The 57,671-nt window shown below is 41.8% G+C and carries 38 protein-coding genes (2 of these 38 cut by a window edge); 20 read left to right on the top strand and 18 right to left on the bottom strand.

Annotated elements, in window-relative coordinates:
- The 7 genes from FHS10_RS17110 to lpdA form a co-directional block, all read right to left on the bottom strand.
- Window positions 1-1,406, bottom strand: partial view of an early set domain-containing protein gene (locus FHS10_RS17110; RefSeq protein WP_259092785.1) — the 5' portion only. It extends 34 nt beyond the left edge of the window; 1,406 of the gene's 1,440 nt are visible here — the first part of the coding sequence; it begins with the start codon at window positions 1,404-1,406; its stop codon lies off the left edge, out of view.
- Between the two features lies 1 nt (window position 1,407).
- Window positions 1,408-2,364 carry an aspartyl protease family protein gene (locus tag FHS10_RS17105; RefSeq protein WP_259092784.1) on the bottom strand — a complete coding sequence of 319 codons (957 nt, stop codon included), beginning with the start codon at window positions 2,362-2,364 and terminating at the stop codon, window positions 1,408-1,410.
- A gap of 86 nt (window positions 2,365-2,450) precedes the next feature.
- Window positions 2,451-3,116 (bottom strand): ATP-binding cassette domain-containing protein, encoded by a 666-nt coding sequence (locus FHS10_RS17100; protein WP_259092782.1) that lies wholly within the window; start codon window positions 3,114-3,116, stop codon window positions 2,451-2,453.
- A 3-nt stretch (window positions 3,117-3,119) separates the two neighbouring features.
- Window positions 3,120-3,422, bottom strand: coding sequence for a hypothetical protein (locus FHS10_RS17095; protein WP_259092781.1), 303 nt, complete (start codon window positions 3,420-3,422; stop codon window positions 3,120-3,122).
- 200 nt (window positions 3,423-3,622) lie between these two features.
- Entirely contained in the window at window positions 3,623-4,483 is an 861-nt protein-coding gene (locus tag FHS10_RS17090) for a sigma-70 family RNA polymerase sigma factor (RefSeq protein ID WP_259092778.1), read from the bottom strand.
- A gap of 541 nt (window positions 4,484-5,024) precedes the next feature.
- Complete coding sequence (locus tag FHS10_RS17085; RefSeq protein ID WP_259092776.1) at window positions 5,025-5,864, bottom strand: MBL fold metallo-hydrolase; 840 nt, start codon at window positions 5,862-5,864, stop codon at window positions 5,025-5,027.
- Window positions 5,865-6,016: 152 nt separating this feature from the next.
- Window positions 6,017-7,408, bottom strand: coding sequence for a dihydrolipoyl dehydrogenase (gene lpdA, locus FHS10_RS17080; RefSeq protein ID WP_259092773.1), 1,392 nt, complete (start codon window positions 7,406-7,408; stop codon window positions 6,017-6,019).
- Between the two features lie 370 nt (window positions 7,409-7,778).
- Here lpdA and FHS10_RS17075 point away from each other — a divergent pair, with 370 nt between their 5' ends.
- Window positions 7,779-11,108 (top strand): TonB-dependent receptor, encoded by a 3,330-nt coding sequence (locus FHS10_RS17075; protein WP_259092770.1) that lies wholly within the window; start codon window positions 7,779-7,781, stop codon window positions 11,106-11,108.
- A 72-nt stretch (window positions 11,109-11,180) separates the two neighbouring features.
- On the opposite strand, the gene FHS10_RS17070 is transcribed toward FHS10_RS17075, so the two are convergent.
- Window positions 11,181-11,870: a sterol desaturase family protein gene (locus tag FHS10_RS17070; RefSeq protein WP_259092768.1), complete on the bottom strand. Its 690-nt coding sequence runs from the start codon at window positions 11,868-11,870 to the stop codon at window positions 11,181-11,183.
- Between the two features lie 246 nt (window positions 11,871-12,116).
- On the opposite strand from FHS10_RS17070, the gene FHS10_RS17065 reads away from it, so the two are divergent.
- A complete protein-coding gene (locus FHS10_RS17065) occupies window positions 12,117-14,774 on the top strand; it encodes a TonB-dependent receptor (RefSeq protein ID WP_259092765.1) in 2,658 nt (885 codons plus the stop codon).
- Between the two features lie 21 nt (window positions 14,775-14,795).
- Window positions 14,796-15,962, top strand: coding sequence for a hypothetical protein (locus tag FHS10_RS17060; protein WP_259092762.1), 1,167 nt, complete (start codon window positions 14,796-14,798; stop codon window positions 15,960-15,962).
- A gap of 69 nt (window positions 15,963-16,031) precedes the next feature.
- On the opposite strand, the gene FHS10_RS17055 is transcribed toward FHS10_RS17060, so the two are convergent.
- Window positions 16,032-17,213, bottom strand: coding sequence for an AIR synthase related protein (locus FHS10_RS17055; protein WP_259092760.1), 1,182 nt, complete (start codon window positions 17,211-17,213; stop codon window positions 16,032-16,034).
- A gap of 282 nt (window positions 17,214-17,495) precedes the next feature.
- On the opposite strand from FHS10_RS17055, the gene FHS10_RS17050 reads away from it, so the two are divergent.
- Together FHS10_RS17050 and FHS10_RS17045 are read left to right on the top strand one after the other, a co-directional pair.
- On the top strand, window positions 17,496-19,271 hold the full coding sequence (locus tag FHS10_RS17050) for a chloride channel protein (protein WP_259092757.1): 1,776 nt from the start codon (window positions 17,496-17,498) through the stop codon (window positions 19,269-19,271).
- A gap of 222 nt (window positions 19,272-19,493) precedes the next feature.
- Window positions 19,494-21,203, top strand: a complete 1,710-nt coding sequence (locus FHS10_RS17045; RefSeq protein WP_259092754.1) for an ATP-binding protein — start codon at window positions 19,494-19,496, stop codon at window positions 21,201-21,203.
- Window positions 21,204-21,763: 560 nt separating this feature from the next.
- Here FHS10_RS17045 and FHS10_RS17040 read toward each other — a convergent pair.
- Window positions 21,764-23,938, bottom strand: a complete 2,175-nt coding sequence (locus FHS10_RS17040; RefSeq protein ID WP_259092752.1) for a glutamine synthetase III family protein — start codon at window positions 23,936-23,938, stop codon at window positions 21,764-21,766.
- A 611-nt stretch (window positions 23,939-24,549) separates the two neighbouring features.
- Between FHS10_RS17040 and FHS10_RS17035 the strand changes: the two genes are divergently transcribed.
- The 3 genes from FHS10_RS17035 (at window position 24,550) to FHS10_RS17025 (ending at window position 28,432) form a co-directional block, all read left to right on the top strand.
- Window positions 24,550-26,172: an ammonium transporter gene (locus tag FHS10_RS17035; RefSeq protein WP_259092750.1), complete on the top strand. Its 1,623-nt coding sequence runs from the start codon at window positions 24,550-24,552 to the stop codon at window positions 26,170-26,172.
- A 371-nt stretch (window positions 26,173-26,543) separates the two neighbouring features.
- Entirely contained in the window at window positions 26,544-27,611 is a 1,068-nt protein-coding gene (locus FHS10_RS17030) for a porin (RefSeq protein ID WP_259092746.1), read from the top strand.
- A gap of 224 nt (window positions 27,612-27,835) precedes the next feature.
- Window positions 27,836-28,432, top strand: a complete 597-nt coding sequence (locus tag FHS10_RS17025; protein ID WP_259092745.1) for a DUF4468 domain-containing protein — start codon at window positions 27,836-27,838, stop codon at window positions 28,430-28,432.
- 305 nt (window positions 28,433-28,737) lie between these two features.
- Here FHS10_RS17025 and FHS10_RS17020 read toward each other — a convergent pair whose 3' ends face one another.
- Entirely contained in the window at window positions 28,738-30,048 is a 1,311-nt protein-coding gene (locus FHS10_RS17020) for an ammonium transporter (RefSeq protein ID WP_259092743.1), read from the bottom strand.
- Between the two features lie 237 nt (window positions 30,049-30,285).
- Window positions 30,286-30,651, bottom strand: a complete 366-nt coding sequence (locus FHS10_RS17015) for a hypothetical protein (RefSeq protein ID WP_259092742.1) — start codon at window positions 30,649-30,651, stop codon at window positions 30,286-30,288.
- Window positions 30,652-31,168: 517 nt separating this feature from the next.
- Here FHS10_RS17015 and FHS10_RS17010 point away from each other — a divergent pair.
- Window positions 31,169-32,008, top strand: a complete 840-nt coding sequence (locus FHS10_RS17010) for an energy transducer TonB (RefSeq protein WP_259092740.1) — start codon at window positions 31,169-31,171, stop codon at window positions 32,006-32,008.
- A 147-nt stretch (window positions 32,009-32,155) separates the two neighbouring features.
- Window positions 32,156-32,983 (top strand): energy transducer TonB, encoded by an 828-nt coding sequence (locus FHS10_RS17005; protein WP_259092739.1) that lies wholly within the window; start codon window positions 32,156-32,158, stop codon window positions 32,981-32,983.
- A gap of 507 nt (window positions 32,984-33,490) precedes the next feature.
- On the opposite strand, the gene FHS10_RS17000 is transcribed toward FHS10_RS17005, so the two are convergent.
- Both FHS10_RS17000 and FHS10_RS16995 read right to left on the bottom strand, forming a co-directional pair.
- On the bottom strand, window positions 33,491-34,285 hold the full coding sequence (locus FHS10_RS17000; protein WP_259092737.1) for a GNAT family N-acetyltransferase: 795 nt from the start codon (window positions 34,283-34,285) through the stop codon (window positions 33,491-33,493).
- A gap of 25 nt (window positions 34,286-34,310) precedes the next feature.
- The gene (locus FHS10_RS16995; RefSeq protein WP_259092736.1) at window positions 34,311-34,766 is read right to left on the bottom strand and encodes a GNAT family N-acetyltransferase; all 456 of its coding nucleotides are present in this window, start codon (window positions 34,764-34,766) and stop codon (window positions 34,311-34,313) included.
- Between the two features lie 238 nt (window positions 34,767-35,004).
- Between FHS10_RS16995 and FHS10_RS16990 the strand changes: the two genes are divergently transcribed.
- Window positions 35,005-35,241 (top strand): helix-turn-helix domain-containing protein, encoded by a 237-nt coding sequence (locus tag FHS10_RS16990; RefSeq protein WP_259092734.1) that lies wholly within the window; start codon window positions 35,005-35,007, stop codon window positions 35,239-35,241.
- Between the two features lie 268 nt (window positions 35,242-35,509).
- Here FHS10_RS16990 and FHS10_RS16985 read toward each other — a convergent pair whose 3' ends face one another.
- Complete coding sequence (locus FHS10_RS16985; RefSeq protein WP_259092732.1) at window positions 35,510-36,460, bottom strand: AraC family transcriptional regulator; 951 nt, start codon at window positions 36,458-36,460, stop codon at window positions 35,510-35,512.
- Between the two features lie 158 nt (window positions 36,461-36,618).
- Here FHS10_RS16985 and FHS10_RS16980 point away from each other — a divergent pair, with 158 nt between their 5' ends.
- The 3 genes from FHS10_RS16980 (at window position 36,619) to FHS10_RS16970 (ending at window position 40,037) form a co-directional block, all read left to right on the top strand.
- Window positions 36,619-38,121, top strand: a complete 1,503-nt coding sequence (locus FHS10_RS16980) for an aldehyde dehydrogenase family protein (RefSeq protein WP_310504190.1) — start codon at window positions 36,619-36,621, stop codon at window positions 38,119-38,121.
- A gap of 229 nt (window positions 38,122-38,350) precedes the next feature.
- A complete protein-coding gene (locus tag FHS10_RS16975) occupies window positions 38,351-38,725 on the top strand; it encodes a DUF779 domain-containing protein (RefSeq protein WP_259092729.1) in 375 nt (124 codons plus the stop codon).
- Between the two features lie 127 nt (window positions 38,726-38,852).
- Entirely contained in the window at window positions 38,853-40,037 is a 1,185-nt protein-coding gene (locus FHS10_RS16970; RefSeq protein WP_259092727.1) for a GAF domain-containing sensor histidine kinase, read from the top strand.
- A 400-nt stretch (window positions 40,038-40,437) separates the two neighbouring features.
- Here the strand turns inward: FHS10_RS16970 and FHS10_RS16965 are convergent, their stop codons facing one another.
- Window positions 40,438-40,800, bottom strand: a complete 363-nt coding sequence (locus FHS10_RS16965) for a hypothetical protein (RefSeq protein ID WP_259092723.1) — start codon at window positions 40,798-40,800, stop codon at window positions 40,438-40,440.
- A 535-nt stretch (window positions 40,801-41,335) separates the two neighbouring features.
- On the opposite strand from FHS10_RS16965, the gene FHS10_RS16960 reads away from it, so the two are divergent.
- On the top strand, window positions 41,336-42,631 hold the full coding sequence (locus FHS10_RS16960) for a hypothetical protein (RefSeq protein ID WP_259092720.1): 1,296 nt from the start codon (window positions 41,336-41,338) through the stop codon (window positions 42,629-42,631).
- Window positions 42,632-42,812: 181 nt separating this feature from the next.
- Here the strand turns inward: FHS10_RS16960 and FHS10_RS16955 are convergent, their stop codons facing one another.
- Window positions 42,813-44,681, bottom strand: a complete 1,869-nt coding sequence (locus FHS10_RS16955; protein ID WP_259092717.1) for a M1 family metallopeptidase — start codon at window positions 44,679-44,681, stop codon at window positions 42,813-42,815.
- Window positions 44,682-44,828: 147 nt separating this feature from the next.
- Here FHS10_RS16955 and FHS10_RS16950 point away from each other — a divergent pair, with 147 nt between their 5' ends.
- Window positions 44,829-45,065 (top strand): hypothetical protein, encoded by a 237-nt coding sequence (locus FHS10_RS16950; protein WP_259092715.1) that lies wholly within the window; start codon window positions 44,829-44,831, stop codon window positions 45,063-45,065.
- Between the two features lie 210 nt (window positions 45,066-45,275).
- On the opposite strand, the gene FHS10_RS16945 is transcribed toward FHS10_RS16950, so the two are convergent.
- Window positions 45,276-46,037, bottom strand: coding sequence for an NUDIX hydrolase (locus FHS10_RS16945; protein ID WP_259092712.1), 762 nt, complete (start codon window positions 46,035-46,037; stop codon window positions 45,276-45,278).
- 198 nt (window positions 46,038-46,235) lie between these two features.
- On the opposite strand from FHS10_RS16945, the gene bglX reads away from it, so the two are divergent.
- The 4 genes from bglX to FHS10_RS16925 form a co-directional block, all read left to right on the top strand.
- Complete coding sequence (gene bglX, locus FHS10_RS16940) at window positions 46,236-48,545, top strand: beta-glucosidase BglX (RefSeq protein ID WP_259092709.1); 2,310 nt, start codon at window positions 46,236-46,238, stop codon at window positions 48,543-48,545.
- A gap of 915 nt (window positions 48,546-49,460) precedes the next feature.
- Window positions 49,461-52,730 (top strand): SusC/RagA family TonB-linked outer membrane protein, encoded by a 3,270-nt coding sequence (locus FHS10_RS16935; protein ID WP_259092707.1) that lies wholly within the window; start codon window positions 49,461-49,463, stop codon window positions 52,728-52,730.
- Between the two features lie 26 nt (window positions 52,731-52,756).
- Window positions 52,757-54,526, top strand: coding sequence for a RagB/SusD family nutrient uptake outer membrane protein (locus tag FHS10_RS16930; RefSeq protein WP_259092703.1), 1,770 nt, complete (start codon window positions 52,757-52,759; stop codon window positions 54,524-54,526).
- Between the two features lie 82 nt (window positions 54,527-54,608).
- Window positions 54,609-57,671 carry the 5' portion of a VCBS repeat-containing protein gene (locus FHS10_RS16925; protein WP_259092701.1) on the top strand. It continues 555 nt past the right edge of the window, so 3,063 of the gene's 3,618 nt are visible here — the first part of the coding sequence; the start codon lies at window positions 54,609-54,611; its stop codon lies off the right edge, out of view.

Raw genomic sequence — 57,671 nt, 5'->3', positions numbered from 1 at the left:
TGTTCGTTTTGCTCGTATAGCTTGTTGCCGGGATCAAGGATCCATTTACCATCTACCAGGAATTTGTAGCGGTATTTTCCCTGTTTAAGGTACATTTTGATGGTCCATTCGTTACCGGTATGGTCCATCACTAAGCCATCGGGGTCCCAATCGTTAAAATTGCCGGCAATGTGCACGCTTCTGGCTTTGCCGTAGCCTGCAAGTTTAAAGGTGTAATTGGGTTTTATACTGATGAATGAATTGGAAATGCCCCCCTCGGTAAGGTGGCGTGGGTTCACCGGGTCGGTTATCCAGTTGCCATCAACAATAAATTTATAGCCATAGTTGCCAGCTGGCACAATGATGGGGATAGCCCAGCCTGTGGTTGTTTTTTTGAGAAGGATCTCGCCAGGTTTCCAGTTGTTGAACGTACCAGCCAGGTAAACCTTTTTGGCCTGGGTATAGCCGGTAAGCTTAAATGTAACGGTTTCGCCCTGGTTTAATACCGAATTGATATGCCCGTCGGCATCTTTTATCGTGGTTGGGTTTGCAGGGTCGGTAAGCCATTGTCCATCTACTAAAAAGCGGTAGGTATGCGTGCCATCATGCAGATAAAACCGGGTTTGCCAGGCGTTACCAATTTTTTGAAGTACAATGTTGTTGGCATCCCAATTATTGAAACTGCCTGCCAAGGTTACCTTTTTAACATTGGTATAACCTTTAAGGGTGAAGGTATGGTTATACTTATAGTAAACCGAGTTTACATCGTTAAAGCCATCGGGATGTTGTTGCAGGTTATCCCTATCGCGTTGCCAGCGGCCGTCAATAATGTATTTGTATTCGTACACACCCGGGGCCAATTTTACATCGGCAACCCAGCCGCTGTCGGTTTTTAACATGGTGCCCTTGAGGGTGCTCCAATTGTTAAAGCTACCCGATAGCAAAACCCGTTTTGCCCTCAAAAAGCCCGGTAGGTAAAAGCGGGTTAAGCCCGATGGCAGATCATAAACGGTTAGCCTCATGAATTTATTGATGCCGAAGGTTTCATCGTCGGGGTAACCGGGTACGCCGGGATTGATATCATGATCTGGTGCTATATTGGTGGTGATGAGTACCGGCTGGTTTTGCGGGTTTATATCAAGGTCTTTAAGCGAACGGTTAAAGACTGCCGTATTTTTTTCGCGTTTAGCCAGTTTCCAGCCGTCTGCGGTTAATGCCGTAAAGTCGCCGTGTAAAATGGCAGATGTGTTGATGGTTTTGATGCCGGCTTTAGTAAGAATTGTATCCAGCTGTGGTTTTGAAGAGCCAAGATCAAGCATCAGTATCAAATGCTCTTTACCCAAAACCAGCGAGTTGCGGGTTTGGGCCCCGGCGATAAGGCCGAAGAGCAAGAGGAATAAAACGATGACCGATCTGCACTTTTTCATACTACTGGTTAGTGTAAATGTACATTTCAAATTCTTTTTTCACAAAGTTGATGCTAAAGATACCCCTGATAAAAAAATCGTATCCCAGGATGCCGTCAACCGAGTGCCCATAGGCCTTGCCCATTTTATCCAGGCTGGTTAACAATACCCTGTTTTTTATAAAGCGCCGGTCGCCAATAAGCAGGGTGTCAAACCGGGCGTAGATGACCTCAAATGCAGAGCCGCCTATGCCCGTGGTTTTTGACCTGCTGATCACCTGCATGCCGGGCAATATTTTGCGGGCACGGTCATAATCCATCAGGTTACTTTCGGCGCCGGTATCAAAGGCAAACCACATGGTATCGCCATTGGCAATACCTTTTATGAAAATTACATCATTGGCAAAACGGAAGGATGTTTTCATCCAGGGATCGTGAAAAGCCTTTTCTGCTACAGGTACATTGCCATCGGCATCCAGTTTTTGAATATATAGGGCGTTCCTGAACAGATCAACCGTAATGGAAAACTTGCTGAACAGGCGGGTACCCAATAGCCCCAGGATTTTAATGCCACGCCCGTTTTCTATAGCCGAAAGATCGGTAACATCGGCTGTGAGGCGCGTGTAATGAATATCTAAAATATTAAAGTTAAAAACAGCAGTAGTGAACGATTCTGATGCCGCGCCGTTTAAACCTGCCGGTTCCTGGTTATCTATTTTGCGCATGTTCCTGAAATAGGTGGCGTTGAGCACCAGGTAAGGCGCACCGGTATCCAGTACAAAATTACCGGCCAGGGTATCTATTTGCGCCTCTACAATGATAAGATTGCCCGCTCTTTTTATCGGCACTATCACAGTGTTGAAATCTCCGGATGGGTCAGGATCCGGGTCGCGAATGGCGTTTTTAAAGGTGATGTCGTCTATTGATACCTTCCCGGCGCATTGCCCGGTTTGCCGGCATGCCAGCAAAATTAGTAGCAATAAATATAAATAGGGCCGGCGCATTACATAGGTGGTTTATGATAGGTAGACAGGTTGAAAGGAGTATATGTTACAGGTGGATGGAATTAATTGATATGGCTCAAATAACCATAAGTAACCAAATCATCCTTGTGTTTAATCGGTCGGGTATAGCCGTTGGTGATCAGGATGATGCGATCACTTACATCAAGAATATTATAATATTGGTGATCCGTTAAAATAATCCCTTTTATTTGCGCGCATTTTTTGATGATTATTTTAAGCGCCTCGGCCTGGATGGGGGAGATATGGGTAAAGGGTTCATCAAGCAAAATAAAATCGGCCTTACTGTAAATAACCAGCAGAATTTCCAACTGCCTGAGTTCGCCGCCGGATAGTTCGGCTATTGTTTTTTCGTGGTAGTCGCGATAGATAGGGTGGGCGGCAAGGTCGTTGCTAAACCTGTCGTCAATAATGTTCATGGCCAGGTTTTTTATTTTGATGCCTTTGGGCAGGTAATTATGCTGCGGCAGGTAGGCAACACGCATATTTTTATAACCTTTTTTGATGTATTCGCCACTAATACTGACGTGTTTGTAAGAGGGGGTAAGGGTACCAAATATGATGCGAAGCAAAGATGATTTGCCACAGCCATTACGGCCCAGGATGCCTACAACTTCGCCCTGTTTACATTCCAGGTAAACATCCTGTAGTATTTTCCTGCCATCAAATTCCAATAATACGCTGTCGGTTTTTAAAATGAGTGGCTCCAAGTTTTAGCGGATAGTTGAGAGTGATATAAGGATGATGAAGATCAGAAAATCGAAACCGAAAGTATATACATATAAGCGGTTGATGCTATAGCCAGCATTGCGGAAATAGAAGTTTGTTTTGCTTGAATTGTAGTTTAAATACCGAACGCCCAGTGCAGATGCATAGCCAAATATTTTAACGATAAAAGCAAGCGCTATATTCAACTCGCCCTCAAATACATAATAAATAGCGAAGAAAGAGACCAGCAGGCACCATATAATTAAAGATTTATAAAAGTACCAGGTGATTCTGATGGTGTAGTTCATTCAGTTAATTATGACAGGTTAGCTGAATAACGTGAATTTTAATATTAAATTTTAGAGAGGAATTAATTCTTTGGATGACGGGCATAGCTGCAGACGCATGTGATGCGTCTCTACAAAAAAAGGCGAACAAAAAAGCCGGGATTTAAGCTTTAGCTTAACCCCGGCCTTCATATCTTAATTCTTGACTCTTGATTCTCCCCTTACCCTAAGTATGATTTTAAAATTTTGCTGCGCGATGTGTGACGTAAACGTTGTAGTGCTTTGTCTTTAATTTGGCGTACACGTTCGCGGGTAAGGTTAAATTTCTCGCCTATTTCTTCTAATGATAGGGGATGATTGGTACCTAAACCAAAGAATAATATGATGATTTCGCGCTCACGCTCCGTTAGGGTTGATAACGACCGTTTGATCTCTTCAGATAGCGACTCATTGATCAGAATTGAATCGGTATTAGGTTCGTGGTTTTCCAATACATCCAGCAGCGTATTTTCTTCGCCCTGTACAAATGGGGCATCCATAGATACGTGGCGGCCAGAGTTGCTCAAGGTATCGGAGATCTTATCAACGGTGGTTTCCAGGATATCGGCGAGTTCTTCGGGAGATGGCTCGCGCTCAAATTCCTGCTCTAATTTGGAAAAAGCCTTGCTTATTTTGCTTAATGAGCCTACCTGGTTTAAAGGTAAACGCACAATGCGCGATTGCTCGGCAATGGCTTGCAAAATAGATTGACGGATCCACCATACGGCGTAAGAGATAAACTTAAAACCCTTGGTTTCGTCAAAGCGTTTGGCGGCTTTAATCAAACCAAGGTTACCCTCGTTTATTAAATCGCCAAGTGTAAGGCCCTGATTTTGGTATTGTTTGGCTACAGAAACAACAAAGCGAAGGTTGGTTTTTGTTAAACGCTCCAAAGCCGCCTGGTCGCCCTCACGAATTTTTTGGGCTAATATTACTTCTTCTTCGGCTGTTATCAGATCAACTTTACCAATCTCGTGAAGATATTTATCAAGCGACTGTGATTCGCGATTGGTAATGGATTGCGTTATTTTGAGTTGTCTCATCTATTTATTAAACCTCTCTGTCCTTTCTATTTAATTACAGAACGACCAAAGTTATAAAATTGTTGTAAAAAATTACAATTGTATAGTCTATTTTCAAAAAAAATAAGCTATGCGATTTGTTTGTAATGTATTGATTATCAATTTATTGAAAATATTGATTTCTGAAATTTTGCTATTTTCATATAAAAATTGTCGAAACCTGCAAGCGGTATGGTTTTTGTGGTGTTCGTAAAACACTATGTAAATTTGGTGTTTTAAGGCGCAACCTCCCATACCGGGTTTCTCAATCAAATTAACCTTTTTTATCGCCTGCTTATACGTGTTTTACCCAAATTATGTTTGTGCACGTGATTTGAAAATTTGACTATTTGAGGATTTGAAGATGAGCTCAATCAAGGGCCTGTCATTCCTGTAATTTGACAATCATAGTTCAAACAAATAAGTGGCTCATACAAACTTGCGAAGTTTTTAAAACTTCGCAAGTTTAATCAAGTTCCCACTAATGACTAATGACTAATGACTAATGACTAATGACTAATGACTAAACCTCATTAAGCTTAAACACGTCCTTAACCCTGATGCCTTTTTCGGTTTGCTGTAGGGTGCAGCATTCATTAATCGGGTCGTGTTCAAAGTATAGGATGTAGTCATTTTCCAGGGCTTCGGTTAAAAATAGTTTCTTCTCTTTTAGTGTGGTGAGTGGGAACATATCATAAGCCATTACATAGGGCAATGGCAGGTGGCCGATGGATGGCAACAGGTCGGCCATGTAAAGGATCTGTTTGCCTTTGTAATTTATTAACGGCAGCATCATGGCCTCGGTATGACCGGATACAAAGCGGATATCAAAATCTTTGGTGAAATTAATCCCGTCTTCAGCTTTGATAAATTGCAGTTGACCGCTTTCCTGTATCGGTAATATGTTCTCCTTTAAAAAGGAAGCTTTTTCACGGTCGTTAGGGTTTACCGCCCAGTCCCAGTGTTTTGGGTTACTCCAGTATTTGGCGTTTTTAAAGGCTGGGAGCAGTTTTTCTCCTTTGCGCACCACCGCTCCGCCAACATGATCAAAATGCAGGTGGGTTAAAAATACATCGGTAATATCATCGCTGTAAAAACCTAAGGCTGCCAGTGACTTGTCCAACGTAGCATCGCCATGCAAATAATAATGACTTAAAAATTTAGCATCCTGCTTATCGCCAATGCCGGTATCAATCAAAATCAAACGGCCTTCATCCTCCACCAATAAACAGCGCATGGCCCAGGTGCAAAGATTATTGTCATCGGCCGGGTTAGTTTTGTTCCAGATAGATTTTGGCACCACCCCAAACATGGCCCCGCCATCTAATTTAAAAAAGCCGGTGTCGATAGTGTGTAATTTCATGGAAGTAGTGAGTTTTGAGTTATAAGTATTGAGTTGGGATTGTAGTTCAAAAATGCTAAATTATTTATTGGAGTTAAGCAAAAATGAGTTTTGAATTGCGACAAAAGCTGCAATTCAAAACTCACTACTCAGAACTCAATACTATAAAACTACTACAAGTGTATTACTTCACCGTAGGCGGCAGCGGCAGCTTCCATTACGGCTTCGCTCATGGTTGGGTGGGGGTGTACCGATTTGATGATTTCATGACCGGTAGCTTCCAGCTTGCGGGCGGTAACTACTTCGGCAATCATTTCGGTAACGTTATAGCCTAACATGTGCGCGCCCAGGAATTCGCCGTACTTAGCATCAAAGATTAGTTTTACAAAGCCATCTTTAGCGCCGGCAGCACTTGCCTTGCCCGATGCCGAGAATGGGAATTTACCCACTTTAATTTCGTAACCAGCTTCTTTAGCCGCTTTTTCGGTATAACCTACAGAAGCAACTTCTGGCGAACAATAGGTACAGCCGGGGATGTTGTTATAATCTAAAGGATGCGGATTTTGACCTGCAATTTTTTCAACGCAGATGATACCTTCGGCAGATGCTACGTGAGCCAAGGCCTGGCCTTTTACAATATCGCCAATGGCGTAAACACCTTCAACGTTAGTTTTATAATAATCATCGACCAATACCTTACCACGGTCGGTTTTAACACCATTTTCTTCAAGGCCGATGCCTTCGATGTTGGTAGAGATACCTACTGCCGATAAAACAATTTCGGCTTCGATAACTTCGGTGCCGGTTGCTGTTTTAATGCTTACTTTGCAAAGTTCGCCGCTGCTGTCAACAGACTCTACATTGGCGTTGGTAAGGATATTGATACCTTGTTTTTTAAGGATGCGTTGCAAACCTATTGAAACTTCCTCATCCTCTAAAGGCACAATATTATTTAAATATTCAACAACGGTAACTTTGGTTCCGATAGAATTATAGAAATAAGCAAACTCAATACCTATAGCGCCCGAGCCTACAACCACCATTGATTTTGGTTGTTTAGGCAATACCATAGCCTGGCGGTAACCAATTACCTTTACACCATCCTGTTTAATGTTTGGTAACTCGCGGCTGCGGCCACCGGTTGCAATAATGATGCTTTTGGCAGTGATTTGTTTGGTGCTGCCGTCGTTTAGTTTAACTTCAACAACGCCTTTTGATTTTAACTTGCCAAAACCGTTAATCACATCGATCTTGTTTTTTTTCATTAAAAACTGTACGCCTTTGCTCATGCCATCGGCTACGCCGCGGCTGCGCTTAACAACAGCTCCAAAATCAACCTCGCCGGTTCCGTTTATTTTAATACCATAATCCTGTGAGTGATTAAGGTATTCAAAAACCTGGGCGCTTTTTAATAAGGCCTTGGTAGGGATACAACCCCAGTTAAGACAAATACCACCTAATGATTCTTTTTCAATGATGGCAGTTTTTAAACCGAGTTGTGAAGCGCGGATTGCTGCTACGTAGCCACCCGGGCCCGACCCTATAACAATTAAATCGTAGTCCATATTTTTAATGATATACTTTGATAACTAAATTTTTGTTTTGAACGGATTAATAGCGGCAAGTGTTGCTGGCACATACAGCTGTATTTTTCAAAGGCCCAAAGCTAAGTAAAAACGGGCGAAATGAGAAAATTGAACATTTTACTGGCGCGATAAAATTTGGGATTTATAGTTCAGTTTTCTGATAGTGCAAAATAAGGTATTATTTATGAATATTACATTTAATCTACCGTTTTAGTATGGTATGTATGTGATATTATGACATTGTGTTGAAAAATAAGCAAGGATTGTTAACATAAACTTAACATTGACAATGAGGGGATTAGTTATCTTTGCTGCCAATTAACTCAAAGTATAATTAAAAAAGCAATTTATGAGGAAGCATTACCTTCTTTTATTATTATTGACCGGTTTATCATTCCTTATCAGTAGGAATGCAGCTGCACAGGGTGTAACCACCGCCAGCATAAACGGTATCGTTACCGACGCTAAAGGCGCAATCCCGGGTGCAACTGTAACTATCACGCACGTACCAACAGGTACAGTGTACGCAACTGTAACCCGTGCCGACGGCCGTTACAACATCCCTAACTTAAGGGTAGGTGGTCCGTATACCTTTAAAGTATCCTTTATTGGTTACAACACTTTCACGCAAGAAAACATTACATTATCTATTGGCCAGGATCAGCGCATCCCGGCTGTGCTGCAGGATAACACCACCGCGTTAGGTGAGGTTAAAGTTACAGCATCGGGAAGTAAAGTGATCAACTCTTCACGTACGGGTGCCCGCGAAACTATCAACCGTCAGCAAATTGAAAACCTGCCAACTGTTTCACGTTCATTAACCGATTTTACCAAATTAACGCCATCTGCCAACGGTTTAAGCTTTGGCGGTCGTGCAAGCACATTCAACAATATCACCGTTGACGGTGCTTTGTTTAACAACTCATTTGGTTTATCAGGTACTTTGGGCGGTCAAACCAGCTCACAGCCAATTTCATTAGATGCGATTGACCAAATCCAGGTTGATATCGCTCCTTATGACGTTCGTCAGGGTAACTTTACTGGTGCAGGTGTTAACACAGTAGTTAAATCTGGTACCAACGAAGTTAAAGGTACCGCTTACTACTTAGCACGCGGTTCTAAATTACAAGGTTACCATGTTGGTCCAACCAATCTTAACGTAACTCCTGTTAATTACCATACAGATGGTATTGCGGTAGGTGGCCCAATCATCAAAAATAAATTATTCTTATTCGTATCTGGTGAGCAGGAAAGAATTTCTCAACCACCATCAGCTGTATATGTAGCAGGTGGTAATGGTGCAAGTGGTGCAAACGTATCACAAGTACAGGGTGCAACACTTGATGCTATCGCAGCTAAACTGGCTACTTACGGATACAATCCTGGTCCGTACCAAGGTTATAGCTACAATACTTACAGCAATAAATTAACTGCAAAACTTGATTGGAACATTGATAAAAACAACACTTTAAGTGCTAAATATTTTTATCTGAAATCATACAAAGATCAGCCTGCAAGTAACTCAGGTATTGTGAACGCTAAAGTTGGCTACGGTACAACCCGCGCGCCAGGTATTAGCACATTGCCTTTCTACGGTTCTGGTTATACTATTAACAACAACTTTAACATTGGTATTGTTGAGTTAGACACACGTGTATCTAACACCATGTCAAACAAACTTACCGCGGGTTACTCTGCTTTAAGAGATTACCGTGCCTTCCTTGGTTCAGGTTCTATCCCTATGGTTGATATCGGCAATGGTACAAACGCTGCTGATGGTACTCAAATTACCGGCGCAACCGCAACTGCAACCAGCTTTGGTTCGGAGTTGTACACTGCAGGTAACTTGTTAAGCACCAACATCTGGCAGTTCTCTGATGATTTCACCATCTATGCAGGTAAACATGAGTTCACAATTGGTACTACAGACCAGATCCAGAGCTACACTAATGGTTTTGCTCCAGATTATAATGGTTTGTATACTTATAACTCAGCTTCAGATTTCATCAACGGTAACGCCGCCGCAGCTTATACCTTACGTTATTCTGCTGTAGGCAATAGCTTCCCTTACGCTAAAATTAAAGCGTCTATCTACAGTGCATACATACAGGACAAGTTCCATGTTACTGATAACTTCAGGTTAACATATGGTTTAAGGGCCGATTATGATGTGTTCCCTACTACTTTAGCTTCAAATGCTAATGCCGCTGCTTTAACTTTCCAGGGTGGTACTCATGTTGATGTATCTAAATTACCAAAAAACAGGATTCAGCTTTCTCCTCGTGTAGGTTTCAACTGGGATGTTAATGGTGATGGCTCTACACAATTACGTGGTGGGTCTGGCTTATTCACCGGTTCTGTTCCATTTGTATGGATCTCTAACCAGGCTTCAAACAACGGTTTATTATTTGGTTCATATACCATTACCAAAGCTGCCACACCAACAAACGGTCAGCTGAAATTTAACCCGGATGTTAATGCAAACCGCCCGGCTAACGGCGTTGCTAACTCATCATATGAATTAGATGTTGCTGACCCGAACTTAAAATATCCAAAAATATGGAGAACAAACTTAGCTGTTGATCAAAGATTGCCAGGTGGCGTTATCGCTACTATTGAGGGTGCTTATACTAAAGATATCCGCGCTATCTATCACCAGAATCTTGTTCTTTCTGATGGTTTTACTACCCTGCCTGGTACTGAAGGTCAAATACGTTACACTTCGGCTAATACTACTGTAGGAACAGCTGCTAACCCAACAACAGCTCAAAATCCTAACATTACTGGTTTATATTATATGAGAAATACCAACAAAGGTTTCTCATACTTCTTAACCGGTCAGTTACAAAAAAGCTTCACTAACGGTTTCGCGGCAAGTGTTGCTTATACTTATACCAAATCTAAAGACGTTAATGACGGTGGCTCAACTGCAAGCACTATTTGGAGCACAAGGTACGTTGCGGGTAATCCTAATACCGATAACCTGTCAAACAGTAGCTACGTACAACCAAACCGTGTAATTGCAACTTTCTCTTACCGTAAACAATTCTCTAAGAACACTGCAAGCACTTTGGGTTTAATATTTGAAGCTGCTAACAACGGTGCTGTATCTTACATTACCTCTGGAGATCCTAACGGTGATGGTGCTACCAACGATTTGATGTTTATCCCTAAAAACCAGGGCGACATCTTATTAGTTGCAGGTGCTCCATCTGCTAACGGTACAGTTGATAACCGTACTCCGGCTCAAATCTGGAATCAGTTGAACAACTTTATCAATCAGGATGCTTACTTGAGCGCTCACAGAGGTCAGTATGCTCAAAGAAACGGTGCTATTTTGCCAACTTACAAAAGGGTAGATTTACACTTTGCACAGGATTTCTTTATCCAGGCCGGCAAAACCAAAAACACACTTGAGTTTACATTTGATGTAATCAACTTTACTAATTTATTGAACCGTAACTGGGGGTTATACCAGGTTTCATACAGCGGTTTCAACAACGGTGCAACAACGGTGTTGAGGTATGCAGGTCCTGATGCTACTACAGGTCGTCCTACCTATTCATTCCCTTATCTTGATGCCAACAACCAGATTCCGGTTACTAAATCATTCCAGAATGATATTAGCATCCTGTCTCGTTTCCAGGCTCAAATCGGAGTTAGATACACCTTTAACTAAGATAAACTTAGCTTAAAATACAAAACCCCGGCCAAGTGATTGGCCGGGGTTTTTTTATGGAACGAATTAAAATTATCCCTTGTAGGTTTTAAAAAACTTATCCCAAATGGTAGTATAAAAACCATAGTTATAATGGATATTTAAATGGTGATTGTGGTGAAATGTAGATGTGCCCAGGTAACGGAAAGGGATAACCCGCCTGATAGAATGGGGGATAGGTTCGATGCCTAAATGCCCCATAATACCAAAAAATACATTTACAGTTAAGTAAATGAGTACCGAATAAAAATTGAAGTTAAGCGATGCCATAACCACCAGCCATAACGAGCCAAACCCTATGGTTTCGATTGGATGAAGTACAAAAAGATCAATAGGAATCGGATCGGCATGGTGGTGGTGAAAGCGATGGATTGCCTTGTAAACAACGGAATGGTGAATGGCATAATGAAAAATGAACATGGCCAGGTCCATCAGCATAAAAAGTGCTGCAAAATCTATCAGTATAAACCAGTTTATAGTAAAACTCATCCTAATATAACCATGTTGCCATAGCCAGAAACCGGTATATGTAATAGCCGTATTGATAAGATTTGTAAACAGGCAGATTGCTATTTTCTTATTTGATGCCCATTTAATGGGCTTATGATTAAACCGCAATACGGCCCAGCCAAATAACAGCGCCAGGACGGTAACCAACAGGTTTTCAAACATAAATATAAGCCATAGATTTAATGTTGATTGTGCCGATAGAAAGCTGAGCATGTTAAAATGTTATTTCAAAAAATAAAACTAACCAAATTGTACAATATTCATAAAACCTGTGTTTTTATATTTTGTGATAATTCGGTTTGTGTTAATCCGATTGTAAGTGCTTGTTTTATAATTATTTACGATAATTTGTAAAATATTAGTTATAATCGGAGGGTTAACATTAACTTAATATTAACCAGTGCTCCATTATTTACTTTTGTTTTCAATTAAATAGATAATTAATTAAAGACAAAGCAAATGAGGAAGATTTTACTTCTCTTACTATTTTCGGTATTTACAGTGGGAATTACCCACGCCCAGGAAAACAGCGGGAAACAAATTAAGGGTAGATTATTAGATGCCCAAACAAAAGAACCGCTTATTGGCGCTACAGTATCTGTAAAGGGTACAACAACCGCGGCTTCTGTAACATTAGATGGTACTTTTAAAATAAAAGTACCCGCGCAAGGCAACACAACTTTAGTGTTCAGGTACATAGGTTATGTAACCAAAGAACTGGAAGCTACCGGTACCGATCTCGGTACTATTACATTAGATCCTACATCGGCATCGGTTAAAGAGGTTGTGGTAACTGCCAACGCTTCGCTGGCCATTGACAGGCGCACACCAATAGCCGCATCATCGGTTAACAAGGTTTACATTGAAGAAAAAGGAGCAGGTGCCGAATTTCCCGAGCTTTTAAAGTCTACCCCAGGTGTAATGACCTCAAGAGGCGGCGGTGGCTACGGCGATTCACGTATCAACATCCGCGGATTTAGCAGCAACAACGTGGCCCTTTTAATTAATGGTATCCCTGTAAACGATGTAGAGGCCGGTAAAATATACTGGAACGATTGGGCCGGTTTGGCCGATGTTACGGCATCAATGCAGGTGCAACGTGGTTTAGGCGCGTCAAAAGTAGCAGTGCCATCTTTGGGTGGTACAATTAACATCACCACCAAAACTACCGAACGCCAGGAAGGCGGTACTGTACAACAGTCAATCGGAACGTTTAATCAAGCTAAAACCCTGGTATCGTATTCAACGGGCTTAACAAATAAAGGCTGGGCTACATCATTTCTGCTTTCAAGAAGCACAGGCGATGGTTATGCGCCGGGCTTATATTACACAGGTTACAGTTATTTTGCCAACGTATCAAAGCTGATTGGCGAATCACAAACCATCTCGTTTAACCTTATGGGTGCTACCCAAAACCACGGGCAGCGTTACACTTTTAATAATATCAACACTTATCGCAGCAGTCCGCTTGGTATCAGGTATAACTCCGATTATGGATATCTTAACGGCGTGTTAACAAGTGCCGAACAGAACTATTATAACAAGCCATTGGCATCTATTAACCACAACTGGCAAATTAATACTACGTCATCATTATCTACGGTACTTTATGCGTCATATGGTAACGGTGCTGCACGTTATTTGACAGGTACAAATGTTACGCTTACTCCCGGTAGTTCAACCGGTGTACCGCGTACAGGTGATATTTATTCGCCAATTGATTTTAACGCCATTACTAAGGCCAATGTGAGCAATGCGGATGGTACTGCAAGCAGGTATTTTATAAATAGTGTAAATGATCATAAACAATACGGTATACTAAGTACCTACAAAAAAACGATTGGTGATATCGATCTGTTAGCTGGTATTGATGGTCGTTACTATGAAGGCGAGCACTACAACCAGGTGAATGACCTGCTTGGCGGTTCATATATTGTTGATACCAGGAGTGCCAGTGCTACCAGCCCTACAGGTAACATCAACAATCCTAACGCCCACATTGGTGTTGGTGGCAAATTCAATAACGATTACAGGTATGAAATAGCCCAGGAAGGAGTTTATATACAGGCAGAGTACAACAAAAACGACCTTTCGGCTTTTGTGAGTCTTGCCGGTAATAATACAAGCAACCGCAGGGTTGATTATTTTAACTATCTGGATACCGATCCAAACCAAACCAGCAAATGGGTTAACTTTTTAGGTTACCAGGCAAAAGGTGGGGCTAACTATAACTTAGATAGCCATAATAACATTTTTGCAAATATTGGTTACATACAAAGGGCACCGCTGGTTGCTAACATATTTGTTAATAAAAAGAACGACCTTAACCCTGATGCCAAACCAGAGCAGTTAATGAGCTATGAGCTGGGTTATGGTTTCAGAAGCTCGATATTCAGCGCCAACGTTAACGTATACAGATCAACCTACAAAAACAGGGCTAAAACAGCTACATTTGTTGATCAAACGGATAATTCAGTTTACAACGTAAACATTTCTGGTATTAACGAAGTACACCAGGGTGTTGAGGTTGATGCCAAATTACGCCCGGTTAAAGATGTAACCTTAAGCGGAAGCTTATCAATTGGCGATTACCATTACACCAGTAACACCGGCCCAACCCAGGTTACCAGCGATAACGGAAAATCATTTACCCAGGATGCGTTGTTGCTTAAAGGCTTAAAAGTTGGTGAATTTGGTACAGCGAATACAAGTGCCCAAACCACCGCCGCGTTAGGTTTAGATGTGCAGGTTTTTCCGCAGGTAAAAATTGGCGCGAATTATAACTATTATGCCCGTTACTACGCCACTTTCGATCCATCAAAGCTTACTACTACCCAGCAAGCATCGGCAGGTGGTACAGCTTTTACAAACTATCGCTTGCCTAACTTTTCAACAGTTGATATGAACATTGCCTACCGCTTTAAATTTGCAGGGCTCGACGCGGCTTTAATTGGCAACGTGTATAATTTATTTAACACTACCTACATATCCGATGCTTTTGAAACTGCAATACCTAACAGCGTAGCGGCATATGGTTTTGTACCACGTACCAATAACCTTGGTGTTTGGTATGGTTCGCCAAGAACTTACGTAGCCACTTTTAAAATCAACTTTTAATCATTGCTAACAAGATATTTCATGAAAAAGATATTATATAACCTGATGTTACTTACAGCTATCGCTGCTGTATTTAGCGCCTGTCACCCGATGAATAACCTGTATGACGCAATCGGGCCGGTACCAACTCCTAATGGTACCCCGCAAACCTTTACACTGACACTGGCAGCGGCCGACTATAATTTGCTGCCTCCAACCAACTATGCTAAAACATCATTGAACTTTAAAACCAAAGATGATGCAGCATCAAGCATTCCGGTTATTTTAGGCTCAAAATACCCTAACTACGCCGATAAATCGAGCGTAGTGGTAACCTACGCGGTACCGCCGGTTACCGTAGCAGTTGCCGATTCGGTTTTTAAAGATGTAGCTTATACATTGGTTGATCCTACCGATTATCTTTTACTGCCTGGTAATAAATACAGTGATTTCAGCGCTTCACAAATTTTGGCCTGGTTGCCTTATAAGTACCCTACTCCGGTAGCCAACCAGTTAGCTGTATTAACTTTTATTTATTATGAAAGCGGTGCAACATCTACCGTAACGCAATCATTCCTGTATTTAAATGGCGCCTGGAAAAAAATCTATACCATATCTGCAGCGCAATATGCATCAATTGGTAAAGGTGGTACAAGCAATGATTTCGCCGCCGCAGATGCCGGCAACCTTACCGCTTATTTCAATACGTTTTTAAAGGCCGATGCCGCTGTTGCAGCTACCGCCAAAGCAGGCGATGTTCAATACATCAGCTTTAAATACTATGGAGGCAGCGCGGCTAAAACTTACCAGCGTGTAATGCCTTTAACTTTTGATGGCACTAACTGGGTTACTGCTTCATTACCACAAAGCCTAACTTTTGCCAGAACGGCCGGTGTTTGGGTAGCAGATAATACTGTTAATTACACACTTGCCGCTACCGATTATACCTATATAGGTACAACCACAGCGGGCTCGGATGCTGCCAGGGCTAACGTAGCACAATATGGTGATTTTAACATCACCACCGGTGCTGCAACAAGCTGGACGGATGCCGATTTACAGGCTGCTTTAATTGCAGTACTGGCGCATAAATATCCGGCTGCTGTTGCCAACCAAAAGTTTGTTTTAACGTATGCAGCATATAATGGTGCAACTATTAACCTAACCAAAACTTTCCAATTTAACGGTACCACGTTTGTACAGTTATAAGTGCAGTTTCTTCAAACAAAAAAGCCGCCGGAGTTTTCCGGCGGCTTTTTTTATATCAGTTGGATATCCTTAATTATAAACAAACTCTCCAAATTCCGACGTTACGGTTACCTGCTTAACATCGGCTTTTTCAACTTTGCCGATGATCTGTGCATCAACACCGAAGCTTTGTGAAATGGCAATCAGTTCGGCAGCAATTTCCTGTGGTACGTAAAGCTCCATGCGGTGCCCCATGTTAAACACTTTGTACATTTCCTGCCAGCTGGTTTTTGACTCTTCCTGGATCAATTTAAACAATGGCGGCACAGGGAACAGGTTATCTTTAATGATATGCAATTCGTCGATAAAGTGCAATACTTTGGTTTGCGCACCGCCGCTGCAATGTACCATGCCGTGAATCTGGTTGCGGTAACCATCAAGCATTTTTTTAATAATAGGTGCATAGGTGCGGGTAGCGCTTAATACCAGTTTACCCGCGGTAATGGTTTTACCATCGCCAATGTCAACCAGGTCGGTAAGGTTTTTACTGCCGCTAAAAATTAATTCGTAAGGGATAGCCGCATCGTAGCTTTCGGGGTATTTATCGGCAATGGTTTTATTGAACACGTCATGGCGGGCAGATGTAAGTCCGTTTGAGCCCATGCCGCCATTATATTCTATTTCGTAAGTGGCCTGTCCGTATGATGCCAGGCCTACTATAACATCGCCTGGTTGAATGCGATGGTTTGATACCACATCATCGCGCTTCATGCGGCAGGTTACGGTAGAGTCGACTATAATGGTGCGTACCAGGTCGCCAACATCGGCTGTTTCACCCCCTGTTGAGTATATGCCTATTCCTGCATCGCGTAGCTCGCTTAAAATCTCTTCGGTACCATTAATAATGGCCGCGATAACTTCGCCGGGAATAAGGTTTTTATTGCGACCGATAGTTGACGATAACAGGATGTTATCAACAGCACCCACGCAAAGCAGGTCATCAAGGTTCATGATAATGGCATCCTGCGCAATACCGCGCCAAACAGAAATATCGCCGGTTTCTTTCCAGTAAGTATACGCCAGTGACGATTTTGTGCCCGCGCCGTCGGCATGCATAATATTGCAGTAATCAGCGTTGTTAGTTAATATATCAGGTACTATTTTACAAAAAGCTTTAGGGAAAACGCCTTTATCAATGTTTTTAATAGCGTTATGTACATCATCTTTTGAGGCAGATACACCTCTTTGATCGTATCTTTGCGAAGAAATCATGGGCAAATATACACACGAATTTCACGAATTTTGTACACGAATTTCACGAATGAGATCGAATGCCACTAATCTCATTCCACAATCACGATTTTGCTAATTGAATTGAATTTACCAATCCGCATTTAAAGTTCGTAAGTTTGCACTAAATCGGTTCACGGGGTGGTACTAAAACTTAATTGGTGTAACACGGTTTAATTAAGTCAATCCAATCTGGTTTCATCCAGGTAATTTGTGCCTGTTCAATTCGTAAAATTCGCTCTCATTAGTGAAATTAGTGTGTAAATGTTTAAAACCCTCTCCTATAAAATAAACCGCTGGCGCCTGAGGCGTAACAGCCAGCGCAACTTTTTAATTTATTGCAGTGTATTCGTAGGTTTTTTTGGTGGGCTTGCGGCTGTTGCCCTAAAGTTTTTAGTTCATTTTATGGAGGATGTGAGCCATCGCATTTCGGGGCATTTGTATTATCATTTAGCCTATGTGTTTTTGCCGGCGCTTGGGATCTTCTTAGCGGTAGCCTGGCAGCACATCATCAACCGCGATAAAATACAAAAGGGGATTGGGAGTATTTTAGTTAATATCAAAAAGAACCGGTCGAACATCAGGATCAATAACATGTACTCGCATATAGTTACCAGCTCGTTAACCGTGGGTTTTGGCGGATCGGCGGGTTTGGAGGCCCCAATTGTAGCTACAGGAGCAGCTATCGGTTCAAATGTGGGTAAGTTTTTTAAGCTTACACCTTATGAAAAAACGGTATTGCTTGCGTCAGGAGCTTCGGCAGGTATCGCGGCGGTATTTAACAGCCCCATAGCCGGGGTGCTTTTCTCCTTAGAGATATTGATAGGAGAAATCACTATCCCAACATTTATCCCCTTATTAATAGCCTCGGCAACAGGTGTTGTGGTTTCAAAATTGTTATACTCCGGCCAGTTGTTTCATTTGGTAACCGAGGGCTGGGTGGTAAGCGCCATCCCCTTTTATGTACTGCTGGGCTTTTTCAGCGGCTGGATAGCCTTATATATTAATAAGGTAGGTGGCGATCTGGAAGGCGGCATTTTAAAAAAACAAAACAGGTATGTAAGGGCATTATCGGGTGGTTTGTTTTTGGGCGTTATCATTATGGTTTTTCCGCAGCTTTTTGGCGAGGGCTATCATTATCTGCAGGAAATATTGAACGGTAACATCGATGCGCTTAAAGACGAATCGCTGTTTTCAAATTTGCTTTCAAATCCCTGGATCATGCTGCTGTTTATTGCCGCGTTGGTTTTTATGAAAATTATAGCCGCTGGTATTACCATTGGTTCGGGCGGTAATGGCGGCTCGTTTGCGCCAACCATGTTTACGGGTGCCTTTTTGGGTTTACTGGTGGCTTACGGGGTTAACCAAACCGGACTTATTCACTTAAATACCAGCAATTTTATAGCTGTAGGCATGGCTGGGGCTTTAAGCGGCGTATTGCACGCCCCGCTTACCGCCATATTTTTAATTGCCGAAATTACAGGTGGCTACGTGTTGTTTATCCCACTCATGATTGTATCGGCTATATCTTATATTATATCGCGCCTGTCATCGCCGCATAATATATACTGGCAGCATTTAATCCATGAAAAAAACATCCATCCCGGGCAGGATTATGGCATGCTTAACGCAATTACGCTGGATAGCATCATCAACAGAAAATATACTGCTGTTGATAAGCAAACCACAGTAAATGATTTTTATAAGATACTGGCCGTTACCGATGCCAATATCTTTCCTGTTTTAAAAGAAGATGGCCGGCTGGAGGGCGTTGTATTGATAGACGACATCCGCCGCAGTTTGTTTAACCAGGAAATAGCCGATAAAACCATTGCCGATATTATGGTAGTGCCACCCACGGTAATTGACTATGAACAACCCGCCAGCGCAGTAATGGAAACCTTTGATGCCATTGATGTTTGGCAGTTGCCGGTAATAAAGGATAACGTGTTCATTGGTTTTATATCCAAATCGGCTTTGCTAAGTAAATATCGGGAGGTGATTATAGAGCAGCACAAGGCGAGTGATTTGTTTGCGTGACACGAATTTCACGCATTTGAGCGAATTGGCTCGAATTAAAATTGTAGATTATTGGGGGTAAGTGTTTAAGCATTCGGGAAATTCGACCTCATTAGTGAAATTAGAGTGTAATTGTTAAATTGGCATAACTCTTGCATCTATCGTCCGTCTTATTGTTATTATTGCTTTAAATTAATTTGCGGGCATCGTTTTTTTTTAGATCGTTTTACCCGCTTTCATTCTATGAAGGTAACCTATACAAATATACTATCCAGAAAAATCCTTCTGTCGTTTTTAGTATTGATCATTATTTTGGCTATTGCTGCGCTATTTGTGCGGGATAGTATTGCCCAAAAGTTGGCAACAACTGCCCGTTTATCACATCAGATGGAACTTGATCAATCACGTCCGCAACAAGTATTATTGTTGCTTCATGAGGCGGAGGGTTTATTCCAATCCTCGTTATTGGATGATGATGGCAATAAAAAAGCAATTTATAAACGCAAGCTTACACAAGCCTTTACTCAAATAGATACCCTGCTTAAAAGCAGCTTTGATACCGTAAAGTTAAATGCCGGTCAGCGCTTGCAAATCCGTGGCTGGTATGATCAAAAGTTAAAGCTATCTGATAAACTGCTACAGGTAAAACATCGTTTTGATTCGCTGCTGGCCATCAATGGCGAATACAACAGAATGGTAAATGCAAATGCCAACCGTAATCGCGTTGATCAAAACAGCGAAACCACCTATAAAGCCGGCAAAATGAAAAGAAAAGGCTTTTTTGCGCGTATTAAGGCGGCCATTAAGGATACTAATGCATATGCGGAATCATCGGGCAAGGAAGTTAATCATTACCATAACAGTAAAGTGGTTGATGTAAACACGCAGCGCCAGCTGGCCGAAAATAATAAAGCTTTTGTAGATAAATTTAAACGTTTACAACAAACAAACCAGGAATTAAGGGATCTGCAAAAACAACTCATCGGTTTAAATACTCAAATCATCAATGAGTTGGAACAGCTCATTGATGATTTGAAGCAGTTGAATTATAATATTACAGATTCGTTCAGGAACGTTGCGTTGCATAGTTATGCAGAAGCTACCTTATTGCTCAATAAATTATACCTGGGAGCTCTTTTATTGGTATTGGTGTTTGCCACTATGCTTATAGCGTTTGTGATAAAGCTAGATCGGTCGGAAGTGCTTTTACGAAAAGAAAACGACCGTGCCGTTATCATCGCCCAGCAAAAAATGGACTTGCTGCTACACATGACGCACGAGATCCGAAATCCGCTCACTGCTATCAAAGGTTTTTTATTTATCTTCAGTAAAACAGAGCTTTCGGCCAGGCAATCAGAAATGCTCACCTCAATCCGGTCGTCGTCAGATATGCTGCTGCATACCCTAAACGATACGCTTGATGCCGCTAAGATGGAAAGCAGCGAGCTGCAGATCCATGAAGCTCCCTTTAAACCAGATGCAGTATTAAAAGAAGTTGCTGAAAGTATGGAGTTTAGCGCCAGTAAAAAGAAACTCGACTTAGTGTATAGTTTCCATGGTGATGAGGCAATTGTTTTATCAGGTGATAGCTTCCGGCTTAAGCAGGTGATGGTAAACCTGCTCAGCAATGCAATAAAATATACAAAAGCGGGGAGTATAACTATTGACGCTGTGTTACTACATACAGAAAAGGAAACAAAGCTGCATGTTGCCATTACCGATACCGGCGATGGCATTAGCGCAGAGCAACAGGAAAGTCTTTTTTCAAAATATTACCAAACCAATTCTGCAAGAGGGAATGTGGGTACAGGCCTGGGCTTATATATTTGTAAGCAGTTGGTTGAATTACAAAAAGGCAACATTAGCGCTAAGAGTGAGGCGGGAAAAGGCAGCACCTTTAGTTTTGTTATCCCTTATAAGGTTGATGAAGGTGAGGGAAGTTTGAATGCCTGAAGGGTTAATGTGGTAATTTAGAAAGCCGTGATTTGTATACATTGAGTATACTTGAAAAAACAAGGGCGAAATGATTTATTAAATCGTCATTGCGAGTAGTAAAATCCGCGGACTGTGAAGGTGGAAATGACAACATCGCCCCCTTGTCATTGCGAGTTGTAAAATTTCGCGAAATTCTGAAGGTGGAATGACAACATAAAGCTATGTCATTGCGAGGAACGAAGCAATCGCGAACTATGCAGATCCGCCCTGTAGAGCATGCGATTGCTTCGTGCCTCGCAATGACATGGTGGACTTGTCATGGGTAGAAACGAAGCAATCTCGTCGCCATGCATATTCGCTCTGTATGGCTACGAGATTGCCACGCTGCGCTCGCAATGACATATTTTTATATTTGTCATGGGTAGGAACGAAGCAATCCCCAATAAGCAGGTACACCTGATTATTCGCCCTGTATAGTTGGGGATTGCTTCGTCGTACCTCCTCGCAATGACGATCTTTTTTAATTGTCTGTAAATTAAAATTCGTGCCATTCGCCCAAATTCGCACGATTCGTGTGTCTATTTTATAAACAGCAACTCCCTGAATTTTGGCAACGGCCACATGCCGTCATCAACCAATTGCTCTAATTTATCAACACGGTACCGAATAGGCGCGAAGAATGATTTAACCTTCTCATCGTAGTCAATGGCACGCTGGCGGATATCCTCTACCGCGTTTGCTGTTTTACGTGCCTCAACCATTTGGTCAACATTGGTTTTAATGAAGTTAACATGGTCTGCAATTTTGGTAATAATATCCAGCTGTGCTTCATAAGTTGATGCTGCAAGGCCAAGCTCTTTTAATCCCTTTACGTTTTCAATTAGTTTGGTTTGATAGCTTAAGGCAGCAGGAATGATGATGTTTAAAGCTAATTCGCCCATTACGCGGGCCTCTATCTGAAGTTTTTTGTAAAAGCTATCCAGCAAAATCTCGTGACGGGCATGTGCCTCACGTGGTGTAAATACACCGGTTTCTGCAAAAAGGATCTCCGTTTTTTCTGACAGGAAAGCGTCGAGCGCTTTTGGCGTAGTTTTAATATTGGCTAAACCGCGTCTTTCTGCTTCTTTTTCCCAGTCTTCGCTGTAGCCATTACCCTCAAAACGGATGTTTTTTGATTCCTTGATGTATTTTTTGATAACAATGAGCAAGGCAAGGTCTTTTTTCTCACCTTTTTTAATCAGTTTATCTACATCGTATTTAAACCTTTTAAGCTGCTCGGCAACTATAAGGTTCAGGATCGTCATCGGGCTGGCCGAGTTTGCCGATGAGCCAACTGCCCTTAACTCAAATTTATTACCGGTGAAGGCAAAAGGCGAGGTACGGTTGCGGTCGGTATTGTCGGGTAAAATCTGTGGAATTTTAGGAATGCCCTGCCATAACAGGTTATCCTCTTTTATTTTTTTGCTGATCCTTGACGTTTCTATCTCATCCAATACATCATTAAGCTGGCTGCCCAAAAAAATGGAGATAATAGCAGGAGGAGCTTCATTGGCCCCTAAACGGTGATCATTATTGACAGATGCTATAGATGCCCTTAACAAATCGGCATGTTCATGAACCGCTTTTATGGTATTCACAAAAAAGGTAAGGAACATGAGGTTGTTTTTTGGCGTTTTGCCCGGCGACAACAGGTTTTTACCGGTATTGGTAATTAACGACCAGTTGTTGTGCTTGCCAGAACCATTGATACCTGCATAAGGTTTTTCATGCAATAGCACTTTAAAGTTATGGCGACGGGCTACACGGTCCATCAAATCCATTAACAATTGGTTATGGTCAATGGCCAGGTTTATTTCTTCATAAATAGGGGCGCACTCAAATTGTGATGGCGCAACCTCATTATGGCGGGTTTTTAATGGGATACCTAATAATAAGGCTTCGGCTTCCATATCCTGCATGTAAGCATACACCCGTCCTGGTATCGACCCGAAATAATGATCTTCTAATTGCTGGTTTTTTGCAGAAATGTGGCCAAAAAGTGTCCTTCCGGTCAAGTAAAGGTCGGGGCGGGCGTTAAAAAGGGCAATATCTACCAAAAAGTACTCCTGTTCCAGTCCTAAAGAGGCATTTACCTTCTCAACACCTTTATCAAAGTAATGACAAACATCAACCGCCGCTTTATCCAATACGCTTAATGCTTTTAACAATGGTACTTTATAGTCAAGCGCTTCGCCGGTGTAGGATACAAACACAGTGGGGATACACAAGGTGCGCGCCATTAAAAACGCGGGCGATGATGGATCCCATGCAGTATAACCGCGGGCCTCGAAAGTATTACGGATTCCGCCGCTTGGGAAACTGGAGGCATCGGGTTCCTGTTGTGACAGGGCATCGCCGCTAAAGCGTTCTATTGCGCCACCATCGGCCGTAGGTTCAAAAAAGGCGTCGTGCTTTTCGGCCGTGGTGCCCGTAAGCGGCTGAAACCAGTGTGTATAATGTGTTGCTCCTTTGCCAAGGGCCCATGATTTCATAGCCGATGCTATTTGCTCTGCCAGGTCACGAGGGATAGGTTCACCTTTTTCAATAGAATTAACAATGCCCTGGTAAGCCTCTGTCGAAAGGTATTCCTTCATTTTCTTTTTATCGAAAACATTGGCGCCAAAATATTCAGAAATTTTTGAAGCTGGTGGTTTCACCTCGGGGATGGTTCTGTTCAGAACGTCCTGCAGTGCTTTAAATCGGATGTTGGACATAATTATTATGCGGTTTAATTAATGGCAAATTCAAAAATAGAACTATCCTTTAAAATATGCATCAAAATTTGATGAAATAAATAGAAGTTAAAACGAGTAGTTACGGTGTAATATGTCTTTTGACGATGATTTTGATATGTGTTTTATACACATTATGAGGTAAAACTTGCTTTTTGAGTTAAAATATTTCATTTTTTATCTATGAAACGCTAAAAAATGAGATTTTGTCTTTTAAAATTGATGATTTTGTATGTTAAAGTGGTTTTGTAAGTACTTATGTTATTTTGATATTAAAAATTCAATAAAATTAAGCCTGTTTTTTGGTTTTGAATTATGATTTTAATAATTATTGATGTTTTTGTGATGTTTTTTTTGTCTAAAATTTGTTATTGTTAAAATAACTACATAATTTCATGAAATAATTTACAAAAACCACATAAATATTATATTTTTTTTAAAAATGTGTAGTGTTTAATGGTCAAAACTTAAAACCTGCATCGTTTAAGTTGTTTTGTGGAAAGTAAACCAATTGCAATCAAGCTATTTATACTATACAACAATCAAACTAAAATTAAACTATTAAAAAACAATCAAACTAAATTAAAAAACAAATGAAAGTAAGTTCTACAAAAATCAACTTCCTAAGTTCAGTCCGACAGCTGACACGTGAGAAATGGGCGCTGGGTGCTACCATTTTTACAGGAAAAATGGTGGGCTTGTTGCTCGTTTTCGGGGCAATGATGGTTTTACCAGGTATTTTTGGTACAAAAGCACATGCTGCCGAAACGTATACCGCTCACGAAACGTCGTTAATTAACACAGTTAATACTGTTTGGACACTGGTTGCTGCCTTTTTAGTATTTGGTATGCAGGCAGGTTTCGTTATGCTTGAAGCAGGTTTTGCCCGCAAGCGCGAGACAGTGAACGTACTTATGGAGTGTATTTTTGATACTTGCCTTTGTGGTTTGTTATTTTACGCTATAGGTTACGCGTTTATGTTTGGTAACGGTAATGGTTTTATTGGATGGGGCGGTTTGGGTGCCGATGGTAAAACCATCACCAACTGGTTTTTCCTTCAAAATACGCCTGATACTTACGGTTCAACCGGTATCCCGGTATTGGCTCACTGGATTTTCCAATACGCCTTTGCTGATACTTGCTCAACCATTGTATCTGGTGCAATGATCGGTCGTACAAGCTTCCGTGGCGATATCCTTTACAGTATAGGTATTACAGGTTTTATTTACCCAATTATTGGTCACTGGGCCTGGGGACCAGATGGTTTCTTAGCGGTGATGGGTACTTCAAGCATTTTTGCTCACCTGAGCGCTCAGCCTTTCCGCGATTTTGCCGGTTCAACAGTGGTACACACAATTGGTGGTGTAGCTTCGCTGGCAGGTGCAATGGTATTAGGCCCACGGTTGGGTAGGATCTTTGCCCGGGACGATAAAGAAAAAGGTGGATTACCTGCTGGTCATAACTTATTAGTTGCTGCTGTGGGTGGTTTCATCCTGTGGTTTGGCTGGTATGGTTTTAACCCTGGTTCTACTTTGTCTGCAATGGATATGCAAGGTATTGGCCGCGTTGCTGCCAACACTACACTTGCGGCTTGTGCCGGCGGTTTTGCCGCAATGCTTATGGCATTATGGTTTGGCCCAACTAAAGGCAAGTTTGATTTGGCTTTCACCATCAATGGTTTCTTAGGTGGTTTAGTTGCTATTACCTGCCCTTGTTACTGGGTTAGCCCACTGGGTTCTATATTATTAGGTGCAGTTGCAGGTGTTGTAATATTTGCAGGTGTTTACCTTATTGAGTGGTTCCGTATTGATGATCCGGTTGGTGCAGTATCTGTACACGGCCTTTGCGGTATTTGGGGTACTTTATCATTAGGTTTATTTGCATCTGGTCAGTACGGTGCTACCGGCCCAACCGGTGCTGATAACTCTGCTCCTGTAGCCGGTTTATTTTACGGTGGTGGTTTTGGGGTTTTAAAAGCGCAATTCATTGGTAGCTTAACTATTACATTGGCCGTATTTGTGGTAACTTTTGTAATGATGTTTATCATCAACAAATTAGGTCATCCATGGAAATTACGTATCGAAGAAGAAGGTGAAACAGGTGCCGGCGGTATCGACGTATTTGATCACGGTATCGAAGTTTACCCACCTCAGGATGATGAGATCAGCTTAAGCGGCCTTTTTGATAAAGGTGTAACCTCTCCATCTGCAGTATAATATAATACAACAGTACCTTGTGTGGTTGGTTGCGTTACCGACATAGCCAGCCAACTACACCAGGTATTTTATAATAACAACTTTATGCCCGGCTTTAATAACAGCTATGTTGTGTATTAGTTTATTAGCCAGCCGAAGCTTAAAATATTTTCAATCAACCCAATCAATCCACAATTAAACAAACTGTTACCATGAAAAAAGCTGCCCTTAATACACCTTCCTGATTTATTGCAGGTTGTTTGCTATCAATAGCAACCCTAAAAATAACCAAGAAATTTTATTGAGAATTACCTGAAGCCAGGTGTAAAACCGGGCTTAATGGGAAAGCTTTGTTCAACCCTAATCAAAATCAAATCAATTAAATCGTTATCATGAAAAAAACACTTTTACTTTTATCAGTTTTTAGCATTGCGGCTTTTACGGTTAAAGCCCAGGACACTGTAAAAACCACGTCTGATGCGCCTTTGGTTATCTACGGTTCGGTAGATACTTATTTTAAAAATGATTTCTCAAACAAACCAAATATTCAAACCTCTTTCGGATCAGATCAAAATTCTGTTTCTATTGGTATGATCGACTTAGGTCTGAAGAAAAAAGTTGGTAAAGCGTCATTTGTAGGCGAAATGTCTTTTGGGCCGCGTGGCCAGGAGCAATCAATTCCTGATGCAACATTAGGTGGCCTTCCGGCAGGTACTTCAAGCTATCACATCCAGAATTTATATGTTAGCTATGATGTTACCGATAAATTTAACCTGACAGCCGGTTATATGGCAACATTTGTTGGTTACGAGGTAATTAGCCCGACAGCCAACTTTAACTACTCAACTTCTTACTTATTCAGCGCTGGTCCGTTCCAGAATGCAGGTTTCAAAGCTACTTATGCTTTCTCTGATAAAGTGAGTTTAATGGCAGGTGCATTTAACGATACCTGGAACACTTATCGTTCAACTTCAAGCACGCCGGAAGTTTCAACATTTGGTGCCCAGTTATTTTTAGCACCTGTTAAAGGATGGACTGCTTACATTAACCTTGCAAGTGGTAAATACTCTGGTACTGTATTGGATTTAACCACTGCTTACCAAATTACTGATGCCTTTAAATTGGGATTAAACGCTGCCCGGAAATCAGGAAACGGTGCGCTTAACTATTACGGTTATGCATTGTATCCTCAACTCGCTGTTTCAAAAACGGTTACTTTTGGCTTGCGCGAAGAGTACTTTAAAGCAAAAGCTACCAACAGTGGTTCTGATATAGGTATTGCCCCAGGTAACTCTGTATTGGCATCAACTTTAACTGCAAATATCAAAGCTGGTCCGTTAACCTTTATTCCGGAGGTTAGGTTAGATCATACTAAAAACATCGATGCCTTTGTTAAAAGTGACGGCACTGCAACAAAATCAGCATCTCAATTTATTTTAGCTGCTGTTTACGCATTCTAATTTTAATAAAAACAATATTTTACAAAAAGCCTCCTGATATAACCGGGAGGCTTTTTATATTTGGAAAAATAGAGTCAAGAATTAAGAGTCAAGAATTAAGGCAGGAGTTTTTCAAGTTTAGATGAGAATTTGAATGCTTAAACCTTGATCTTTGATCTCCAATGCAAAGAAGACATGCTTTTTATCTTGACTCTTGATTGTTGACTCTTGATTTTATTCCCAAAATGAAAAACATCATTGTTGCCTTAGTCTTCGTACTATCGGCCAAGGTTGCCCTGGCCCAAAAAGATTCACTGGCTTTTGACGAACGTAATAAATGCATTTATTACCAGGCAATTGAGCAGCCGGGTTTAATTAAAGATACGTTGTTTAACCGCGGCGCTTACTTTATGAGCAAGGCTTTTCCAAAAGGCAAGTTTAAAGTTACAAAAAGCGACGAGGCGAAAGGCGTTTTAACCGGAGAAGGCAGTTTCATAGTACCTAAAAGGTCGTTGATCTCCAATAGTCTTGGTGGCGAAATAACGTACACTATGCAGATAGAGGTTAAGGATGCAAAATACCGTTATTGGTTCACCGATTTTGTATTTAACCCCTATAAACGCGACAGATATGGAATGGAGGTGCTTACGCCTGGCGTAAACACCGCGATGGAAAAAGGTAAAGATATGTTGGATAAAAAGGATTTTTCGGTTTACCTGGATAAGATCCTGCTGAATAGCCGGCAGTATGGAGGCCTTTTAAAGGCGTATATGCTTAAAATGTCTGCTAAGCCTAAGGTGGTAGATAAAACGATCAAAAAGATCTCGACTAAGGAGTGGTAATTTGGTCATTTGCTTCGCGTCATTAGTCATTTCGCTGCGCTGTCATTGGTTGTTTGCTCCAGTATTTTATGTTTATCAACTCAATAAAAAAGCTGCCTCTTTAACCGGGAGGCAGCTTTAATTTTTTGTTGTTATTTGGTTCGTGGCGAGAATTAATAACAATTACGTTAATTGGAATGTTTGTTTGAATGTTTTGTAATGTTTATTTGGGGGATGTTTGAACAGTACCTCCTTTCTGTATTTAAAGATGATTAAAACATTTCGTTAATAAATAATTCGATCAGTTGTAAAGTTTCTCTTAAGGATTAAAGTTCTTCGTCGTGCTGGCTGATATCTAAACCTGCAGCCTCTTCTTCTGGTGTTACACGTAGCTTGCTGATTTTGTCGGTAATGATCAACAAAATATATGAACCTACAAAAGCAAATGCCGATACCGCTACCAACGCAATAAGGTGTACAAAGAATAACTTGGTTTCACTATAAAATAAACCGTTACCGGTAGTATTGCCAGCGTTAACATTAACGTGGGCAAAAATACCTGTCATTAACATACCAACCATACCACCTACACCATGGCAAGGGAATACATCAAGCGTATCATCAATGCTGGTTTTACTTCTCCAGATCACTACCAGGTTACTTACCATTGCGGCAACTATACCTATAATTAATGAGTTTGATATGGTTACGAAGCCAGCGGCAGGAGTGATGGCTACCAGGCCTACAACCGCGCCTATACAAGCACCTAAAACCGATGGTTTTTTGCCAAGCATCATATCAAAAAAGATCCATGAAATAGCGGCAGCGGCCGATGCGGTAGTGGTAGTAGCTAAAGCAGTAGCAGCAAGCGGATTTGCACCCAAAGCCGAACCTGCGTTAAAACCAAACCAGCCAAACCATAATAAACCTGTGCCTAATAGCACATAGCTGATACGGGCAGGTGAGTGTGCTTTTTCGTTACGTTGTTTTAAATATAGTGCCGATGCCAAAGCAGCCCAGCCGGCGCTCATGTGTACCACGGTACCACCTGCAAAGTCAAGCACGCCTAATTTAAAAAAGAAGCCATCCGGGTGCCAGGTAGCGTGTGCTAAGGGGGCATAGATGAATATCATAAACAAGCAAAGGAAAATAAGGTACGAGTTAAAGCGGATTCGCTCGGCAAATGCACCTGTGATAAGGGCAGGGGTAATAACCGCGAATTTTAGCTGGAACATGGCAAACAACACCAATGGGATAGTAGGAGCTAAAGGCCATACATCATTGCCAAGCATGCCTTTCATCATAAAAAAGGTGCCGGGGTTACCTATAAAGCCACCAAACTCGTCTTTACCAAATGCAAGGCTAAAGCCGAATATTACCCACAATATGGTAATAACGCCCATGCAAACAAAGCTTTGCATCATGGTTGATAGTACGTTTTTTTTGCTAACCATGCCGCCATAAAAAAAGGCCAGACCGGGTGTCATGATCAGTACAAGGGCGGTGCTCACTAATAGCCAGGCGGTATCGCCACTATCAATTTTACTTTCTTTAATAGTAGTTACAAGGTTTGAAGGGTATATAAGGGCAAGTACAATTACAACTAATAGTACGCCAAATGGTATGAATTTTTTCATGCTTAGGGTTTTAGGGAGTAGTTAATAAAATAATTAAAACACTGCCCGGTACCCAATCAAAATACCGGGCAGTATAAAAACTATACACGCAGGCACCCAATCAAAATGCCTTCGGGTATTAAAAATTACTTACAGGGCACCCAATCAAAATGCCGTTCAGTATTTTAAACTAAATTTTAAAAAACAATAAAATACGGGCATGTAATCAGCACACCGCGCATAAAATTGCTTTTGCTACTACCAGAAATCGTGGAATGGAAAAAGGATGAGTTTGCGGAAACGCGATAGCTCGCCGGTGCCCCCACCGCAAATAAAACTGAGGTACTTAAAATGTATGGAGTAAAAGTTAGGGCTGTTATAAATACCCTGCATGGAGTGCGAACCCCGGTGTTGCTGCAGGTTTAGTAATTGTGATGGCGCGCCATTTAAAATAAACTCATAACTGTAAGGGTTATAAGGCAGATGATGCGCTGTAGCAGCCGATACTGAAGATTTTTTATCGTCAGTATGGTTAATATGGTATAATCCTCCCCTTGCCGAAGCTGAAAAGCCCGGAAAAAGCAGAAAAAATAAGGCAATAAACCGATAAAGCCTGTTGTCCATTTCATAAAAGTAGTAAAAAAATAAAATAGTCTTACTTTTTTTATAAATATTTTAAGTTTTTGTGCTTTTGTGTGATAAATTAATATAAAAGTTCAATTATTTTCTGTTTTTTAAAAAGTGAAATGATTTTTTATCGGAATATTGGTTGTTTTTTAGGTATTAAGTAAAAGGTTGGCATTTTATATAGATTATGGTGATGCTATTTACCAAAATAGCAACCTGAAATGTAAAGGCCGCTCAAGCCGATGAAACTGCGTGTACTCTCTTTCCAAATTGCTTGTTTAACTATGATAGCAATTTTTTTTTAAGCCCTCTATGCGGCGCAGCCGGAGAGAGGGCAGGCCCAGCGCAGCGTCGGCCGGGTGAGTCGTCCCTTGGTTAGTTTCAACCATTCATTTATCTGCCTGATTTTACTATTTCCAAATTAAATTCTGAAAAACACAACTTTTTACTTGTTTTATAAAATATAAATACTTTATATTCGTTTATTGTAAAATTTAATTCTGTAAATATGTCAATGACGAAATTTAATTTGTACGAGATGGAGTGGCTCGATCTTGTATTTGATCACCGTAACAAAAGCTACGGTGCCTATGAATTACGGCAACACTATAGCCGTACCATGAGTAAGGCTATGGGACTTGCTTTTGCCGCTGTTGCTGTTTGGGCGATAGCAAGTTTGGCGTTCAGGCACAAACCTGAAACTATGATTACCACCGAAGTGCATCTCCCTGATGTATTACAACCGCCGCCTCCTGTGGCGCCTAAACAACAACAGAAGGTGATTCCGCCTCAATCTTCCGGCCTCAACCTGCCTAAGGATGTATCAAAAAAGTTAATCTTTCTACCGCCGGTTGTAGTGCCCGAAGAGCAGGCTGTTGATCCGCATACCATGGCCGAACTTCAGAAGGCTACCATATCCAATACAGACCAGGCGGGGCCGGATGCTTCAGCGGGAACCGGTTTAGAGGGCATTGATGGCAATGGCGGGAAAGGGAACGGCGTTGCGGCCGTCACTGAGGACGTATCGATACACTCCTTTGAATCAATAGAGGCCTTACCGGTGCCCGATGGTGGCATGGAGGGTTGGGCTAAGTTTTTACAAAAAAATCTGCGTTACCCGGCGGTTGCGCGCGAGAATAATGTACAAGGCAGGGTGATCCTGAACTTTGTTGTTGAAAAAGATGGATCGATATCAAACATTAAAATAGCGCGCGGATTGGGTTCGGGCTTAGATGAAGAATCTATAAGGGTGCTTAAACTGGCCAAGCCCTGGAAACCAGGCATCCAGAACGGGCACCCGGTACGCGTTGCCTATAGCATCCCTTTTAACTTTCAACTGGCCGAAGGGGAATAATGCTACATCATGACGAGGGCGCTGCTTCCCGACCTTGAAAAATGAAATTTTGATGAAATTTATTTTTTAGATAAATGAATTATTTTAGGATTGTATAAAATATAATGTATGTTATATCGTTAATATAGAAATTTAATTCTTAAAATTATGCCTTACACAAAATTTGATTTGTACAACGCCGAATGGCTCGACCTTGTATTTGACCATCGCAACAAAGAGTACGGAGCTTATGAATTAAGAACCAATTATGGGCAAACCATGATTAAAGCCATGGGACTGGCTTTTGGCGGTGTGGCCATTATTGTAGCATCGAGTCTTTTGTTTAAAGCTAAACCGCCGGTAATGGTTAAAATGACCCCGGTTGAACTTAGTACAGTTGCTGTTAAACAGCCCGATGTGGTAAAGCCTGCCAAACCTGCTAAGCCCGCCGAACCTTTAAAAGCTACCCCGCCCGTAAAAACAATGCAAAACCTGCCGCCTGTGGTAGTGCCAAGCGACCCGCCTGTACAACCGCATACCACAACAGAGCTGCTAAGCAGTACTATTGGTAGCGTTGACAGCAAAGGTGATGATAAACCGGGTAATGTGATAGAAAATAAAGGTGGTGATGGAGATGGTAAAGCCCCCGCTGTGGATAACTCGATACACGATATGAACGGGGGAGGTATTGAAGTAATGCCCGAACCGGTTGGTGGTGCCGCGGCCTGGAGTAAGTTTTTAAACAAAAACCTGCGTTTCCCCGGGGCAGCTCAGGAGCAAGGGATCTCCGGCAAGGTACTGATGAGCTTTGTTATTGAAAAAGATGGAACACTGTCAAATATAAAGGTAGAGCGTGGCGCAGGCTTTGGTTTTGATGAAGAGGCTGCCCGTGTATTAAAACTGGCCAAAGCCTGGAAACCCGGGATGCAAAACGGCCAGCCTGTACGCGTTAAATACGTTATCCCAATGAATTTTCAATTAGCCGATGGGGGATGAGGTTAGTGAGTAGTGAATAGTGATTGATGAGTCGTGGGTTTTTGAGTGTAAGATTTGTGTGTGCAGATAGGTAAGTGTATGATTGGAGGTAAACGGAGCTTGTCCGTTTACCTTTTTTGTTGCGGTATATTAGGAGACGAACCGCCGTCATGCCGAACTTGTTTCGGCACCCCACTTGATAAGATACTTTATGCGGGAAACCTGTTCTGTGGGGTCCTGAAATAAGTTCAGGATGACTTCCGTTTTACAACATGTCATTGCGAGGCACGAAGCAATCTCATGCTCCACAGGCGGATAAGCCGCTTTTGGGTAAAGGCTCAAGGTCTCTACCTGTTTATATCGATGCAATAACTTCCCTGTCGTTATTAAACCAAATAGTAGTACTATCTATGCGATGGCTTTTTATAACGCTAAATATTAAACCCTAAAACCGTTATATCAAATATTTAGTTGTGTGTAGATATTAGGTGTTCTTGTAAGCTCCGTTATGCGGAGCTTTTATTACACTTAACCAATATTTCCTGCTATTCTGTTGTATATATTTGACAGTATTACGTTCCTTTTTTTACCCAATATCATTCGTTTGGCGGTACGGATTTCTTTATATCCGTTTTCATGCAAAAATGTGGTTGCGTATAAATTGTCTTTAGGGAATGCAACTTTATCGTTGGCATTAAAATGTACTTTCAGTAGTTCAATTCCTGCAGCTCTGGTATTCGCAATTATTAAACCTTCTCCAAGAGTGGGTAAATAAAAACCTTCGACCATATTATTGTTGAAATACACCAATCCGCCGGTAAGATGTTCTTCAAAAAGAAACACCCTGTCTTCCTGTGAGGTCAGGTAGTCTATTTCCGCAATTTGTTCTCTGAATTCTTTTTTATATGGTATAACAAGAGGTGAAAGTGCTGATGCTATATGTATATCTTTAAAAAAAAAGTATTCGGTTTCTGTGGTGAAACCGGCTTTCTCGTAAACGGGAGCTCCAAGGTCGGTTGCAACTAAATTAATTGTTTCGCAATCATGTTGATTGGCAATGTCAATTAGTTTTTTGGTAATATAGCCGCCAATTCCTTTACCCCTGTGTTCCGGGTGGACAATTATATGGCCGAGCCAGGCTATTTTATGGTGAATGATTGTTGCGCCGATGCCGGCAATTTTACCGTCGATAATTATTTTTATAGGGAAGCAAAAAGACGATACCTTGTAAAAGCGGAAGCTTGGTGTAATATCCGGCCAGCCATCTGGTTGTAAGTCAACAAGCAGGTTTACGTCGTTATCATTAAAGGGTTGTACTTCCATATACCTATTTTAAAAATGTCAATAGCTACAAAGTTTTCTTAAAACAAATGCTATCCGGCAAATTAACATACGGCCCATATTTGGGGATTGATTGATAGCCCGCTTTTGGATAAAGGCTCAAGGCTTCTATCTGTTTTGCGCCGGTTTCTAATACGGTATAGGTAAAACCCAATCCGCGCGCCCAGGTTTCTAATTCTGTTAATACCTTTTTGCTGATGCCGTTTCCCCGGCCGGCAGGCGGTACAAACATTCTTTTTACCTCTACAGCTTCATGATCAAAGGGCTTAAAACAGCCGCAGCCAGCGGGTTTATTATTTAGATAAGCTATTACAACGGTATCAATTTTTTCGATCACGTTATGCTGATCGTAAATGTCCATCATCTCGCCGTTACGGTCGCGCAGGTCGACATCCAGTTGGTTTACCAGGTTTCTGAAGTCGGGATCGTCGCTGTTGGTTCGTTTGAGGGTGATGGTGTTCATAGTAGGCAAAAATAATATTATCCATGTTAAACCTATCTCATCATAAATCAAAAAACATAAACACGCCTACGAAAGTCATCTTCCTTTGTCCAAAAGTCTTTCATCTTTTGCCCTCTCTTTACCAAACCAAATTGGAGTACAACTTATGCGACTGCTTTTTATAGCCCTAAATATTAAACCTCCAAAACCGGGATATTAAATATTTCGTTTCTATTGATAACAAAATAAGCCTTAAAAAATGGAAATCTTAGTGGACTACAATGTGAAAACCATAGCCGATAATATCCGTACTACCAGGGAGCGTTTAGCCTATTCACAAGAATATCTTGCAGCTAAACTCAAAGTATCGCAGAATACCTACAGTAAAATTGAACTGGGCTACGTAAAGCTAACCCTTGAGCGCTTCTTCAAAATTTGCCAGGTACTGGAAATTGACCCGGCAGAGGTAATTAATGCCGATAGAGCAGCAGCTTGATTTAGATTAAGGAACAAGGATTTATGGATTATTTAAGGGATCAAAGAATAAAGATTTATGGATTAAAGATTTTTATCTGCATTCTATAAATTCTTCCAAAACGTACTTGATTCTTGCTCCCGATATCTTTACTCCCCCAAAAAACATCTTTGATCTTTACTCCAAAATCTTTACTCCTAAAAAATCATCCTTACCACAGATATCTTTTTTTACTTTAAAAAGAGTCTTTGATCTTTGCTCCAAAAATCTTTACTCGCAGAAAAGTCCTTTATCCTTGCTCCGAAAATCTTTTGTCCCCTTTAGTAGTTATTCCCGCCTTGTACAAACTGGGCGTGGTGCCCACAATTTTTCTAAATGCCCGGCTAAAATAGTGCTGGTTGTTAAAGCCGGCCTTAAAGCAGGCATCTGCCATACTGCAATAAGGGTTTTGCAGCAACTGCTTGGCAAACTGAATGCGTTCCTTAATAATATAATCAACCGGAGCAATTCCCATTTCGTGCTTAAACGCCCTGAAAAAGCTTGCTTTGCTCATGTAGGCCATCTGGCTTAAGGCATCAATGTTCAGCTTATCGGTAAGGTGGTTTTTAATGTATTGTAAAATATAAGCAAAGCGGTTATTGGTACCCAACTGCTGCATGTTTTCCTTCACCTGGTGCAGGTTTTGCATCTGCATAATGCGGATGAGTAATTCCTTCAGGGTAAGGTTGGCCAAAACATCTTTGGTGATCACATCGCCCGTGCTGATGCTGATGAGTTTATTGATGAGTTGCGCAAGCTCATGGTTATTAAAAAAATGGAATTGTTGATAGTTAAGCTGCCACAGGTCGTTATTGGTGCGGGGATAGTTCTCGTTTAAAAAATCAAGCGTGCTTTTAATTTCCTGGTGATTGATGGCCAGGGCCGTACATTGCGATGGGTTAAGTTCAGATGCTTCTGGGAAATCAATGGTCATGGTAACATTGGGCGGCACAATAACGGTTTCGCCGGGCAGGTAGTCAAAACCGGGCTTATCAAACAAGTGCATCACCTTTTTGCCCCGCAGCATACTGGTAATTACCAGGTCGTTAAAGGTTAAGGGCACCAGTTCGCTGCGTTGGTAAGTTTCGTAAATATTAAGCTCACAATGGTTTAAGGTATAGGCACGGCGGTTTTCAACCAGCGTGTGCAACTCGCGCTTACCGCTAAGGGCAAACGGAGATACCAGGTTTCTCTCATTCATAATTGGCTTATTTAAAAGCAAGTTAGGCATAGTTAACAACACATTGCAAATCAATTTTAAATTGAAACTATTGTGCACCCAATTGAGAGCATTGTGCAAAAGGCCGATGGCAACCGCCGCTAACTTAGCCTATACCAATCCAAAAACATAAAACCATTATGAGTACAGCGCAAAGACCATCCTTTAAGGATAAGTACGACAATTTCATTGGCGGCAAATTTGTTCCGCCTGTTAAAGGCGAGTATTTTGATAACATATCGCCCATTGACGGCAAGGTTTTTACCAAAGCCGCCCGCTCAACCAAAGAGGATATTGAAGCCGCTGTCGATGCTGCCACCGAGGCCTTTAAAACCTGGAGCAAAACAGCCGCCACCCTGCGCAGTAACCTGCTGCTTAAAATAGCCCAGGTAATTGAAGATAATTTAAGCTACCTGGCCACGGTAGAAACCATAGACAATGGTAAGGCCATCCGTGAAACCATGGCTGCCGATTTGCCATTGTGCGTTGATCATTTTCGCTACTTTGCCGGTGCTATCCGTGCAGAAGAAAGCAGCATCAGTGAGCACGATGAGTTTACCGTAAGCATAAACCTGCAGGAGCCTCTTGGCGTAGTAGGACAAATTATTCCATGGAATTTCCCGCTGTTAATGGCTACCTGGAAAATTGCCCCCGCGTTGGCGGCCGGCTGCTGCGTGGTGGTAAAACCAGCGGAACAAACGCCAACCAGTATTATGGTGCTGATGGAGCTGATAGGCGATATCCTGCCCCCGGGTGTATTAAATATTGTAACAGGTTTTGGCCCCGAGGCCGGTAAGCCGCTGGCTACCAATTCCCGTATTAGCAAAGTAGCTTTTACAGGCGAAACCACTACCGGGCGTTTGATCATGCAATATGCGTCAGAAAACCTCATTCCGGTTACCATGGAGCTTGGTGGTAAATCTCCCAATATTTTCTTTGAATCTGTTGGCGATGCCGATGACGAGTTTTTTGATAAGGCTGTAGAAGGTGCCGTACTGTTTGCCTTAAACCAGGGCGAAGTTTGTACCTGCCCATCGCGCATGCTGGTACATGAAAATATTTACGACAAGTTTATAGAACGTGTTATTGCCCGCACCAAAGCCATCAAAATGGGCGACCCGCTGGATTCAACTACCATGATGGGCGCGCAGGCTTCTAATGATCAGTACGAAAAGATCCTGAGCTACCTGGATATCGGCAAAAAAGAAGGTGCCGAGGTATTGGCCGGTGGCGATGCGCAAAAACTTGAGGGCGATCTGGGCGGCGGTTATTATATAACCCCAACCATTTTTAAGGGCAATAACAAGATGCGTATTTTCCAGGAAGAGATTTTTGGTCCGGTGGTATCGGTTACCACCTTTAAAACGGTAGAAGAAGCTATTGAAATAGCCAATGATACCCTGTACGGCTTAGGTGCAGGCGTTTGGACCCGCGACGCGCATGAAATTTACCAGGTGCCACGCGCCATACAGGCCGGGCGCGTTTGGGTTAACTGCTACCACGCTTACCCGGCACACGCGCCGTTTGGTGGCTACAAAAAATCGGGCTTCGGCAGGGAAAATCATAAAATGATGCTGAACTACTATCGCCAGACAAAAAATATGCTGATCTCCTATAATAAGAATAAACTGGGTTTCTTTTAGGCCGGTTTAATGCTGAAGGCGCCTGCAAAATGATTGGGATTTTGCAGCGCCTTTTATCGTTTAGTAACATTTAATTTGTCATTTCGATAGAGCGGAGAAGGCCAAGAGCATTGGGGCGAAAGAGAAATCTTATACATCTTGCTGGGCGACAATACATGTCACAACTGCGCGTATAAGATTTCTCACTCGTACCTCGTATCGAAATGACATCTTTATTAGTTTTAAATCCATGACACCCAGAGTTACCACAACCCCCGCTGCCGAAGACGTTATAGCTCAACTAAAAGAGCGTTTTGGCCCCTTGATGTTTCACCAAAGCGGGGGCTGCTGTGATGGCTCATCGCCCATGTGCTTTGAAAAAGGCGACTTTAAAATTGGTGGCAGCGATGTAAAGATAGGTGAGGTTGCCGGCTGCGAATTTTTTATGAGTATCGATCAGTTTGAATATTGGAAACATACTCACCTAACGTTGGATGTTACACCGGGCCGCGGCTCCAGTTTTTCTATCGAGATCCCTATGGGTATCAGGTTCATTATCCGGTCCAGATTATTTACCGATGAGGAACTGAATGACCTGGAGCCAGTGGTTTATTATGAATCTTAAACCTGTTTATATTAAAGATGCTTCGTTTTCCTAATAATTTAATACTTTACCTCAAATGATATTTCATTTTTAAATGAACAAAATTGTTGTTAGATTGCTTGGGTAATTGTAAAACATTAGCACAAAGTTGGAAAACTTTACTCCCGAGATTCAGGCAGATATTAAAGCGGTAAGCAACATCCCTGTAGTTTCGTCAATTTTAGAAGTTATTTGCCGTACCACCGGCATGGGTTTTTCGGCAGTTGCGCGTGTAACCGACGAGAAATGGATCTGCTGCGCCGTACGCGATGAAATTCAATTTGGTTTGGAACCCGGTGGTGAGCTGGTGCTTGAATCAACCATTTGTCACGAGATACGGCAAACGGGTCATGGCGTAATAATTGATCATGTAGCCCTTGATGCTCATTTCCGTAACCACCATACACCGGCCATGTATGGCTTTCAAAGCTATATTTCTATCCCTATCGTAAAAAAAAATGGTCAGTTCTTCGGTACGCTTTGCGCTATCGATCCGCATCCGCATGTTTTGAATACGCCTGCCACCATTAGCATGTTCAAGCTTTTTGCCGAACTGATAGCATTTCACATGGATTCGGCCGATCAGTTGGCCATCAGCGAAAAAAAACTACGCGAAGAGCGGGAAACTGCCGAACTCCGGGATCAATTTATAGCCATTTTAGGGCACGATTTGCTTAACCCTGTAGGGGCTGTGCTTAATGTGGCCCAGTTGCTGCTGCGTATCCCGTCTGATGAACGCGTAACCCGCATGGCCAATATCGTGCAGGATTCGGCTTACCGCATGAAAGCGCTCATTGAAAACATCCTTGATTTTGCCCGCGGCCGCCTGGGTGAAGGGATCATCCTTAACCGTAAGGATAACGAGCCACTGGAAAATATGCTAACCAATGTACTTACCGAGCTACGCATCATTTGGCCAAACCGTACTATCGAAACTAACTTTGATTTAACCATGCCTGTAAATTGCGATGGCAGGCGCATAGCGCAGCTGTTATCTAATATATTAGGCAATGCGCTATCGCACGGCGAAAAAGATATGCCGGTAAATGTGGAAGCCACCAGTAATAACAGTGGATTTACTTTATCAGTAACCAATAGTGGCGATAAAATTCCTGCGGTGGTGATGGAACGCCTGTTTCACCCCTTTTACCGTGGCGAGGTAGAACCTCATAAGGAAGGTCTGGGTTTAGGCCTGTACATTTCTTCAGAAATTGCCCGTGCGCATGGCGGTACCCTCACCGTTAAATCAACCGAACAACACACCTGCTTTACACTTTGGCTGCCGGCCTGCTAATTTGTTTTAAGCGGCTGCCGGTTTTACTGGTGGGTTACTCTGTAAGAGTTAAAGCTTTGTAGCATAGTATAAACGTCTTTTGCGTGCCGTAGGTACGAAACCTGTGTAGCGTACCTAACGGCCAATGTCATTAAGTTAAGGTATTTTCTCCCCCAGCGGGCTACCGTATACCCACATCTTTTCAGAGTCATATCATTAACAAAAAACGTTGTCATTTCGAACGAACCGGTAGGGGTTGCGCGCCGGAGGTGAGGAGAAATCTTGTAAAAGCGGACATTCGGACATGCAAATCGTAGAAGATTTCTCCTCGCACCCCACTTTTCCCTGCGCTTGCTCGTTCGAAATGACATTTTTCTTTATTATAAAAAAATGTGTACACACAGTAGCCCAGGGAATAAAGCTATTTTACGGCCAACGGATGTTTCAAAAATATCAGCACTATCGGTATCAATAAAAATGGGATCTCAATAAGCGCCGGTTTCATTTCGCCAACGCGTAAAAACTGTATCATCAGAAAAAATATCAAAATAGCATTCAATACATTACCAGCCACAAATGTTTGTGGAAACAGGATCATAAAAGCGCTCAGGATAGTCAGCGCCGAAAATACCTTAATAACCGGCAGGCTTAAATTGATTTTCTTAAACAGATCTGCCGCCGGGCCGGCATCGGTAAGTCTGGCGTTTAAACCCTGCCAGCCGTGTTTAATACCCATATAAGCCGTAAATAAAATAAGTACCCCGCTAATGATTTTGATAAGCATGATCTTTTTTGATTATTAATTACCTGGTAAAGGTAGGCTTCTTAAAACCGTAGGTGTTTGCAAACAACAATCAATTGTTTATCAAAATCAAATTAAGGTAAAGGCAGGGCAAGCCCACCTAAATAGTTAACAGGAGCCTTTATTTAATAATAGGTAACGGAATAGGGTTACGGCGTAGGCAAGATATAAACATCAAACGATACCTTGTTTTTATTACCTGGCCCTGGTTAAATGATCCGGGTATCGAATAGACTTATATTGGCCAACAACAGGCATCAATTTTTGGATGCGCCTAAATTGCGCAATACATCAGTTTAGTGTTAACCTTGTTAAATCTTAATATGTTGATTATTATGTAGTTATGGTGTATTTTGTATGAAATGTGTTAAGTTATGTTAACCCAATTAGATGCGTTTGCCCTGAAGGTAAAGGTTTATTTGACCAAAAGCCATGAACAGAAACGTGCCAATTCTTAATTGCCTTTCAAATAGTAATTTAATACTCAAATTATTATATTTAGCGTAAACTAAATCCTATGACCACAATTAACGCTACCGAACCTGTATACTGGTCGGGCATCCAAAAACTGGCCCTCCGTTTTTTCCTGGTGTTTTTTATCGTTTATATCATCCTCGATCCCAACGGCTTTTTGCCTTATGCCGATCCGCTTTTTAACCTCTTCATCAATCCGTTTCACACCTTTATACCCTGGCTGGCCAAAAATGTGCTGCATATGGCCAAACCAATTACCGATTTCACAGGGGGCAGTGGGGATACAACTTATGACTATTTGGTTTTATTATTTGTGGCGATACTATCGGCGGTTAGCGCGGTCATCTGGTCGGTAATTGACAGGAAAGCACGAAACTATAACAAGCTGTTTTATTGGGTTTGTGTTATCGTGCGGTATTATGTAGCCTTAACCATGCTGAGTTATGGCTTTATTAAAATCATAAAACTACAGTTTGGATCACCAACACCGGGCCGGCTGCTGGAATCATTTGGTGATGCATCACCCATGGGCCTGGCCTGGACGTATATGGGCTACTCAACCGGCTTTAATTACTTTACCGGCATAGCCGAAGTTAGTTGCGGCTTACTGCTTTTCTTCCGTAAAACAACAACCCTGGGTGCTGTTTTAGGCGTAGTAGTTGCCGGGAATATTATGGCCATTAATTACTGCTTTGATGTGCCGGTTAAGCTGCTTTCAACCATGCTGGTGGCCATGTCTATATTCCTGTTATCAAAAGATGCCTTACGGTTGTTCAATTTCTTTTTCTTCAACAAAAGTGCCCCGCCATCCAATATCGATCCGCACCGCTTCAAGGCAAGGTGGAAAAACATCACCCTTAATACCATAAAATATGTTTTGATAGTTTACGTAATTGGCATCAATTTAAAGGGGGATATTGAGGCAGCCACCCAATATGGCGATAAGGCACCTAAGCCGCCGCTGTACGGTATTTATGATGTACAAAGTTTTGTGCGTAACAAGGACACTATCGCGCCGCTTACAACCGATACCACCCGTTGGCGCAAGCTCATTATTAGCTATGCAGCTAACGCCCGCATAAAACTCATGAATGACACGTTAAAAAATTACAGCTTTAAAATTGATTCAACAACGCACAGTATCGTTATTAACTCCTACACCGATACCCTGAAAAGAAACCTGTTTAGGTATACCGAAGCAAAAAATGGCGACTTACTGCTAAAGGGAATGTGGGATAGAGATTCCCTAACAATCAGCCTCAAAAAATTCGATCTCAACAAATTTAAACTGATCAACAGGGGCTTCCACTGGATAAGCGAGACACCGTATAATAGATAGGAGCCCTGGACTTTTTGGACTATGGGATTGTTAGACTATCGGCTCTGATATTTTTGTATAAAAGAGAAAGGAAAAAAGCCGGTGGTGCTTTTCTCCTTTCTCTAATTCTTTATCCTATAGTCTTAAAGTCTAACGGTCCCATAGTCCAAAAGTCCCATAGTCCCGCAGCCCCAAAGTCCAATTAAGGTTTCCAAACGTTATTGCTTTTATCTGAATCAACATCGTAGGTAGTTCCTAATACTATTTGTTTAATAGCACTCTTTGCCGCGAAGCTTACGGTTGTTGTTTTGTTTCCTTTTGCCCAGCATGCTATGGTTTTGCCGGCGGTTTGGGTGCTGCCATCGGCGTAGTATATGGTAAGGTGTACAGGTACTGCCTTGTTGCCAATGCTGGTGATGGTTGCGGTATAATTTTTTGCTACGTGGCTTACCTTGCTGATAGCCAGATCGGGGATGCCGTTATCAAAGAACCAGTTTTTCCAAAACCAGTTCATGTTGATGCCGGCACCTGCATTCATGCTATTGAAAAAGTCGTAAGGCATGGGGTGTTTGCCATGCCATAAACTAATGTAGTTATGAAGTGCTTTGGTAAACAATTCATCGCCCAGCATTTCTTTTATATACAGGTAGCCAAAAGCAGGTTTTGGATAATTATTGGTAAAGCCGGCAATACCCAACAAGCCCGGTGTAAGAGTCATGATGGGCACATCCTGTTCAGACCCTGCCGAGCCGTTTACCGCGCTGATCCCATAAAGATCGGTGATCTTTGGATCAATTTCCGGGCTGATCAACCATTCGCCTATGGTTGCCCAGCCTTCATCCATAAAGGCGTATTTGGTTTCGTTTACACCCATGTAAAAAGGGAACATGGTATGGAAAATCTCATGGTCGGTTAGCTCAATGGCGTCTTCACTTTGTTCAAGCGGATTGTCATTCACCATCATGGGGTACTCCATTTGGTCAAGTCCGTCAAAAACGGTTTCATGCGGGTAGGGGTAAGGCCATTTAGGGAATTTGTAGCTCATGGTTTCCACGGTTTTGCGGGCGTAATTGATCACCTCAAAATAGTCTTTATGAGCAGGGTTAAATACGGCGTCCACACGGGTACGGCGATTGGTTTTAGGGTCGACCACCAGGCTGCTTGCCTTCCAAATATAATGGTTGCTGGTAGCAAAGGCCAGGTCGGTCACACTGTCGGCCTCAAATTTCCAGGTATTGGTGGGGTTCTTTTTGGTAATGTCGCCGGCAGCAAGGTCGGCTTCGGTAACAATATCGGTTACCTTATCATAGGTATTTGCTGCAGTTATCAGCTTTACATATTTGGGGTTATAAACCTCATCGGCATTTTTAAGGTTACCGGTTGCCCAAACCTGGTAATCGCCGGGTACCGTGATCTCGGCATTAAAATGGCAAAAATCATTATAAAACTCTTCCGATCCTTTGTATGGATACTCGTTCCAACCATCAATATCGTCATAAACGGCTATCCTCGGGAAAAAGTAAGCGATAAAGAACGCGCCTTCATCAACCTGCCCGGTGCGGATATGCGATGTTTTATTAAGTGTGTAGGCGTAAGCGATATCAAAATGGGTGCTCTGTTTTGGACTAATAGCCTTAGGCTTTAAAGACATATTGGTATTGGCAATACGGCGTTTGGTGCTATCCAATAGCTGTCCATCCTGGCTTAAAGATTTAATGGTAACGCCATCGGTAATATCGCTTGGTGAAATCGCCCTGTCGCGGGCTGCTCCTTTTTGGTAGATATTGGGGTAGAGCTTGAAAAGCACCCGTTTAAGCGTATCCGGACTGTTATTCACATAATCGATACCAACGGTGCCGCTAACCAATCGCGTTTTTGGATCGAAGCCTACCTTAATGGTATAGTTAGCCGTATTTTGCCAATAGTTTTTGCCCGGCGCGCCACCCTGGGTACGGGTACCTTTGGTATAGGTTTTTTGCAGGGTTGTATTAATAGGTAAAGTTATTTGCGCTAATGCTGTAGCGCCGCCCAATAGTAAAACTACAGGCAGTAATTTTTTAAGGTTGATCATGAAGCCAGATTATATCACTTATATTTACCGTAAATATAATAAACAGGAAGTAAAGCAGTGACGACCGATTGTTTTGGCACAATAATATTGCTGCAACATCAAGCTTACCCACCCGTTTAAGTATTACCAATTATAACCAGACTGACAATGACCTCAGAGAAAATGATCATGATAACAGGTAAACAATACCTGGAGCTTAAGCACAGTTTAGAAAGTGGCGAAGGCCTTACCTATAATATTGGTACCGATAAACACCCCGAAATGGTGAAGATAACCAATATGTACATGGATACCGATCCGGATTTTACCCGTAACTCGGGCCAGTTTGCCAAAATGAGCGAGAGCTTAAATGTGCAGGTGAAATTGGAGTATGTGGCGGAGTAAATGTCTTAGCCAGTTATATAATAGCATATAAATAGTCATGCCGAACTTGTTTCGGCACCCCACATGCTAAGTATACTTCATGTTGCCCACCTGTCCTGTGGGGTGCTGAAATAAATTCAGTATGACATCGAGAGATTATTGTTTAATTCAATAATTCAATAATTCAATAATTCAATAATTCAATAATTCAATAATTCAATAATTGTAAATCTACCAGCCTCCTTTAAAGCCCTCGGTCAGTGCATGCTTATAGCCCTCCAAATCAAAGGAATATAAATAAGGGGCTTTATGGGCACCGCCCTTACGGGGCTGCTCGGCACGGTTAAGGATGCCAAAGCCTAAAATGCGGCGTTGAAAGTTGCGGCGGTCCAGCTTTTTATCTAAAATGGTTTCGTACAATTTTTGCAGTTCGGGCATGGTAAACTCTTTAGGCATCAGGTTGTAGCCAATAGGTTGGTAGTTTAACTGCAGGCGTAAGGTATCCAATGCGGTTTTAAAAATCAGGCCGTGATCAAGCTGTAGCTCGGGCATATCGTCCATATCACGCCAGGCGCATACTTCAGAAAAACGGTCGGGCTGTGGTGTTACTTCAAAAAAATCAACTAAGGCATAATAGCCTATGGTTAAAAAACGGTTGGAGAACCAGTTTTCTTCGGGTGGCAGCATATCGGCGTACATTTCATTATGCACTTTTGAACGGTCGGGGTCGCCAAAAACATGAAATTGCTGTAAAAAGATCTCAGCAAGACCGGTGCGCTCCTTTAATATGCGGTTGGCAGCCATTTCAATAGGTTCCGGCTTAAGCACAAAGCCACCTGGCAGGTACCATTTTTCTTCTTCCTTGTTTTTTAACAACAACACCTTCATCTGGCCTTCATGAAAGCCAAAAACAACACAATCAATAGAAATATTATCGAGGTAGCTTTCGCGTGCCTCTTTACAAAACTCAATAAGCTCTTCCCTGGTTAACATTTGCGCTATTCTACAAAAATAGTTTGATTATTTAATTATAATAATTACAATTGTGTACTAAATACACAATTGTAAAGTTGTTGTAACCTAACCAATTAGAAGCGATAATTTTTTAATTAAACATATTTTAAAGGCAAAACAGGCTTTTATGCTGTCAATATTTTGCCAAACAAGATCTCTACAACATAAATTTAAAAAATGAAAAAGTATTTTTCAATTCAGTTTTTTGCCAGGGTTATTCCGCTTTGTGTGGTGTTGCTGCCCTTTAATACCGTGTCGGCACAAAATAAAACCGACGATGCCAAAATGGATGTTTTTGTGAGCGGTTTAATGAAAAAAATGACCCTCGACGAAAAAATCGGCCAGCTTAACCTGGTAACTATCGGGGCGCCTACAACAGGTTCGGTAGTAAATAAAGGTGTTGCAGAAAAAATTAATAAAGGTGCAATTGGCGGCGTGTTTGGTATTTGGGGCGCTAAAAACACCAAAGAAGTGCAGGAAGCCGCGGTTAAAAACTCCCGTTTACATATCCCGCTTATTTTTGGCTTGGATGTTATCCACGGTCACCGTACTATTTTTCCTATTCCATTGGGCATGTCGGCAACCTGGGATATGGATTTGATTAAACAATCGGCACATATTGCAGCTAAAGAAGCTACAGCCGAAGGTTTAAGCTGGGTGTTTTCGCCAATGGTTGATATTGCCCGCGACCCACGTTGGGGCCGCATCTCTGAAGGATCGGGCGAAGACCCGTGGTACGGCTCACAAGTTGCTAAGGCTATGGTGCAAGGCTACCAGGGCGCAAGCATGAAAAATGCAGATGCTGTAATGGCTTGCGTAAAACACTTTGCATTATATGGCGGTGCAGAAGCCGGGCGCGAATATAACACAGTTGATATGAGCCGCATTAAAATGTACCAGGATTACCTGCCGCCTTACAAAGCTGCGGTTGATGCCGGTGCTGGTAGCTTTATGAGTTCATTTAATACGGTTGATGGCGTACCCGCAACCGGTAACCAATGGCTATTGACAGAGCTATTGCGCAATCAATGGGGTTTTAAAGGTTTCGTGGTATCTGATTATACCGCCGTTAACGAAATGCAGGCTCATGGTTTGGGCGATTTGCAAACCGTATCGGCCTTGGCCTTAAAAGCGGGCCTTGATATGGATATGGTTGGCGAAGGCTTTTTAACCACACTCAAAAAATCTTTAAAAGAGGGTAAAATAACCCAGGCGAAAATTGACCAGGCTTGCCGCCGCGTACTGGAAGCTAAATATAAATTAGGTTTATTTGATGATCCTTATAAATCAATGGATGTTGCCCGCGAAGAAACAGATGTATTATCTGTAGCAAACCGCAGCGCTGCCCGCGAAATTACCAAACACTCTTTTGTGTTGTTGAAGAACGACGTGCAAACCCTGCCACTGAAGAAGAACGCTTTGAGCATAGCTTTGGTTGGTCCGTTGGCAGATAACCACCGTGATATGTTAGGTACCTGGGTGGTAGCCGGCGATTGGGAAAAATCGGTAAGTGTGTTAGAAGGTATAAAAAATGTGGTTGGTAACGGTGTTACCATCAATTACGCCAAAGGATCAAACATTACCGAAGATACTACCTTTATTAAAAGGTTGAATTTTGGCCCGGGTATGATCTCTATCGATCCTAAACCATCTGATGAATTGTTGAAGGAAGCGGTAGAAGCTGCAAAAAAGTCTGATGTGATTGTTGCCGTAGTAGGGGAGTCGCAAAGTATGTCGGGCGAATCATCAAGCCGCTCAGACATCAGCATTCCCGAGCCGCAAGAAAACATGCTGAAAGAATTGTCGAAATTGGGGAAACCATTGGTTATTGTATTGTTTAACGGCAGGCCACTTACCTTAACATGGGAAAACGGGCACGCCACCGCCATTCTTGATGTTTGGGCACCTGGTACCGAAGCAGGTAACGCCATTGCTGATGTTTTATTTGGCGACTACAATCCGGCAGGTAAAATTACAGCTACGTTCCCACGCAGCGTGGGGCAGATACCTATATATTATAACCACAAAAACACAGGCCGTCCTTACAGCAGCGGTCCCACTAAATTTAAATCAAACTATCTGGATATTTCTAATGATCCGCTTTATCCTTTTGGTTACGGTTTAAGTTATACCACATTTAGTTACAGCGGTGTTAAACTCAGCAAAACCAAATTAAAAGGTAACGAAATCCTTACCGCTACGGTAACCGTAACCAACACCGGCAAATACGCGGGCGAAGAAGTGGTGCAGCAATACATCAGCGATCCGGTTGCCAGCATTAGCCGTTCTGTGAAAGAGTTGAAGAATTACAAGAAGATAAACCTGCAGCCTGGCGAAGCTAAAGAGGTAACTTTTGTCATTACACCAGAGCAATTGAAATTTTATAATAGCCAGTTAAAATATGACTGGGAACCGGGCGAATTTGTAGTGCAAATTGGTACCAATTCAAGTGATACTCATTCGGCATCTGTTTGGTGGAGTAAATAGGTTATAGATGCATTATATATTTATGAATAATATATGATAAAAAATTAGCTGCAATTCTAATGGCACAAACAAAAACGCTATGTATTAAAAAATGCATAGCGTTTTTTGCGTTAAAGCTATTTTTATAACGAATTGGTATGCCGAATTCTCCTGTTATAAATGTAATATACACATTTATTATTCATGCTTATAAATGTTTGTGATACATTTATAACCGCCTGAAATAATAAATGTTACGATGACATTATTGCAAAAAGATGATGATATTTTAACACTTTTGTTGATGGCCTATGTAATATTTTGATATCATCAACTCCGTGAAAAAATCAGCACCCGCAGGCATATATTTTGGGATATTAATGTTAAAAAAGATTTTAAGGGTTATATAATTGCTGGTTAGTTGGTTTTTAACTTTATAAAATTTTTAAACAAGTGGGCTTTTTATTAATAATTTATTAATAGAATATTCACAATTTGTAATTTTTGAGCCTTAAAGGTTTTATAAATAATTAATTTGTAAATCTGCATTTTTCACTTGTGTAACTAATACACTCTAACTACATTAGTTCCATAGCCATTATAAATTTCTGGAACACCAGGAACCGAACAAATTCTAATAGTATTATAACATTTTGCTCATGTAGCCCTTGTTTTAAGGAACATGAAAATAGCGTAACGGGATAACTTAAAATTGTTGCAGGAAGTTCATATATGATAAGACTTTTACACTCAAACATTTTAAAATCTTCATTTTTTACCCGGCCACTTTTTGTGCGCCAGCCTTATGGTTTTTTTGTTCTCACCAAAAAAATCATTACAAGGTTTGTTATGGTCCAGTTAAAAACTTAGCAAACACCACAATCTCACGACCCAAGATCTTAAATCAAATATATTAATCAACTAAATCTCAATCTCATGTTTAAAAGTTTACTCCTAAAAGGAAGATTCCTTGGCGTGCTACTATGCTGCTTAGTATCTTCATTGGTAGTTACAGCCCAAACAAAGTACAAGGGTAAGGTTATCGGCAGCGATGACAAATTACCTATCATTGGAGCGTCGGTACGTATCCAGGGATCTACTACGGGCGCTGTAACTGATGTTAACGGCGAGTTTAGCCTTAACTTAAATGCCGGTCAAACGCTGGTGGTATCCTACATCGGTTATCAAACCGCCGAAGTAAAGGTTGGCGGCAATACCAGCTTGACCATCACCCTGGTGGCCGGCAATAATGCCCTAAACGAAGTTGTGGTAACAGGTTACACCTCGCAACGTAAAAAGGACATCACCGGCTCGGTAGCTGTGGTTAACGTAGCAAGTTTAAAAACTGTTCCATCTGGTAACACTGCGGCTTTACTACAAGGTCAGGCTGCAGGTGTAACTGTAATTACCTCAGGTAACCCTGGCGGTGGTGCAGCAGTTAACGTGCGTGGTGTTGGGTCTGTATTCAGTACTGCTCCCCTTGTACTTATCGACGGTGTTCAGGGAACCCTGAATGACATCAGCCCTAATGATATCGAATCAATACAGGTATTGAAGGATGCAGGTTCTGCTGCTATTTACGGTGTGCGTGGTTCAAATGGTGTTGTGGTAGTAACTACTAAAAAAGGTAAAAGTGGTGCACCAACCATAACTTACGACGCTTATTATGGTACACAAAGGCCGTTGGCAGATGGTTTTAAACTTGCCGATTCAAAAACTTATGTTGAGGCCCTTTACGAATCATACAAAAACACCCCCAAAGCTGATGGTACAAGCCCTTTAGCCGACGGTAACGCACAATATGATCCTAATAAAACCGGCACATGGACTATTCCTCAGTATATTACTCCTGCCGGAGCAAATTCAAGCAATCCTTTAACCAATCCATCAACTTATGTTTTGAACCCAGGCTTAAAGGGCGGCGATAACCAAATTACCAAAGCTAATCAGCAAGGTACCGATTGGTTTCACGAAGTATTCAAGCCTGCTCCTATACAAAGCCATAACGTTACCGCAAGCGGTGGTACAGATAAATCAACCTATCTGATGTCTATCAACTACCTTAACCAACAAGGTACATTAATAGACACCTACTTTAAACGTTACTCTGTAAGAGCAAACACCATGTTTAATATTGGTAACCACATCCGCGTAGGTGAAAATGCTTATGTGTTTTATAAAAGAAACCCTAACGTAAGCAACAACCAAAACGAAGGTAACGCGATATCATACATTTACCGCGAACCACCTGTTATCCCGGTTTATGATATTATGGGTAACTACGCAGGTACAAGGTCTGGTAGCTTGGGTAACTCAAGTAACCCTGTAGCCAGGCAGGAGCGTACAAAAAACGACAGGAACAACAACTGGGACATCAATGGTAACATTTTTGCCGAGGTAGATTTCTTAAAACACTTCACTATCCGCACAAGCTTTGGTGGTACTGTAGATAACTACTACTACTACTACTTTACTCCAACTGCTTACGAAAACTCAGAAGGTAACACTACTACCAACTCTTACACAGAGGTGGCAGGTTTTAACAGTAACTATACCTGGACAAATACATTAAACTATAACCAACAATTTGGTAAACACAATGTTAAATTTTTGGCAGGTACTGAGGCTATTACAAAAAGTGGCCGCGGTATACAGGCAGGTGGCAGTAACTACGCGTTATCATATGATCCAAACTATGTTACTGTAGCCAACGGTTTGGGTACACCAAGCAACGCGGTACCAACAGGCGCATTGTATAACAATACCTTGCTTTCGCAATTTGGCAGGTTAGATTATAATTTTGATGACAAATACCTGGTAAGTGGTACTTTACGTCATGATGGTTCATCTTTCTTTGCGCCAGGTCACCAATGGGGTACATTCCCATCTGCAACTGCTGGTTGGAGGATCTCGAAAGAAAGCTTCATGAAAAATGTAAGCTGGTTAAACGATTTGAAACTTCGTGTTGGTTACGGAACATTAGGTTCATTATCTGGTGTTGAAACCCAGGCAAGTAACGCCTATACACTTTATTCACAATCACCGGGTAACTCTAACTATGATATTGGAGGTTTCGGTGGTTCGAATAATGCGGTAGGTACTTACAGGGTGCAATTAGGTAACACAGTCACTACCTGGGAAACCGACAAAATCAAAAACATTGGTATCGATGCAACTATCATCAACAACAGGTTAGATTTCTCTTTGGAGTATTTCGAAAAATCTATCAGCAACCTGTTGTTTACCACACAAGATCCATCTGTTGCCCTTGCAACTGTGAGTGTTGAAAGAAAACCTTATGTAAACGGTGGTAACATCTCAAACAAAGGTTTGGAGTTAACTGCAAACTATCATGGCAACGTTGGCAGCGAGTTTAAATTTGATTTGGGTTTAAACTTAAGCCATTATTCAAACAAAGTTGTTAGCTTAAACAACGGCGCTTTATATTACGATAAAAACAGTGCAGGTTCAACCCGTTTACAAAACTTTGTAAGGTTGCAGCCAGGCCAGCCGGTAGGCGAGTTTTATGGTTATAAAGTTATAGGCCTGTATAAAGATGCTGCTGATATCGCTGCTTCTCCAACAGATCCAAACGCGCATCCGGGTTTATTTAAATACCAGGATACCAACCACGATGGCAAGATCAACTCAGATGACAAAACTTTTATAGGTAACCCTAACCCTAAATTTACAGGTGGCTTTACCTTAAACATGAGCTACAAAGGCTTTGATTTTAACGCATTCCTTTACGGTTCTTTTGGTGGCAAAGTGTTTAACTATGTTAAATACTGGACTTACTTTCCACAAGTATTTACCGGTAACGTAAGTGCCGATATCTTAGGCCCGAAGGTTTGGAAACCAGGTGCTGATAATACTAATGCAACCATCCCGGTTTTAACCAGGTTAGCTAACGCTGATAATACAGGTGATCCTAACTCCTGGTATGTAGAAAGTGGAACTTATGTGAGATTAAAATCATTAACTTTAGGTTATACTATTCCAAACTCAAAGATTAAGAGCTTAGGTATCAAAAAATTAAGAGTTTATTTCTTAGCTAATAACTTATTTACTATCACCAAATACTCTGGTTTAGATCCTGAACTTCAGAATTCAGATCTAAAGGATAACACCAGTTTCGGAATCGACTTTGGTAACTACCCGGCTAATCAGAAAATATACAATATTGGTGTTAACGCCACTTTTTAATACATAAATATTTTATAAATAGAGTTATGAAAAAATTACAAGCGAAATTAATTATACCATTAGCACTACTGTTGGTGTGCCTGGTATACGCGTGTCAGAAAAACATGCTGAATAGGCCCATTCTGGCACAATTAAGCCCGGGTATTGTGGCCAACAAAACCGGCGTTGAAAGCATCCTGATTGGAACCTATTCCCTTTTAGATGGTGTAGGCGGCCAGGGTGGTGGTATTGATGCTGCGGGCTCAAACTGGTTATTTGGTAGTGTTGCCGGTGGCGATGCCTATAAAGGTTCAGAACCATCAGATGGTGGTAACGACGCGTTACCGGTAGGTAACTTTACAGAATCAACAGGTAATATCTACATCCAGTCAAAATATCAATTATGCTTTGATGGCGTTAACCGTGCTAACGACGTGTTACGTACCATTCCGTTGGCTAAAGATATGTCGGCTGATGATATTAAAAGGGTTACCGGCGAAGCCAAATTTTTAAGAGCTTTCTATTACATGGAGCTTAAAAAAATGTACAACATGATCCCATATGTTGATGAAACTACAACCGATGGTAACCAGGCTAATGATAAGGATATCTGGCCAAATATAGAAGCTGATTTGCAGGCCGGTATCGATAACATGCCTGCATTACAGGGTCAGGTAGGCCGCGCCAATAAATGGATCGCCGAAGCATACCTTGCAAAAGCTTACATGTTTGAGCACAAATTTCCTCAGGCAAAAGCTAAATTTGATGACCTGATTGCAAACGGTGTTAAACCAACCGGCGTTAAGTTTGCCTTAAATGATAACATGCAGAAAAACTTTAGCCCTAACGCAAGTCAAAAAAATGGTGTCGAATCGGTATTTGCTGCACAGGCTTCAGTTAATGATAACTCGCTGGGTAACAACGGTAACACTGGCGACGAACTAAACTTTCCTTACAACAGCGGTCCTGGTGCTTGCTGCGGTTGGTTTAACCCATCACAATCATTGGGTAACTCATTTAAAACAGATGTAAACGGCTTACCGTTGTTTACCACTTATAACACCGGTAAATTGGTAAGCGGTAAAACAGATCCTTATACTGGTACTGTTGATCCACGTATCGATATTACAATGGGCCGTCCCGGTATTCCTTATCTTGATTGGGGTAACCCACCTGCAAGCTGGATCCGTGACCCTACAGATGGTGTTTTCAACCCACGTAAAAATGTTTATTCATCATCAGAAAAGGGTACCAATTCAAGCACCGAAAACTACTGGGCTGCAAATGAGGTTACTTCAAACAACGTTAACTTAATGCGTTGGTCTGATGTACTTTTAATGGCTGCTGAGGCAGAAGTTGAGGCTGGTAGCACAGATCAAGCGTTGATTTATGTTAACATGGTACGTACACGTGCTGCAAATCCTGTTTGGTGGGTTTACAAAGGCGGCGCATATGATGCTACAAAATCTGAGTACTCTGATAAAACTACTCCTGCAGATAAATATCTTGTAAAAACATACCCGGCAGGCGCGTTCGCTGATAAAGCCTATGCCCGCACTGCTATTCACTTCGAACGGAAAATAGAATTGGGTATGGAAGGTCACCGTTTCTTCGACTTACAACGTTGGGATCAAGGTACCGGTAGCATGGCTGATGAGATCAATGCGTTCTTTGCATATGATGTAAATATCAACTCGCAGTTAACCGGTGCTAAATTCACCAAAGGTAAAAACGAATACTATCCAATACCTCAGCAACAGATCTCATTATCTGCTTCTACCGGTGCTGGTAAATTAAAACAAAACCCTGGTTATTAATTTTTGATAACCGCTTCAATTATTCTAATTTAGGTGGAGGTAATTACCTCCACCTTTTTTTATAGCCAACTACACCCAATTAATGAAGAATATCTACGTTTTAAGCGGCTTGTTTATTTGCTTAGTATCGGCATGTAAAAAGCCAACACTGTTTCAGCAGATCCCATCGTCACAATCGGGCATTACATTCAACAATACCGTTGTTGAGGATGATAAGATCAATCCCCTTACAAAACTGAATCTTTATAACGGCGGGGGTGTAGGCATAGGCGATTTTAACAACGACGGTTTACAGGATATTTACTTTGTGGGCAACCAGGTATCAAATAAGCTGTACCTTAACAAAGGCGACTTTAAATTTGAAGATATAACCGATAAAGCAGGTGTTGGCGGACGCGGAGGCTGGGGCAGGGGCGTAGCTGTTGTTGATATTAATAACGACGGGCTTGCCGATATTTATGTATGTAATACCCTGCTTGATGATTCTGTTAAAAGAACAAACCTCCTTTACGTAAACCAGGGCGTTGGTAAAGATGGCGTCCCGGTGTTTAAAGAGATGGCCAAAGAATATGGTTTGGATATCAACATCCACTCCACCATGGCCTCGTTTTTTGATTATGATAACGATGGCGACCTGGATATGTATTTAACAGTTAACGAAGCTGTAGCCAGCGATAACCAAAGCACCTTCAGGCCGGTTATTAAAGACGGCAGCCACCACAGTACAGGCAGGTTGTATCGTAACGACTGGGATGCTAAGTTAAAGCACCCCGTTTTTACCAATGTATCTAAACAGGCGGGCATAGGTATTGAAGGTTATGGACATGCCGCGAGTATTGTAGATATCAATAAGGATGGCTGGAAAGACATTTATGTAACCAACGATTTTATACCAGACAATATCCTTTACGTTAATAACGGCGATGGTACTTTTACCGATAGATCAAAAGAGTATTTTAAACATACTGCTTTTAGCGCCATGGGCCAGGATTTTGAAGATGTGAACAATGATGGCCTGGTAGATGCCTTTGAGGTTGATATGAATCCCGAGGATAACTATCGCAAAAAGATGTTCATGCCATCAAACAATTACCAGATATTCCAAAACTTTGATCATTACGGGCAACAGTATCAATACACCCGCAATACTTTGCAAATTAACCAAGGGCCACGAAAAGGACAGAATGACTCAACCGGTGCCCCAATTTTTGCCGAAACTGCTTTTTTAAGCGGCGTAGGCCAAACAGACTGGAGCTGGGGACCTTTATTAACCGATTTTGATAACGATGGCTTGCGCGATTTGATAGTAACCAATGGTTACCCGCGCGATGTTACCGATCATGATTTTATTGTGTTTCGCAATTCGGCTTTCGCGGTGGCGTCAACCAAGCAGATACTTGATCAGGTACCTATTGTTAAAATACCCAACTACGCGTTTAAAAATACCGATGGACTGCAGTTTACCGATGTAACCAAAGAGTGGGGCCTGAACGTTCCGTCGTTTTCGAACGGCGCGGCATATGCCGATCTGAATAATGACGGCGCTATGGATATGATCATCAACAACATTGACGACGAGCCCTTCATCTACAAAAACACAGCACGGGAAAAAGACAAAAGCAATAATAACTATCTACACATTCAATTTCATGGAGGTCCTCAAAATCCGGGCGGTATTGGAGCATTTGCAAATATTTATTACAACCATGGCAAACAGCAGGTTTATGAAAATACGCCTTATAGGGGGTATTTATCAACCATTCAAAATATAGCCCACTTTGGTTTGGGTAATGTAACCAAAATAGATTCGGTAGTAATTAGTTGGCCTAACGGTAAAAAACAGGTTTTAACCAACGTAAAAGCCAACCAAACACTTAATGTAAAAATGGCCGATGCGCGTGACTTTTATTCGTTTAAACAGCCTGCGTTTAATACCGCTTCATTATTTAAGGAAGTAACCCAATCGGCAGGGATTAGTTACAAACACCAGGAACATGACTACATCGATTTTAACGTTCAAAAATTAATCCCGCATAAATTATCGCAATACACCCCGGCGGTTGCCATAGGCGATGTTGATGGCAATGGCTTTGATGATATGGTAATTGGTGGCACAACGCGTTACCCTGCCCAGTTACTGTTGCAACAGGCAAACGGTAAATTTATACAGCGCGATCTGTTACCACAACCAAAAGCTGAAGCAACACCAAAAGGGGCAATGGACATGGGATCGTACGGTGTGCCTAAATTACACCTAAAAGACGAAGGCTTACTATTGTTTGATGCCGATGGCGATGGCCACCTCGACTTATATATTGCCAGTGGTGGTAATGAAAACGAACCGGGATCAAGCAATTACCAGGATAGGTTTTACCTCAACGATGGTAAGGGCAACTTTAAACTGCAGCCCGATGCTTTACCTAAAAACTTAACCAGTAAGCTTTGTGTAAAAGCTGCTGACTATAACCGCGATGGCAAGCTCGATCTGTTTGTATCTGGCCGGGTTGATCCATGGAATTACCCTAAGCCGGTATCGAGCTTTGTGCTGCGTAACGATAGCAGGAATGGTGTAATTAAATTTACCGATGTATCGGCCTCTGTAGCGCCAGCCCTTAAAGATCTGGGCCTGGTGTGCGATGCCACCTTTAGTGATTTTAACAATGATGGATGGCCCGATTTGATTGTTACTGGTGAGTGGATGCCGATTACTTTCCTTGAAAATGACAAGGGCACTTTTAAAAATGTAACGCCGAAAACAGGTGTACAAGACAAATTAGGCTGGTGGAACACCATTGCCGCCGGTGATTTTGATCACGACGGCGATATCGATTACATTGTTGGCAACACCGGATTAAATACTTTTTACAAGGCATCAGATCAATATCCTATTTATATAACTGCCAAAGATTTTGATAAAAACGGCAGTTACGATGCTATCCCATCCGTTTTTCTGAAAGATCAGGATGGGGTTAAGCAAGAGTTCCCGGCTTTTGGGCGCGATGATATGGTGAAACAGATCATTGGTACCCGCGTAAGATATCAGAATTACCGCTCATATGCCGTGGCTACAATGGATTCCGTTATTACTCCTAAAATGCGCGAAGGCGCTTTACGGTTAAAAGTAAATTACCTGCAATCGTGCTAT

It is taken from the genome of Mucilaginibacter dorajii, assembly GCF_024808255.1.
In the GTDB taxonomy this organism is placed as follows: Bacteria; Bacteroidota; Bacteroidia; order Sphingobacteriales; family Sphingobacteriaceae; genus Mucilaginibacter; species Mucilaginibacter dorajii.
Note: the sequence above shows the minus strand (reverse complement) of the source record. Positions and strands in the feature narration are given on the sequence as shown.

Coding starts and splice junctions, on each gene's coding strand:
- FHS10_RS16975 (WP_259092729.1), top strand. CDS start 38,351: ATGACACCCAGAGTTACCACAACCCCCGCTGCCGAAGACGTTATAGCT.
- FHS10_RS17030 (WP_259092746.1), top strand. CDS start 26,544: ATGAAAAAAACACTTTTACTTTTATCAGTTTTTAGCATTGCGGCTTTT.
- FHS10_RS17035 (WP_259092750.1), top strand. CDS start 24,550: ATGAAAGTAAGTTCTACAAAAATCAACTTCCTAAGTTCAGTCCGACAG.
- FHS10_RS17045 (WP_259092754.1), top strand. CDS start 19,494: ATGAAGGTAACCTATACAAATATACTATCCAGAAAAATCCTTCTGTCG.
- FHS10_RS17090 (WP_259092778.1), bottom strand. CDS start 4,483: ATGAGACAACTCAAAATAACGCAATCCATTACCAATCGCGAATCACAG.
- FHS10_RS17040 (WP_259092752.1), bottom strand. CDS start 23,938: ATGTCCAACATCCGATTTAAAGCACTGCAGGACGTTCTGAACAGAACC.
- bglX (WP_259092709.1), top strand. CDS start 46,236: ATGAAAAAGTATTTTTCAATTCAGTTTTTTGCCAGGGTTATTCCGCTT.
- FHS10_RS17070 (WP_259092768.1), bottom strand. CDS start 11,870: ATGCTCAGCTTTCTATCGGCACAATCAACATTAAATCTATGGCTTATA.
- FHS10_RS17005 (WP_259092739.1), top strand. CDS start 32,156: ATGCCTTACACAAAATTTGATTTGTACAACGCCGAATGGCTCGACCTT.
- FHS10_RS17010 (WP_259092740.1), top strand. CDS start 31,169: ATGACGAAATTTAATTTGTACGAGATGGAGTGGCTCGATCTTGTATTT.
- FHS10_RS16935 (WP_259092707.1), top strand. CDS start 49,461: ATGTTTAAAAGTTTACTCCTAAAAGGAAGATTCCTTGGCGTGCTACTA.
- FHS10_RS16955 (WP_259092717.1), bottom strand. CDS start 44,681: ATGATCAACCTTAAAAAATTACTGCCTGTAGTTTTACTATTGGGCGGC.
- FHS10_RS17025 (WP_259092745.1), top strand. CDS start 27,836: ATGAAAAACATCATTGTTGCCTTAGTCTTCGTACTATCGGCCAAGGTT.
- FHS10_RS16950 (WP_259092715.1), top strand. CDS start 44,829: ATGACCTCAGAGAAAATGATCATGATAACAGGTAAACAATACCTGGAG.
- FHS10_RS17055 (WP_259092760.1), bottom strand. CDS start 17,213: ATGATTTCTTCGCAAAGATACGATCAAAGAGGTGTATCTGCCTCAAAA.
- FHS10_RS16930 (WP_259092703.1), top strand. CDS start 52,757: ATGAAAAAATTACAAGCGAAATTAATTATACCATTAGCACTACTGTTG.
- FHS10_RS16995 (WP_259092736.1), bottom strand. CDS start 34,766: ATGAACACCATCACCCTCAAACGAACCAACAGCGACGATCCCGACTTC.
- FHS10_RS16985 (WP_259092732.1), bottom strand. CDS start 36,460: ATGAATGAGAGAAACCTGGTATCTCCGTTTGCCCTTAGCGGTAAGCGC.
- FHS10_RS17075 (WP_259092770.1), top strand. CDS start 7,779: ATGAGGAAGCATTACCTTCTTTTATTATTATTGACCGGTTTATCATTC.
- lpdA (WP_259092773.1), bottom strand. CDS start 7,408: ATGGACTACGATTTAATTGTTATAGGGTCGGGCCCGGGTGGCTACGTA.
- FHS10_RS16965 (WP_259092723.1), bottom strand. CDS start 40,800: ATGCTTATCAAAATCATTAGCGGGGTACTTATTTTATTTACGGCTTAT.
- FHS10_RS16960 (WP_259092720.1), top strand. CDS start 41,336: ATGACCACAATTAACGCTACCGAACCTGTATACTGGTCGGGCATCCAA.
- FHS10_RS17085 (WP_259092776.1), bottom strand. CDS start 5,864: ATGAAATTACACACTATCGACACCGGCTTTTTTAAATTAGATGGCGGG.
- FHS10_RS17065 (WP_259092765.1), top strand. CDS start 12,117: ATGAGGAAGATTTTACTTCTCTTACTATTTTCGGTATTTACAGTGGGA.
- FHS10_RS16945 (WP_259092712.1), bottom strand. CDS start 46,037: ATGTTAACCAGGGAAGAGCTTATTGAGTTTTGTAAAGAGGCACGCGAA.
- FHS10_RS17000 (WP_259092737.1), bottom strand. CDS start 34,285: ATGGAAGTACAACCCTTTAATGATAACGACGTAAACCTGCTTGTTGAC.
- FHS10_RS17020 (WP_259092743.1), bottom strand. CDS start 30,048: ATGAAAAAATTCATACCATTTGGCGTACTATTAGTTGTAATTGTACTT.
- FHS10_RS16980 (WP_310504190.1), top strand. CDS start 36,619: ATGAGTACAGCGCAAAGACCATCCTTTAAGGATAAGTACGACAATTTC.
- FHS10_RS17050 (WP_259092757.1), top strand. CDS start 17,496: ATGTTTAAAACCCTCTCCTATAAAATAAACCGCTGGCGCCTGAGGCGT.
- FHS10_RS17095 (WP_259092781.1), bottom strand. CDS start 3,422: ATGAACTACACCATCAGAATCACCTGGTACTTTTATAAATCTTTAATT.
- FHS10_RS16990 (WP_259092734.1), top strand. CDS start 35,005: ATGGAAATCTTAGTGGACTACAATGTGAAAACCATAGCCGATAATATC.
- FHS10_RS17015 (WP_259092742.1), bottom strand. CDS start 30,651: ATGGACAACAGGCTTTATCGGTTTATTGCCTTATTTTTTCTGCTTTTT.
- FHS10_RS17060 (WP_259092762.1), top strand. CDS start 14,796: ATGAAAAAGATATTATATAACCTGATGTTACTTACAGCTATCGCTGCT.